General features: G+C 44.7%; 59 protein-coding genes (1 of these 59 only partly in view). 28 read left to right on the top strand and 31 right to left on the bottom strand.

Annotated elements, in window-relative coordinates; genetic code table 11:
* On the top strand, positions 1-253 hold the 3' portion of the coding sequence (locus H6G17_RS03465) for a hypothetical protein (protein WP_192154170.1). Its footprint begins 53 nt before the window's first position; 253 of the gene's 306 nt are visible here — the last part of the coding sequence; its start codon lies beyond the left edge, outside the window; the stop codon is at positions 251-253.
* Here the strand turns inward: H6G17_RS03465 and minE are convergent.
* The 3 genes from minE to minC are packed head-to-tail and all read right to left on the bottom strand — an operon-like array spanning position 221 to position 2,129.
* A complete protein-coding gene (minE, locus tag H6G17_RS03470) occupies positions 221-496 on the bottom strand; it encodes a cell division topological specificity factor MinE (RefSeq protein WP_041462942.1) in 276 nt (91 codons plus the stop codon). The genes H6G17_RS03465 and minE overlap by 33 nt on opposite strands.
* Positions 497-534: 38 nt before the next feature.
* On the bottom strand, positions 535-1,341 hold the full coding sequence (minD, locus tag H6G17_RS03475) for a septum site-determining protein MinD (RefSeq protein WP_106545844.1): 807 nt from the start codon (positions 1,339-1,341) through the stop codon (positions 535-537).
* A complete protein-coding gene (gene minC, locus H6G17_RS03480) occupies positions 1,338-2,129 on the bottom strand; it encodes a septum site-determining protein MinC (RefSeq protein ID WP_192154172.1) in 792 nt (263 codons plus the stop codon). The genes minD and minC overlap by 4 nt, the downstream gene beginning before the upstream one ends.
* Positions 2,130-2,404: 275 nt before the next feature.
* Here minC and H6G17_RS03485 point away from each other — a divergent pair, with 275 nt between their 5' ends.
* The 4 genes from H6G17_RS03485 (at position 2,405) to H6G17_RS03500 (ending at position 5,706) form a co-directional block, all read left to right on the top strand.
* Positions 2,405-3,475 (top strand): AI-2E family transporter, encoded by a 1,071-nt coding sequence (locus tag H6G17_RS03485; protein ID WP_192154174.1) that lies wholly within the window; start codon positions 2,405-2,407, stop codon positions 3,473-3,475.
* The gene (locus H6G17_RS03490) at positions 3,472-4,263 is read left to right on the top strand and encodes an alpha/beta hydrolase (RefSeq protein WP_192154177.1); all 792 of its coding nucleotides are present in this window, start codon (positions 3,472-3,474) and stop codon (positions 4,261-4,263) included. The genes H6G17_RS03485 and H6G17_RS03490 overlap by 4 nt, the downstream gene beginning before the upstream one ends.
* 173 nt (positions 4,264-4,436) lie before the next feature.
* Complete coding sequence (locus tag H6G17_RS03495; RefSeq protein WP_192154179.1) at positions 4,437-4,868, top strand: DUF6335 family protein; 432 nt, start codon at positions 4,437-4,439, stop codon at positions 4,866-4,868.
* A gap of 31 nt (positions 4,869-4,899) precedes the next feature.
* On the top strand, positions 4,900-5,706 hold the full coding sequence (locus H6G17_RS03500) for a PD-(D/E)XK nuclease family protein (RefSeq protein ID WP_347276406.1): 807 nt from the start codon (positions 4,900-4,902) through the stop codon (positions 5,704-5,706).
* 147 nt (positions 5,707-5,853) lie between these two features.
* On the opposite strand, the gene H6G17_RS33280 is transcribed toward H6G17_RS03500, so the two are convergent.
* Positions 5,854-6,039: a hypothetical protein gene (locus H6G17_RS33280; protein WP_242038216.1), complete on the bottom strand. Its 186-nt coding sequence runs from the start codon at positions 6,037-6,039 to the stop codon at positions 5,854-5,856.
* 90 nt (positions 6,040-6,129) lie between these two features.
* Between H6G17_RS33280 and H6G17_RS03510 the strand changes: the two genes are divergently transcribed.
* Positions 6,130-7,473, top strand: a complete 1,344-nt coding sequence (locus tag H6G17_RS03510; RefSeq protein WP_192154302.1) for a glutamine synthetase family protein — start codon at positions 6,130-6,132, stop codon at positions 7,471-7,473.
* A gap of 46 nt (positions 7,474-7,519) precedes the next feature.
* On the opposite strand, the gene H6G17_RS03515 is transcribed toward H6G17_RS03510, so the two are convergent.
* Positions 7,520-8,206, bottom strand: coding sequence for a hypothetical protein (locus H6G17_RS03515; protein WP_192154183.1), 687 nt, complete (start codon positions 8,204-8,206; stop codon positions 7,520-7,522).
* A 269-nt stretch (positions 8,207-8,475) separates the two neighbouring features.
* On the opposite strand from H6G17_RS03515, the gene H6G17_RS03520 reads away from it, so the two are divergent.
* Complete coding sequence (locus tag H6G17_RS03520; protein WP_192154186.1) at positions 8,476-8,985, top strand: allophycocyanin subunit beta; 510 nt, start codon at positions 8,476-8,478, stop codon at positions 8,983-8,985.
* A gap of 25 nt (positions 8,986-9,010) precedes the next feature.
* Here H6G17_RS03520 and H6G17_RS03525 read toward each other — a convergent pair whose 3' ends face one another.
* Together H6G17_RS03525 and ubiE are read right to left on the bottom strand one after the other, a co-directional pair.
* Positions 9,011-10,249 (bottom strand): DUF445 family protein, encoded by a 1,239-nt coding sequence (locus tag H6G17_RS03525; RefSeq protein WP_015153830.1) that lies wholly within the window; start codon positions 10,247-10,249, stop codon positions 9,011-9,013.
* A 217-nt stretch (positions 10,250-10,466) separates the two neighbouring features.
* The gene (gene ubiE, locus H6G17_RS03530; RefSeq protein WP_192154188.1) at positions 10,467-11,168 is read right to left on the bottom strand and encodes a bifunctional demethylmenaquinone methyltransferase/2-methoxy-6-polyprenyl-1,4-benzoquinol methylase UbiE; all 702 of its coding nucleotides are present in this window, start codon (positions 11,166-11,168) and stop codon (positions 10,467-10,469) included.
* Between the two features lie 261 nt (positions 11,169-11,429).
* Between ubiE and H6G17_RS03535 the strand changes: the two genes are divergently transcribed.
* Positions 11,430-12,491, top strand: coding sequence for a RuBisCO accumulation factor 1 (locus H6G17_RS03535; protein ID WP_192154190.1), 1,062 nt, complete (start codon positions 11,430-11,432; stop codon positions 12,489-12,491).
* Positions 12,492-12,640: 149 nt separating this feature from the next.
* On the opposite strand, the gene thrS is transcribed toward H6G17_RS03535, so the two are convergent.
* Positions 12,641-14,497, bottom strand: coding sequence for a threonine--tRNA ligase (gene thrS / locus H6G17_RS03540; RefSeq protein WP_192154192.1), 1,857 nt, complete (start codon positions 14,495-14,497; stop codon positions 12,641-12,643).
* A gap of 294 nt (positions 14,498-14,791) precedes the next feature.
* Here thrS and H6G17_RS03545 point away from each other — a divergent pair, with 294 nt between their 5' ends.
* From H6G17_RS03545 to H6G17_RS03555, 3 genes are all read left to right on the top strand, one after another.
* The gene (locus H6G17_RS03545) at positions 14,792-15,127 is read left to right on the top strand and encodes a DUF2605 domain-containing protein (RefSeq protein WP_039715832.1); all 336 of its coding nucleotides are present in this window, start codon (positions 14,792-14,794) and stop codon (positions 15,125-15,127) included.
* Positions 15,128-15,316: 189 nt separating this feature from the next.
* Positions 15,317-15,643: a DUF2973 domain-containing protein gene (locus H6G17_RS03550; RefSeq protein ID WP_192154194.1), complete on the top strand. Its 327-nt coding sequence runs from the start codon at positions 15,317-15,319 to the stop codon at positions 15,641-15,643.
* A gap of 596 nt (positions 15,644-16,239) precedes the next feature.
* Positions 16,240-16,770: a DUF1269 domain-containing protein gene (locus H6G17_RS03555; RefSeq protein WP_192154196.1), complete on the top strand. Its 531-nt coding sequence runs from the start codon at positions 16,240-16,242 to the stop codon at positions 16,768-16,770.
* 64 nt (positions 16,771-16,834) lie between these two features.
* Here H6G17_RS03555 and H6G17_RS03560 read toward each other — a convergent pair whose 3' ends face one another.
* On the bottom strand, positions 16,835-17,392 hold the full coding sequence (locus H6G17_RS03560; protein ID WP_192154198.1) for a hypothetical protein: 558 nt from the start codon (positions 17,390-17,392) through the stop codon (positions 16,835-16,837).
* A 488-nt stretch (positions 17,393-17,880) separates the two neighbouring features.
* On the opposite strand from H6G17_RS03560, the gene H6G17_RS03565 reads away from it, so the two are divergent.
* The gene (locus H6G17_RS03565; RefSeq protein WP_192154200.1) at positions 17,881-18,510 is read left to right on the top strand and encodes a DUF1802 family protein; all 630 of its coding nucleotides are present in this window, start codon (positions 17,881-17,883) and stop codon (positions 18,508-18,510) included.
* On the opposite strand, the gene H6G17_RS03570 is transcribed toward H6G17_RS03565, so the two are convergent.
* Both H6G17_RS03570 and H6G17_RS03575 read right to left on the bottom strand, forming a co-directional pair.
* Entirely contained in the window at positions 18,444-19,511 is a 1,068-nt protein-coding gene (locus H6G17_RS03570) for a WD40 repeat domain-containing protein (RefSeq protein ID WP_192154202.1), read from the bottom strand. The genes H6G17_RS03565 and H6G17_RS03570 overlap by 67 nt on opposite strands.
* A gap of 197 nt (positions 19,512-19,708) precedes the next feature.
* Positions 19,709-20,680 carry a GTP-binding protein gene (locus tag H6G17_RS03575; RefSeq protein ID WP_192154204.1) on the bottom strand — a complete coding sequence of 324 codons (972 nt, stop codon included), beginning with the start codon at positions 20,678-20,680 and terminating at the stop codon, positions 19,709-19,711.
* Between the two features lie 155 nt (positions 20,681-20,835).
* Between H6G17_RS03575 and H6G17_RS03580 the strand changes: the two genes are divergently transcribed.
* Genes H6G17_RS03580 through H6G17_RS03595 form a run of 4 tightly spaced genes read left to right on the top strand, consistent with a single transcriptional unit; the run spans position 20,836 to position 24,454 of the window.
* Positions 20,836-20,997, top strand: a complete 162-nt coding sequence (locus H6G17_RS03580; RefSeq protein WP_192154206.1) for a hypothetical protein — start codon at positions 20,836-20,838, stop codon at positions 20,995-20,997.
* Between the two features lie 17 nt (positions 20,998-21,014).
* On the top strand, positions 21,015-22,463 hold the full coding sequence (locus H6G17_RS03585) for an ATPase domain-containing protein (protein ID WP_192154208.1): 1,449 nt from the start codon (positions 21,015-21,017) through the stop codon (positions 22,461-22,463).
* A complete protein-coding gene (locus H6G17_RS03590) occupies positions 22,456-22,827 on the top strand; it encodes a response regulator (RefSeq protein WP_192154210.1) in 372 nt (123 codons plus the stop codon). The genes H6G17_RS03585 and H6G17_RS03590 overlap by 8 nt, the downstream gene beginning before the upstream one ends.
* 31 nt (positions 22,828-22,858) lie before the next feature.
* Positions 22,859-24,454: an ATP-binding protein gene (locus H6G17_RS03595; protein WP_192154212.1), complete on the top strand. Its 1,596-nt coding sequence runs from the start codon at positions 22,859-22,861 to the stop codon at positions 24,452-24,454.
* On the opposite strand, the gene H6G17_RS03600 is transcribed toward H6G17_RS03595, so the two are convergent.
* Entirely contained in the window at positions 24,446-25,357 is a 912-nt protein-coding gene (locus tag H6G17_RS03600) for an alpha/beta hydrolase (RefSeq protein WP_192154214.1), read from the bottom strand. The two genes, H6G17_RS03595 and H6G17_RS03600, sit on opposite strands and share 9 nt — an antisense overlap.
* A 516-nt stretch (positions 25,358-25,873) precedes the next feature.
* Between H6G17_RS03600 and H6G17_RS03605 the strand changes: the two genes are divergently transcribed.
* Positions 25,874-26,734, top strand: a complete 861-nt coding sequence (locus H6G17_RS03605) for a hypothetical protein (protein ID WP_192154216.1) — start codon at positions 25,874-25,876, stop codon at positions 26,732-26,734.
* Here H6G17_RS03605 and H6G17_RS03610 read toward each other — a convergent pair.
* Positions 26,709-28,025 (bottom strand): site-specific DNA-methyltransferase, encoded by a 1,317-nt coding sequence (locus H6G17_RS03610; protein ID WP_192154218.1) that lies wholly within the window; start codon positions 28,023-28,025, stop codon positions 26,709-26,711. The genes H6G17_RS03605 and H6G17_RS03610 overlap by 26 nt on opposite strands.
* Positions 28,026-28,277 (bottom strand): helix-turn-helix domain-containing protein, encoded by a 252-nt coding sequence (locus H6G17_RS33875; RefSeq protein WP_347276402.1) that lies wholly within the window; start codon positions 28,275-28,277, stop codon positions 28,026-28,028.
* 429 nt (positions 28,278-28,706) lie between these two features.
* Here H6G17_RS33875 and H6G17_RS03620 point away from each other — a divergent pair, with 429 nt between their 5' ends.
* Positions 28,707-29,813 carry a hypothetical protein gene (locus H6G17_RS03620; protein ID WP_192154222.1) on the top strand — a complete coding sequence of 369 codons (1,107 nt, stop codon included), beginning with the start codon at positions 28,707-28,709 and terminating at the stop codon, positions 29,811-29,813.
* A 159-nt stretch (positions 29,814-29,972) separates the two neighbouring features.
* Here H6G17_RS03620 and H6G17_RS03625 read toward each other — a convergent pair whose 3' ends face one another.
* Positions 29,973-31,886, bottom strand: coding sequence for a transketolase C-terminal domain-containing protein (locus H6G17_RS03625; RefSeq protein WP_192154224.1), 1,914 nt, complete (start codon positions 31,884-31,886; stop codon positions 29,973-29,975).
* Between the two features lie 305 nt (positions 31,887-32,191).
* On the opposite strand from H6G17_RS03625, the gene H6G17_RS03630 reads away from it, so the two are divergent.
* Complete coding sequence (locus tag H6G17_RS03630) at positions 32,192-32,959, top strand: DeoR/GlpR family DNA-binding transcription regulator (protein ID WP_192154226.1); 768 nt, start codon at positions 32,192-32,194, stop codon at positions 32,957-32,959.
* A gap of 188 nt (positions 32,960-33,147) precedes the next feature.
* On the opposite strand, the gene tkt is transcribed toward H6G17_RS03630, so the two are convergent.
* From tkt to H6G17_RS03650, 4 genes are all read right to left on the bottom strand, one after another.
* Positions 33,148-35,178, bottom strand: coding sequence for a transketolase (gene tkt / locus H6G17_RS03635; RefSeq protein WP_192154228.1), 2,031 nt, complete (start codon positions 35,176-35,178; stop codon positions 33,148-33,150).
* 187 nt (positions 35,179-35,365) lie between these two features.
* A complete protein-coding gene (fabF, locus tag H6G17_RS03640; RefSeq protein ID WP_192154230.1) occupies positions 35,366-36,616 on the bottom strand; it encodes a beta-ketoacyl-ACP synthase II in 1,251 nt (416 codons plus the stop codon).
* A 104-nt stretch (positions 36,617-36,720) separates the two neighbouring features.
* Positions 36,721-36,972 carry an acyl carrier protein gene (acpP, locus tag H6G17_RS03645; protein ID WP_015153804.1) on the bottom strand — a complete coding sequence of 84 codons (252 nt, stop codon included), beginning with the start codon at positions 36,970-36,972 and terminating at the stop codon, positions 36,721-36,723.
* Between the two features lie 67 nt (positions 36,973-37,039).
* Entirely contained in the window at positions 37,040-37,258 is a 219-nt protein-coding gene (locus H6G17_RS03650; protein ID WP_192154232.1) for a hypothetical protein, read from the bottom strand.
* 87 nt (positions 37,259-37,345) lie between these two features.
* Here H6G17_RS03650 and H6G17_RS03655 point away from each other — a divergent pair, with 87 nt between their 5' ends.
* The 4 genes from H6G17_RS03655 (at position 37,346) to glsA (ending at position 40,685) form a co-directional block, all read left to right on the top strand.
* Positions 37,346-38,251: a CoB--CoM heterodisulfide reductase iron-sulfur subunit B family protein gene (locus tag H6G17_RS03655; RefSeq protein WP_192154234.1), complete on the top strand. Its 906-nt coding sequence runs from the start codon at positions 37,346-37,348 to the stop codon at positions 38,249-38,251.
* Between the two features lie 135 nt (positions 38,252-38,386).
* Positions 38,387-39,232: a diaminopimelate epimerase gene (gene dapF / locus H6G17_RS03660; protein ID WP_192154236.1), complete on the top strand. Its 846-nt coding sequence runs from the start codon at positions 38,387-38,389 to the stop codon at positions 39,230-39,232.
* Positions 39,233-39,270: 38 nt separating this feature from the next.
* On the top strand, positions 39,271-39,729 hold the full coding sequence (locus H6G17_RS03665; RefSeq protein WP_192154238.1) for a cupin domain-containing protein: 459 nt from the start codon (positions 39,271-39,273) through the stop codon (positions 39,727-39,729).
* A 5-nt stretch (positions 39,730-39,734) separates the two neighbouring features.
* A complete protein-coding gene (gene glsA / locus H6G17_RS03670) occupies positions 39,735-40,685 on the top strand; it encodes a glutaminase A (protein WP_347276403.1) in 951 nt (316 codons plus the stop codon).
* A 76-nt stretch (positions 40,686-40,761) separates the two neighbouring features.
* On the opposite strand, the gene xseB is transcribed toward glsA, so the two are convergent.
* The 4 genes from xseB to xseA all read right to left on the bottom strand — a co-directional run bounded on the left by xseB (position 40,762) and on the right by xseA (position 44,489).
* Complete coding sequence (xseB, locus tag H6G17_RS03675; RefSeq protein ID WP_192154240.1) at positions 40,762-41,010, bottom strand: exodeoxyribonuclease VII small subunit; 249 nt, start codon at positions 41,008-41,010, stop codon at positions 40,762-40,764.
* 121 nt (positions 41,011-41,131) lie between these two features.
* Positions 41,132-41,422 (bottom strand): hypothetical protein, encoded by a 291-nt coding sequence (locus tag H6G17_RS03680; RefSeq protein WP_192154242.1) that lies wholly within the window; start codon positions 41,420-41,422, stop codon positions 41,132-41,134.
* A gap of 3 nt (positions 41,423-41,425) precedes the next feature.
* Entirely contained in the window at positions 41,426-43,144 is a 1,719-nt protein-coding gene (locus H6G17_RS03685) for a glycoside hydrolase family 55 protein (protein WP_192154244.1), read from the bottom strand.
* 115 nt (positions 43,145-43,259) lie between these two features.
* Entirely contained in the window at positions 43,260-44,489 is a 1,230-nt protein-coding gene (gene xseA, locus H6G17_RS03690) for an exodeoxyribonuclease VII large subunit (protein ID WP_192154246.1), read from the bottom strand.
* Between the two features lie 238 nt (positions 44,490-44,727).
* Between xseA and recA the strand changes: the two genes are divergently transcribed.
* The gene (gene recA, locus H6G17_RS03695) at positions 44,728-45,801 is read left to right on the top strand and encodes a recombinase RecA (RefSeq protein ID WP_192154248.1); all 1,074 of its coding nucleotides are present in this window, start codon (positions 44,728-44,730) and stop codon (positions 45,799-45,801) included.
* A gap of 56 nt (positions 45,802-45,857) precedes the next feature.
* On the opposite strand, the gene gshB is transcribed toward recA, so the two are convergent.
* From gshB to grpE, 8 genes are all read right to left on the bottom strand, one after another.
* On the bottom strand, positions 45,858-46,829 hold the full coding sequence (gene gshB / locus H6G17_RS03700) for a glutathione synthase (protein ID WP_192154249.1): 972 nt from the start codon (positions 46,827-46,829) through the stop codon (positions 45,858-45,860).
* A gap of 4 nt (positions 46,830-46,833) precedes the next feature.
* A complete protein-coding gene (gene grxC, locus H6G17_RS03705) occupies positions 46,834-47,106 on the bottom strand; it encodes a glutaredoxin 3 (RefSeq protein ID WP_192154250.1) in 273 nt (90 codons plus the stop codon).
* Between the two features lie 45 nt (positions 47,107-47,151).
* Positions 47,152-48,249 carry a small ribosomal subunit biogenesis GTPase RsgA gene (rsgA, locus tag H6G17_RS03710; RefSeq protein WP_192154251.1) on the bottom strand — a complete coding sequence of 366 codons (1,098 nt, stop codon included), beginning with the start codon at positions 48,247-48,249 and terminating at the stop codon, positions 47,152-47,154.
* 73 nt (positions 48,250-48,322) lie between these two features.
* A complete protein-coding gene (locus tag H6G17_RS03715; RefSeq protein ID WP_039715854.1) occupies positions 48,323-48,574 on the bottom strand; it encodes a sulfurtransferase TusA family protein in 252 nt (83 codons plus the stop codon).
* A complete protein-coding gene (gene dnaJ, locus H6G17_RS03720) occupies positions 48,571-49,704 on the bottom strand; it encodes a molecular chaperone DnaJ (protein WP_192154253.1) in 1,134 nt (377 codons plus the stop codon). Before dnaJ ends, H6G17_RS03715 begins: the two co-directional genes overlap by 4 nt.
* Positions 49,705-49,935: 231 nt before the next feature.
* Entirely contained in the window at positions 49,936-51,849 is a 1,914-nt protein-coding gene (dnaK, locus tag H6G17_RS03725; RefSeq protein ID WP_192154261.1) for a molecular chaperone DnaK, read from the bottom strand.
* Complete coding sequence (locus tag H6G17_RS03730) at positions 51,827-51,976, bottom strand: hypothetical protein (RefSeq protein ID WP_192154263.1); 150 nt, start codon at positions 51,974-51,976, stop codon at positions 51,827-51,829. Before H6G17_RS03730 ends, dnaK begins: the two co-directional genes overlap by 23 nt.
* Entirely contained in the window at positions 51,977-52,741 is a 765-nt protein-coding gene (gene grpE, locus H6G17_RS03735) for a nucleotide exchange factor GrpE (RefSeq protein WP_192154264.1), read from the bottom strand.
* Between the two features lie 294 nt (positions 52,742-53,035).
* Between grpE and H6G17_RS03740 the strand changes: the two genes are divergently transcribed.
* From H6G17_RS03740 to H6G17_RS03755, 4 genes are all read left to right on the top strand, one after another.
* A complete protein-coding gene (locus H6G17_RS03740) occupies positions 53,036-55,045 on the top strand; it encodes a GspE/PulE family protein (protein WP_192154266.1) in 2,010 nt (669 codons plus the stop codon).
* Positions 55,038-55,199, top strand: a complete 162-nt coding sequence (locus H6G17_RS03745; protein WP_192154268.1) for a hypothetical protein — start codon at positions 55,038-55,040, stop codon at positions 55,197-55,199. The genes H6G17_RS03740 and H6G17_RS03745 overlap by 8 nt, the downstream gene beginning before the upstream one ends.
* A gap of 19 nt (positions 55,200-55,218) precedes the next feature.
* Positions 55,219-56,343, top strand: a complete 1,125-nt coding sequence (locus H6G17_RS03750; protein ID WP_192154270.1) for a type IV pilus twitching motility protein PilT — start codon at positions 55,219-55,221, stop codon at positions 56,341-56,343.
* Positions 56,344-56,428: 85 nt separating this feature from the next.
* Positions 56,429-57,658: a type II secretion system F family protein gene (locus H6G17_RS03755; protein ID WP_192154272.1), complete on the top strand. Its 1,230-nt coding sequence runs from the start codon at positions 56,429-56,431 to the stop codon at positions 57,656-57,658.
* Positions 57,659-57,671: the final 13 nt, after the last annotated feature.

The raw sequence follows: 57,671 nt of genomic DNA on the forward strand, positions 1-57,671 counted from the left end.
ACAGTTTATCTACAAACTTGCCGTCATTCAGACGGATGCGAGTTTGCCATCTTTACAGACAGACATAAACTTGCCATCTTCCAGAGTACCACCGATCAGTTATCAGTTATCAATTATCAGGGAGCAGGGAGCAGGGAGCAGAGGGGTAGAGGGGCAGAGGAGCAAGAACTATCAATCGTCAACTACCAATTACCAACTATCAACTACCAACTACCACGTTTCATTCGTCTGTTTTCACTCGTCGAATTGGTAAATTAGCAATTAGAGCCGTAGCTCTTTGGTTGTTTTCTAAAGAAAACTCCATCCCTTCTACATCCAGTTCGACGTACCGACCAACCACCTCTAATATTTCCCGCCGCATTTTTTCGATTGTTTGCGGACTCAAATCACTGCGATCGTGGGAAATTACTAATTGCAGCCGTTGCTTGACTTGAGAACGACTGTTGTTGTCGTTTGGATTATTAGAAAAAATTTTATCTAAAAGATCGCTAAACATGGCATCTGGATGCAGGTTGCAGGTTGTTAAATCGGGGCTTAAATTAGTTTCGTCCACAACAATTTGCGCAGACGAGAAAGAAAACCCTCATGCACGGGATGGAGATCGAGAAATTCGATTTTTTCGCCTTCTAATCGGCGGGCAATATTATCAAATGCCTTACCAGCTAGGGTAGGGTCTTCAGCTAAAACCAGGGGTTCGCCTCTATTCGTTGAAACGATCACGCGCTCGTCTTCTGGGACTACGCCTAATAGGGGAATGCCCAAAAGTTCCTGCACGTCCTGCACTGACATCATATCATTCATTTGCACCATTGCGGGGCGCAAGCGGTTGACAATTAACTGAATCTGCTTGACTCCGTTAGCCTCCAATAGACCGACTACGCGATCGGCATCGCGGACTGCGGCAATTTCTGGTGTAGTGACAATGATTGCTTCTTGCGCTGCCACGATCGCATTTTTAAAGCCCGTTTCAATTCCGGCTGGGCTGTCTATAACAATATATTCATAGTTTTTGGTTAAAGTCCCCACCAGTTGTTTCATCTGTTCTGGGGTCACTGCCTCTTTGGTGCGATTTTGGGCGGCTGGTAGCAGGACTAGTTTTGGTTCGCGTTTATCTTTAACCAGGGCTTGTTCTAAACGACATTCCCCAGTGACAACTTCAACGGCAGTGTAGACTATCCTGTTTTCTAGACCTAGCAGTAGGTCTAAATTACGCAGCCCGAAATCCGCATCGACTAGGACAACCGTGCGCCCCATGCGGGCTAGTGCCATGCCAATGTTGGCTGTGAAGGTAGTCTTACCCACCCCTCCTTTTCCAGATGTTGTGACGATGATGCGAGTCATGGCTTAGATATAAACTGGGACTTAGAAAAATCAGCGGCTTTTGTGATGCGGATGCCTTCGGGTGTAACGTAGGCAACTTCAGGATAAAACCGATCTGGTATCGTTGTTGGCGCTCTAGCTACAGAATCGGCAATTCGTAACTGCGTGGGTTCCATTTGCAGGGCAACAATTAGGCATTTAGAATTACCGCTGGCTCCTGCGTGGGCAACTCCCCGCAATCGCCCCCAAACTAAAATGTCTCCATCGGCAATGACGTTTCCACCTGGGTTAAGATCGCCCAAAATCACGACCGTACCAGGGTGGCGAATTTCCGTCCCCGATCGCACGGTCATTTGCAAGTACAGCGGTTCTGCTAAAGGCGCGGGCGATGCTGCCGGGAGTTGATTGATTGCCGATACTGGTGGGGCTTGTTGCTCGACGCAATAACCAGCGGTAGCAGCGGCTACAGCAGTTTGACGGCGCGTCGTACAGACTCGTCGCAGTTGCAATTGGACTTCCCACAAGGCATCAGCGATCGCCTTCAGTTGTCTGCCATCCAGCAACCGATCCGCTGCCATGAGATCGACAGTCGTATTTGGTTGCCAGAAGCGATCGCCTCCTTGCAACCGTTGTTTTAACTGTATCCAAAGATCCGACCAGTTGAGCGCTGAGGATTCTCCTTCTGCTGGTAGCGTTAACACCAGCCGTCCTTCCTCACTTTTGAGGCGAACTTGTAAACTAGCGATCGCCTCTGGGGAAGGCGGAGTAATAGTTGGAACTAGTTCTGGATGGGCAGAATCAGATGTCATGTATTATCAGGTCAGCAGAGGCACGCGAACCGACTCACTAAATATCCATAACATATTAAATGAATTGAGGCAGAAAACTTTCTGAGTAAGTTAATAATTGTCATTTGTGAGGAGCCAGGAGTCAGGAGTCAGGAGTCAGAATAAACTGAACTGGTCACTAGTCACTGGTTACTGATAACTGCTCCCTTCCCCCTAAGGAGGAAGACACCGATCGCGGCAAGGGCATACAGTAACAGCAAAATTGCTGGCAATAGCCAGAAAATGGAGGCGGTACTGTGCGGATCGGGCAATGGATTGGTTTTCTCGCCCTGATTATCTCTCTCTACGTTCTGTGGCAACTGCGACAAGTTGTTTTACTCATATTCGCTGCCGTTGTCTTGGCAACGGTTCTCAACCGAGTTGTGCGGTTGCTTCAGCGCTATCGCATCCAGCGCGGGATTGCCATAGCAATTACGGTTATTGCCTTACTCGCGATCGTGGCTGGTATTTTCGCGATCGTCGTGCCGCGTCTTGTAGAGCAATTGCAACAGTTAGTCAAGCTCCTGCCAGAAATATCGGATCGGGTGCTTGGCTGGTACAACTGGGTACGCAGCTTAATCCCTGGGCGAGTTTTAGAAGCCGCCCCACCCTTAAGCAATCTGACTCAACAACTCCAGTCTTTTGTAGGGAGAATATTAGGTAACTTTGTCACCGTGTTGAATAACTCTTTGGCAGCGGTGGTGAATTTCCTGCTATTTTTTGTTCTCACGATTATGCTGCTACTCAATCCCGTCCCCTATCGCCGCACGTTTATCCTTGCTTTTCCTGCTTTCTATCGTCGTCGAGTGGACGAAATTCTTTCAGAATGCGAAGACTCTTTAGTTGGTTGGATTAAAGGCACTCTCTTAGCAATGGTAGGGATTGGAATCGTCTCTTTTATTGGATTATCTCTTTTGGGAGTTCCATTACCTTTAGTTAATGCTTTAATAGCAGGCTTATTAGAATTTATTCCTAATGTGGGACCGACTTTAAGCGTCATTCCTCCGGTTTTGCTGGCGCTTTTAGATGCTCCTTGGAAAGCTGGGGCGGTTATTGTTTTATATTTAGCGATTCAGCAGTTTGAAAGTTTAGTACTCGTACCAATAATTATGCAACGGGAAGTCTCTTTGTTACCCGTGTTTACTATTCTTGCTGTCGTTGTCTTTGCAAGTTTGTTCGGCTTTTTAGGCTTATTTCTTGCTATTCCATTATTAATCGTGACTCAAATTTGGTTAAAAGAAGTTTTGGTTAAAGATATTCTCAACCGATGGCAAGGAGAAAAAGAAAGTAAGGAAGACAAAGAAACAAGAGGACAAGTTGAAGTATGAATGCTCAAATTTTAAATCATTTTGTTGACTCTCGCATCCAAGTGCAAGATTGCAGCATTTTTTATCAGCAAAGCGTTCGGCATTCTTCAACTCCCATTCTATTTTTACATGGCTGGGGAATCTCATCCGAGCCTTACCAAGAAGTTTTAGAACTCATCGCAGAGCAACACGCTGTCATCGCTCCCGATTTACCTAGTTTTGCTCGTTCCTCCTACCATAATCTAATTTCTGATTACCACAGCTATGCAAAATTCATAGTTTCATTCTTAGAAGCACTAAATCTTCCACAAGTGCATCTGGTGGGACACTCGTTAGGTGGAGGAATCGCAATTACTTTAGCTACTCTCATTCCAGATCGGGTAAAAAGTCTGGTTTTATTAGATAGCACGGGAATTCCATCTGTATCTATTCCAGAAATTGTACCGCGTAGAGCAATTGAGATGACCGCTCAAATTTCTATCCCCAAACTAAAGTTACAATTTTTTGATATTCCTAAAGTCTTTACTCATAATCTCTTATTTAATACTGGAAATATTATTTATGCCTTACTCATTTCATTGTATCAAGACTCGACACATTTATTACCTAGTATTAAAGCCCCTTGCTTAATATTATGGTCGGAGAAAGATCTAACTACACCATTAGCTACAGCGCGGGAGATGGCAAATCATATTCCAAATGCCACATTAACTATTGTGAAAGAAGGTTATCACGAATGGATGCTTTGGCATCCCGAAAAACTTGCATCGATCGCGCTTGATTTTATCAAGCAAGTTGAGTTAGGTTGAGGCGATCGCCTGTTAGTTTAATGACAAATGACAAACGACAAATGACAAATGACAAATGACAGACATAACGCTAAGTATTACAAATTACTGAGAGCTGACATAGTTAGGGTTAAAATTGTAAGTATCAAGAGACAGGGAACCATCTCTTATCTAGGCTGCAAGGAGCGAGTCTTATGGCAGGTACAAATCCTTCTGATGCAGTCAACCCTTCATCAAAGCCATCAGTTGAAAATGAAGAGTTGTTATTAGCAGATCTCATTGGTACGGACAACATCGACATAGTTTTTGAGGAATTGAGCGATCGCGACGCGGAAATCGGTACTATCCTCAAGCGATTGAAAAATCCATCAATCTATGCTGAAGACGTGACGGGCGGCGATCTTGACGATGATTGGTATCAAGCCGAGGTTGTCGGCGAAGAAGCAGTTGGGGGAGACAATCCCACCCCCGATCAAAGCGTGACTGAGAATCTGTTGCATTCAATGGGGATTACTTCAATAGACGGACAGCCAGTAGAAACCTGGAAAAATTTGCAGCAACGCGATCTCGAACGCTGGGAACTCAACCCTGAATCGTCAGAAGATTATCGGGAACACGGAGAGTAATTTGAATCAAATCGCCAGCGATCGCACTATGATGCGTCTATCTCAAGGACAACTCAACTTGCTAGAACGTTGCCCGCGTCAATTTCAACATACCTATTTAGATCTATTCGGTTCGCCTACGACATCGGAACAACAAGAAAGACAAGCTTGGGGAAGTCGGTTTCACCTGCTGATGCAACAGCGAGAATTGGGCTTGCCAATTGAATCTTTAGTGCAGGAAGACATACAGTTACAACACTGGATGAATGCCTTTGCGACTGCTGCACCAGAAATTTTAAATCTAGATGCAAATCGGCAGATTTTTCGCGAAAGCGAACATTACCGTACGCTGCAAGTGCAAGATTATTTATTATCGGTTATTTACGACTTATTAATCGCAGACGATCGCCAAGCCCAAATTTTCGACTGGAAGACAAACCCCAAATTACCAAAAAAAGCTCAGCTCGAAAAGAATTGGCAGACAAGGCTATATTTATATGTCTTAGCCGAAACCAGCGATTACCTGCCAGAACAGATTTCGATGACTTATTGGTATGTCCCATCTTCTCTAGAAGTAGCGCCGCCAAAATCGTTACAACAAATTAAATTTACCTACAGTCAAGCCAAACACGAAAAAACAGCTAAAGAATTACAGCAGTTATTACATAGATTTACCTATTGGTTAAAATGCTACGAACTAGGCGAACCATTTCCACAAATTCCAGAAGGAAATAAAAACTGCGAATATTGTCAATTTGCCACTCGTTGCCAGCGCGATCGCGATCGCGACGATTCAGCAGCTAGCAGTCAAAATTGGTTGCCCGATCTAGTAGATATTCCAGAAGTTTCTCTTGGTTGAGATTTAACGCCATCTATTACAACTAGCCGATGCACGAATACGTCAAAGGTAGAATCTTTAACAAATTATCTCAGCGGTCGTTCGCTCTTACTCAATTTGCCTTATGATGTCAAAGCTACTGCATTTCAACTGCAAGTTTGGCAGGCGCTACAAACCATTCCCATCGATCCGACCGTAACATACAGCGATATTACCCGCAGTATCGGGTAGCCAACTGCCATCCGCGCCGTTGTCCGTGCCTGTGCGACTAACCCAATTGCCCTCATTTTTACCTGTGATTCGGGTAGTTACTACAGGTAGTTTAGGAGGCGATCGCTGGGGAATTACCTGCAAGCAAGCACTACTGGAGTTAGAGCAAAGGTATTCAAAGCAACAGTATATGGAACCTCAAAAATGAATTTCCACGGCAATGCAGGAAGCGCCATGATGCAAGACACGATTTATAAAACCTTACAGGCAAGTAGGGTGCAATTTATTCGCATTCTCTGGTGCGACAATGCCAATATCATTCGTGGCAAAGCAATACACATCGGCGCGTTATCTCAGCTAGTGGATTATGGAGTCGGCATTAGTGCGGCACAGCAAGCAATTCCCGTGATGCACGACGTGGTAGTGGCGGAAACGGGGTTGAGTCCTGTAGGTGAAATTCGCTTAATCCCAGATTGGAATACCTTGAGCGTACTGCCTTATTCTACAGGTCACGCTCGCGCCATCGGCGATATGATGCAAGATGGCAGTCCTTGGGCTTACTGTCCGCGAGACTTTTTGAAACGAGCGATCGCGGCGGCGCAAGAAGCAGGGATAGAGGTGATGGCAGCGTTTGAAAATGAGTTTTATCTACTCCATCCCGCTGAGAATGGATTGGGAGTAGAACCAGGCGATCGCACGGTCTTTGCTTCTACTTTCGCGATGGATGCTAATTTAGCAGTTATTAACGAAATTGCTGAAGCCCTCCTCGCCCAAAATATCCCTGTAGAACAGTACCATCCCGAATCTGGCGGCGGACAACATGAAATTTCGGTGCGTTACACCCGCGCTTTGTCAGCAGCAGATTACCAAATTGCTTTTCGGGAAACCGTGCGTGCAGTAGCATTGCGCCACAAACTCAAAGCCTCGTTTCTACCAAAAATCTTTGCCGAACAAGCAGGTAGTGGTTGTCACCTGCACCTGAGTCTCTGGCAAGATGGTAAAAATCTCATTTCCGACACTGGAAACGCACCTGGAATCTCAAAAATTGCCCGTGCTTTTATTGCTGGCATTTTGGAGCATTTACCCGCCTTGATGGCACTGACTACGCCTAGTATCAACTCCTATCGTCGCATTCGCCCTCACTCCTGGAGTGGGGCTTTTCGCACTTGGGGATACGACAACCGCGAAGCCGCGATCCGAGTCCCTAGCGATCCTGCAAGTCCCAGTCCGACGCAGATTGAAATCAAAACTGTTGATGCTTCTGCCAATCCCTACATTGCTCTAGGCGCAGTCATCACCGCTGGATTGGACGGCGTGCGTCGTCAACTCGAACTAGGAGAGGCGATCGCAGTTGACCCAGGATCTCTATCCCAATCGGAACGAGCAGCGAAGGGAATTGAAGCCTTACCAACAAATTTAGGTGAGGCGATCGCCCATCTCCAAACCGATAAAGTTCTCCTCGAGGCTTTAGGCAAAGAACTCGCTCAAGCATACATTGCCGTCCGTCTGGCTGAGTGGGAAGCCATGAAAGATTGGACGTTGAAAGAAGAAGTAAAGTTGTTACTGGAAAGATATTAAGGAAGTCAAAAGTCAAAAGTTAAAAGTAGGGTGGACAATGCCCACTTTAATAACTTTGAAATATGCTTTTATCAATATTTGAAAAGACTTCGGGCTGAAAATTCTGGGGAATATCTTCTGTAGCAATTTGATTTGAGCTAAGAATTGATAGAGCTTCCCGCATCAAATCGTTCTGCTCTTGATTCAGCAAGGCTAACTTAGCAGAGATTTCTAATAGTCGCTGGTGTTGGTCGGTATAATTTATTGCCACGTCTGATGTTGGTAAAACGTGCGTTCGCTCTAGTTGTTTCTGAGGACGTTTTAGAATAAATCGAGCTGATAAGAGATGTAGCGATCGCCAGCTCATTTGAATTAAAAAATGCCCTAATCTCAGCGGCATTTGTAATACTGACAAACAGAACTTTTCAAATAAGCGTCCGATGGATTTAATCAAACTCCAGACAATTGCAATGACAAATAACAGTATAATTACACTTATGATGGGGCGCTCTATTGCCCAATTCAGAACTTGTAGCGATCGCTCTACGGTTGGATGTGCTTCTAACCAACTCTGAAACACAATCGCCTGCGTGGAGGCAATCGGTGCGATCGCCTTATCTGCTAGACTGCCAGCAGCATCTTGAGTTGTGGTAGTTATCCGCGCGATCGTATGGCTAAAAGTATCGCCAGCTGCAGCTACCCAATCTTTTGTCCGCTCCAGAATTGAAGTGCCATTTTCTGCTTGAGATCTCATCCTCAACAATCTCCTGCGATCGTGCTATCTCAAGCCTATCTCTGCCAACTCATTTTGAGCAGATGGCATAAATTTGTAGAGAGCAACTATGCAACTACGCTACAGATGAATACCAATAATCTCATTATAGTTAGAGCAAAATAGTTAGAGCAGATCGTTATGGTAGACTCAATCCTAAGACCCAATTTGTAGAACGATATATCACTCTTTTAGCTTCAGGTTTCCAGCGGAATAGTTGTTTTAATATAAACGTTTCGGAGAGGAATCTAATGCAAGATAAATTAACAAGCGTAGCCAAGAATTGCGATTTAACAGGCAGTTCTTTAAATCGCGAGGTTGTTGAGACTCTGAAAGAGTTTCTGGCTGATGGTGAGAAACGGGTACAGGTAGCAGGCGTTATTGGTTCCAATGCAGCTGAGATTGTCAAAACAGCAGTTAGTTTATTATTCCAAGAATACCCAGAGCTAGTTAGTCCGGGTGGCAATGCTTACACAACACGTCGCTACAATATGTACGTGCGAGATATGAACTACTTCTTGCGATATTGTAGTTATGCGATCGTGGCTGGAGATGCTAGCGTCTTAGACGAACGATTGCTGGCTGGTTTGCGAGATACTTTCAACTCTCTAGGAATCCCTTTAGGTCCCACTGCTCGAAGTATCCAGCTGATGAAAAATATCGTCAAAGAAAAGTTAGTGACGGCTGGAATGACTAACGCTACGTTTGTCGATGAACCATTCGATTACGTCGTGCGTGAGATTAGTGAAACGGAGATTTAGCAAAGTGTGGTGGGCATTGCCCACCCTACTGAATTTGTTGGAAAAATAACAATCCAGCTTGAAATAGTCCCACGACAAAACCGAGAACACCACCTAAGTTAACAATTGCCTGTAACTCATTTTTGACAATTCCTTCGATCGCAGCTTCTAATTCGGCGGGAGAGGTAGATTTGACGCGATCGATAATTACCTGGTCGATCGATAGAATTGGAAGTGCCTGTGCCACCAAATTTTCTAAATCTTGCTCTAAATAACGCTCCAAAATTAAAGATAACTCTTGACCGATCGCGGTTAGAGAAGAACTGAAAGCAGGAGAGTTACGCAAACGATTGAGCAGTACGCTAGCGGTATTTTCCCAATCAATCGAATCGCTAAATCCTTGAATAAACTCTGGTCCGTGAATTTGAGAATAGCCGATTGCTGTTTCTCGAATTGTATTGCGTAATTGCTTTACAGTAGAAACAGGTAAATTTTGCAATGATAAACTTTTCAACCAAACTTTAAGGCGCTCGCGGACTTGAAGCTCTTGAATTAACTCCTTAATCCGCGCATTCGTAACTTCTCTTTCGTCCAAACAAAACGTTCGCAGGCGCGCCAAAGTGTTACGCAAACCAAATAAGTTAGCAACTACCCAATACGTACCACTCGTTTTTTCGCGAAAACTCTCATCAATAATTTGAATCGTGCGATCGGTTAAAAGATCGATGACTAACTGCCGAATTGCGTCTGGTGGAAGAACGACTTGCAGCAACCAATCAGCTAACCTCCCCGCTTGCTCGTCGCTGAGTTGAAACTCAAGTAATACCTGGTCGAAAATTTGATTGAGTTGAGTGCCTAAAAACTCTTCTCGTCGCAACAACACCTTAAACAAACGCGGTAAAGATTCCCCAACCAAATCGCGTAAAATTCCCGCCAGAATTTTGGTTGCTCTTTGATCTCTATCAGTACGAACCTGTTCGATCGCCAGTCTTAACAGCCATTCTATCCCTCCTCGCACTCGCTCCGGTTGCAGCAATCGCCGCGTCAACTTCTGCAATTCCTCTGGTGTCAGCAGAGAACCCATGATCGTGTCCGACACCCGCTTTGCCAAGCGCTCTTGGTTGCGAGGAATTAAACCAGGGGTAAAAGGTAATTGTCTTCCGGCAAAATAACGCGCTCGGTAGGGACGAAACAGCATTTTAATGGCTAAATCGTTCGTGAAATAGCCAATAATTGCTCCCGCGATCGGCGGACTAACATAAACCCAGAAATGAGACCAATCCATACAAGCAGGAGATGAGAGTTAGGGAGTGGGAAATGGGGAGTCGTAGGGGCGGGTGCGCGCAAATAGATAAGTAACTGAGGCAATGAATTCTCGGTCAAAACCCGCCCGTACAGGAGTCGGGAAAGAGTGTAGTGCGTGTTTTAATTCCGAATTCCGAAGTCAAGCAGGCGGACGACGAGGTTTCCTCGTCATTAAAGCCGCGTCGAATTCCGAATTCCTAACCCCATCCCTTAGTTAAGACCAATATCCCCATCATACCGTTGGCAATTGGGTAGTGAGTGGCTGTTGCAAACCCTACTTCTCGCGAGAGTTGAACTTGTGCTTTACCTGAAGGAAATCGATCTAAACTGGGGCTGATATAGGCGTATTCTTCCGTGAGATCGAAGTGACGCGCGGCGGGAACGACGAGATTATCTAAGTACCATTGTTGAAAAGCCCTAAATTGAGAATTTTCCGGGCGATGAAAGTCTAAAATTGCCGCTTTAGCACCAGGTTTGAGGACTCGATGCAGTTCTTTTAAGCAACAAGGAATATCGATAACGTTACGCAGTCCATAGCCCATCGTTGCAGCATCAAAATGATTATTGGCAAAAGGTAAATTCAATACATCTGCTTCTACCCAAGAAATCGGGGGTTGGGGATACTGGCTTTGGCTGCGTTGTTGGGCGATCGCCAGCAGTTGCGATGAAAAATCTACCCCGTATACTCGTCCGTTAGCTCCTACTTGACGGGCGAGACGCAGCGCTAAATCGCCACTACCACAACATAGATCGACACAGGTATCCCCCAAGCTTGCTTGGCTCCACTTAACTGTCATTTGCTTCCAAATGCGGTGCTGACCTAAACTCAGCAAGTCATTTAAGCGATCGTAAACTGGGGCAATGCGATCGAATATCTGTTGGATTTCTGTTGTAGGCATGGTTTCAAGTGTAAGGAGCGCACGAGCAGGGAGTAGGAAGGACAAGGGGGACAAGGGGGACAAGGGGGACAAGGGGGAGTAAAAGCTGGCTGCTATCCTTCTAAACAGGATAAAACTTGTTATGGGTAACTTGTACGTTTCGCCGCCAGAAATTACGAACAGCTCGATCTAATAAAACTCCAGCATTTACAATCAAACTCTAGGGAGGAAAACAATAAATACTTTCCCTTACCCCTTACCCCTTACCCCTTACCCCTCATCATGACTGAATCGCCCTCCAATCAACTCGACATCGAAGCCACGCTGACATCCCTGCGGCAAAAACAAGGTAGTTGGGTAGAATGGGGTCAAGCGATCGCCCAGTTGCAAAAAGCAGGGCAAACACCACAGCAGATCTTTGAAGCGACGGGATTTGAACCAGTGCAGCAAAATCAGGTGATTGTAGGCGCGCAGGTTTATACTTCTTTAGAAAAAACAAATGCTTCTGAGGCAGTGCGATCGCGCTTTACTCAAAAAGGCAGCGATATTTTGTACGAACTGCGGTTGCTCAATAATGCAGAACGAGTCGCCGCAGCAGAATTTATCTTGGCTCACAACTTAGATGCGGATATGGCTAAGGAAGTGGCGCGGGATATGAAAGAATTTTCTCGCCTGCGTAACTTACCCGAAGGATTTGCCGATCGTCCAGGAGATGCAATTGCTTATCAGTGTTGGCGACTGGCACGACAAAAATCAGATTTACAAGAGCGATCGCGATTAATTGCTAAGGGGCTAAGGTTTGCCGATTCGGATACGGCAAGACAAAAAATCGAACAGTTGCTTGTCGATTTTACTGTCGTTCCCAAGCGTCCGGCTCCAACTATACCTTTTTATCGTCCAGATTCCGAAGATCATTTACCGCGATTGATTCCAGTTGTTGGGGAAATGCCGTTAAAATCGGCTGAAGTTCAAGCTGTACCCATAGTAGAAGCAGTAGAGCCGTTTCAGATTGTCAAGTTTGCTGGGGAACAGGCTTGGGTAGCCTTACCAGGTTGGCAAACAGTCCGCAGTGCTGAAGATCCGATCGCAATTTTGTGTCAAAGCGATCGCCTCCCCAATCAATCAGCTACAACATCGGAACCAGTTCTAGTCATTACCGACCGTCACGCTAGAGAATGGGATGTCAATAGTTATTTTGTCTATGATGCAGCGGGGGAAGTTGACTTTGGTTGGTTTGAAACTCAACCAGATGTCAAGTTACTGGGAAAAATTGTCGTTGTCGTGCGTCCCAAGCACATTATTGATGAAGAGTTAACGAAAGATTCTTGGCAGATCGATGAGTAAGGAGTTACGCACTTGAATCAGCTCTCGATCCTCCCTAGCCCCCAATACGGTTCGGTTAAAAGCGATCGATCCTCGAAGATCCCCTTCAAGGGGGGAAACAAAGCCCCCTTTTTAAGGGGGTTGGGGGATCGAGGACGTAATGTCGAGGATTAGAAATTAGTGTAGTTAGCGATCGCCTTTTGCATCCTTTCCAACACCGCAGGGACAGAGATCGTGCCGAGATCTGCCGATGGTTTACCAGCAGCACGAACGCGGAGACTCAAACTATCGGACTCCACTTCTTTCGCCCCTACAACCGCCATGACGGGAATTTTTGCTTTTTCAGCATTGCGGATCATTTTCGGCAAGCGATCGCCACTGGTATCGACTTCTACGCGCATGTTGAGCGATCGCATCTTGTCTGCGATTTCTTTAGCAAACATCAATTGAGCATCGCTGACGGGCATTAATCGAGCTTGAATGGGTGCTAGCCACAAGGGAAAGTCTCCCGCATACTCTTCAATTAAAATCCCAATTAACCGTTCTAACGAGCCAAAGGGGGCGCGGTGAATCATTACTGGGCGCTGGCGCGTGCCATCCTCTGCTACGTATTCCAAATCGAATCGTTCGGGTAAGTTGTAATCAACTTGTACTGTACCTAATTGCCATTCCCTTTCCAAAGCATCTTGGAAAATAAAATCGAGTTTGGGACCGTAGAATGCTGCTTCCCCAATTCCTTCAAAGTGGTTCATTTCTAGCTTTTCTACAGCGCGGCGAATTGCTCCTTCAGCTTTTGACCACGCCTCGTCAGAACCAATGTACTTATCCGAAGCCGGATCGCGGAAACTCAATCTTGCTTTGAAATTTTTCAGTTGCAATTTGTTAAATACCGACAGAATCAAATCCACCACATTGAGAAATTCGCTGTCGAGTTGTTCTGGAGTCACGAATAGGTGAGAATCATCTACCGTAAAACCACGCACCCGCGTCAAACCTCCTAATTCGCCCGATTGTTCGTAACGGTATACAGTCCCAAACTCTGCCAACCGCATTGGTAATTCGCGATAAGAACGTAATTCGCTCTTGTAAATTTGGATGTGAAACGGGCAGTTCATCGGCTTGAGAACGAAACCCAATTCGTGGGCTGCTGCTTCCTCATTCTCTGCCATCAATGGAAACATATCCTCTTTATATTTCTGCCAGTGACCGGAAGTTTTAAATAAATCGACTCTGGCAATGTGAGGCGATACGACAGGAAGATAACCGCGTTTGAGCTGTTCTTGTTTGAGAAAGTCTTCTAAAAGACTGCGTAATAGCGTCCCTTTGGGAGTCCACAGGGGTAAACCCGGTCCCACCTCATCGCTAAAGATAAATAGTCCTAGTTCCTTACCTAAGCGGCGATGGTCGCGTCTAAGGGCTTCTTCCTTACGACGCTTGTACTCAGCTAATTGCTGTTCTGATTCCCATGCCGTGCCGTAAATTCGTTGTAGCTGCGCCTTGGTTTCATCACCGCGCCAGTATGCCCCAGCAACGCTTTCTAACTCAATTGCTTTGGGTTGCAACTCTGCCGTGTTGTTAAGATGGGGTCCAGCACACAAGTCCCACCATTCATCCCCCAAATAGTAGATCGTAATTGGTTCCTGCTTAATGTCTGCCAGGATTTCTAGTTTATACGGCTCTTTAATTGCCTGAATCCGCTGTTCGGCTTCCTCGCGGCTGACTTCTTCCCTAATGACAGGCAATTTACGATTGATAATCTTCACCATCTCTTTCTGGATGGCTTTGAGATCTTTTTCTGTAAACGGTTCGGGATTGTCAAAATCGTAGTAAAATCCATTCTCAATCCAGGGTCCAATAGTCACCTGTGCTTTAGGAAATAACTTTTGCACCGCCATCGCCATGACATGAGAGGTAGTGTGGCGAATCTTCTGCAATGTCTCTGATTCACTGGTGCGAGGGAGATAAATTTTTTCCTGCGGTGCTTGTTCCTGCTGTTCCGGTTGACAATGGGATTCTGAACTAGACATTTTACTTACAAAACTATGTTGACGAGACTGTAAACCAATACTGTTTGCCTTCTATTGTAAGGAGTCAGGAGTCGGGAGTGGTAATTGGTAATTGGTAATTGGTAGTTGGTAGTTGGTAATTAGTAATTGGTAATTGGTAGTTGCTCCCCTAGCCTCCCCTGCTCTCTGCGCCCTGCTCCCTACTCCCTGCTCCCTGCTCCCTGCTTCCTGCTCCCAGTTACTTCTAATGACAGAATGTAAAGAATCTTGAACTAAGTTAAGATTAGTGGTAGGTTAGTAATCTACTTTTCATTCATGCTTAATCAAAACTTGCCAGAACCTGAGTTGTTAAAAACCTTACTCCAACCGCTACTTGAAGATTTTAAGTATTGGTTCGGGCGATCGCAGACGTTTCTGGAAAATGAGAAAGTTTCATTTTTAGAACCGCAGCAGCAATCTGAATTGTTGGCAAGAGTCAAGCAAGCTCAGCAGGAGGTAAGTACGGCACAGCTCATGTTTCAGGCAACTGGGGGACAAGTGGGCATTGACATGGCAACGCTCGTACCCTGGCATCAATTAGTGACAGAATGTTGGAAAGTGGCAATCCGCTTCCGGTCGGAGCAGGCAACACAGCCAGAGGTAGAATTTTAAATAATTTTATTTAGATAAAGTGTTCCTTGTAGCATACATGCTTGACTGAAATATTCTGAGTAGACGATTGTATATCGAAGCAAATTCTGTGATGCTAGAGATAACTGTTAATACCTTTAGCAAAGCGGTAGAAGTTCGTAAAAACTCGCAAAAAACTGTATAGACTGGCTGGCTTGGAGAAAAAACTCGATGTTACACTTACTTTACATCCTTGCTTTTACTATCCTAGCGTTGATAGCTGTAAGCAATCTAATTCGCAACTTAATTATGTTCAGTTTCGAGCGCGATCGCACGTTTGCCTCACCGCGATCGCCCGTGCAAAATAGAGGAAATCTTTCCTATATCTCAAATCGCTCCGTACCTCACCCTGAATTACTAGATGCAGCTGGCAACCCTATCGGAGAACCACTGTTAGTCATGCGCTCTATTGATGTTGAAGATGCCCGCGCCCAATTAGACGCACTTTATGAGGCTTCTCCTGGCTGTAGTAGCGAAAGCAAGGAGGAAGAAGCATAATTTGAATCAAATCTGTCTGCTTTACATCAAGTAAAAACTTTTTAACTACAAACTTTAACTATATACATCAACTCCTATTTATTCAGGGCAAAGTCCTGCGTGATAAATGGAGTTTTTTTATAGGTCATTGGATAGTTAGGAGTGAAGATCGATCGTTTTGACTTCTGTACGGGCGGGTCGATCGAATAATTTTGACTAGGGCAAATATTTTTAGTAAAACTGCCTCTACAACTTTTGACTTTCTACGCGATCGCAGATATTTTGCATAAGAAACATTTTTGTCCTTAACTTTGATACATGAAATAATTTGAGGAATTAGATATTTCTACTTAGTTTCAATCGCAGCTCAGACACCTTAATATTTCTTCACTCCAAAAGTGAAATTTTGAAGAACTTAGCGATAAAGCTTATCATTATATTTCAATTCTTCTCTCGACTACTTTGTTCGATCTAAGTTGTTTTTAGCAAGATATAAAAACGAAAAATAAGCCTAACTCTAAGTAGGTACAACTGATAATGTTGCCTGTATGACTGAGTGATGGTGGCTAAACAACAGTTAATAACTATCGAACAAGGCGGATTTAGAGGAGGAGCAGATGGTTTTAGTAAAACATAGATGCACAGTTGGTACATTTACAACTCGTCAGGAAGCAGAACAAGCATTTGCCAAATTATATTGTGCGGGTTTTCCTATTAGTCATATTTCTGTAGCCAGTAAAGATGCAGAATTATTGGCAGATTTAAGAGCGGCAATTCAGAGAACTCAAGCTGGCGCACTCGCAACAGAACCAACAGAAAAATCGCCCTGTGCCATGATTGTCGGTAGCACAGTCGGCGCGATCGGTGGTTGTTTAGCAAGTATTGGTATTTTACTGGTACCAGGAGTTGCTCCAGCGTTAGCTGTTGGCACGGTAGGAACAACTTTAGCTGCAACTTTATTCGGTACGGGAATTGGATTGGCTTGTGGTGGTGCGATCTCAACCTTAAACTGCGCTGACAGACTGACAGTAAGTCCAAATGTAGAAAGCGATCGCTCTTTTCCACAAGAGTATTTAGTCATCGTAGAAGGCACGGATGCAGAAGCACGCCGCGCCCAGAGAATTTTGGCAAATGGGGCTAGCGGTTAGGTAGAATTCGGAATTCGGAATTCGGAATTAAATACTTGTTGACTGAGTGCTAGCCGCTAATGTTTTATCGAGGGGTTGTCTGAGAACCACTTTGAGATGGAGTTTTCTTAGAGCCACTGGGCTTGCTGCTAGGGTTCATCTCCGAATCACTAGAACTATCAGGGCTAGTCATGCTACCGCTACTTGGAGTGGTGCTGCTGCCTGGAGTCATCGTGCCGCTACCAGAGTTAGAAGGAGTTGTAGTGCCATTGGAATCAGAACCAGTACCTGGAGTCGTGCTGCCAGGATAAGTAGTAGTACCTGGAGTCGTGCTGCTGCCTGGAGTCGTGCTGCCAGGATAAGTAGTAGTACCTGGAGTCGTGCTGCTGCCTGGAGTCGTGCTGCCAGGATAAGTAGTAGTACCTGGAGCCGTGCTGCTGCCTGGTGACATTTCTGTACCAGTAGAAGAACCACTGCCACTACTAGGGCTAGAAGTAGACTGAGCTAAAAACTGTCTGGTATTTCCATCGGAGGAATTAGGTAGAGCAAACGCTGGTAAACCGAGTAAAGCGCTAGCACCAGCAATTCCAAGTAAGCTAAAAAGTTTTGTATTCAAGCTTTTCTTAGTTATGTTTCTGCCCATTTTTATTTCCTCACTTGCTGTGGTGTTACAGTCAATAACTTTGTAACTGTCTTGGCAATACTAACAAAGATATTTCGGCGCTGACGACGATAATTATGATTTCAAATCAGCCAATTTGCTTCAATAATTGAGTCAGAAAATCCTCGAAAAACGTTGCTGTGTTTGATTTAGTTCCCGCTTGTTTTAGAAATCGCTTTAAAGTTATATAGCAGTTTTATTTAGCTGTACTATCGATCGCCACTTGCCTTGACCAAACCATTGCTAGGATGGAAATTGAGAGAAGTACTATGCTGTTGCACAACAAAAAAAAGACCGCATTAGTGAATGCGATCGCAGGTTATGAGAATACTTAATTAGACCATTGTTTCAGGAACTTATCGTCACTTAACCTAGTCAAGCTATTGTTTAGCAAATTATTCTTTGAATTGATGGCAGCAACACAATAGAAGTGGTAATTATTAGAGAGGGTAAATTGTAGAGATTCACCGATGTTACTAACCACAATCCACGCACTCAAGGAATGGGCGGTTGCTGTTAACGCGATCGAACGGGGCGAAACGATCTTACTATTGCGTAAAGGTGGTATCCGTGAAAGTGGCGGACAATTTCAAGTCGATCGCGACGAGGTTCTACTTTACCCCACTTACGAACACCAACAGCCTGAATTACTCAAGCCTGAGTATGCTGCGCAAGTGAACCCAGTAGCATCTGGTTGGCATCCAGATACAATTCGGATTGGCAGTTGGGCAAAGATTACTGATATTGTGCCAGTGTTAGACGAGACAATTGTGAATGCTTTGCTACCGTTCCATGTTTGGAACGAAAAATTTATTCGCGATCGCCTCAAATGGAAACCCCGTCAACCCGTGTATATCTTACTTTTGCGGGCTTATAAGTTACCCCGATCGCGTCAAATTTCCTATCGTGCTGAATATGGCGGTTGCAGATCGTGGATCGATTTAAATGAAGCGATCGATCTTGAGGCTGCTACACCAGTTTTAGATGATGTCACCTACGAGCAAAAAGTTTCAGAAATTCGGCAGGCGATCGACTATTTACCGCGACCAAATCCAGTTCCTCGCGAAGCTTTTGACCACAGCAACAATTCCCCTGCTTGACTCCCTGCTGCTAATTTTTGCCCTTGGGGATGCCAAGCCAGACAAGATAACCCATCAGTTGCATCGTCAATTAACTGCGCGATACGCTTGGCTTTTTGCCACAAACACAGCCAACCATCAACCGCCGCTGAAGCTAAAAGTAGACTACCAGGTTGAAAGGCGATCGCCTGCACAGTATCCGTATGTCGCTGCAATATCTTACTATCCCAGCCTAAATTTTCATCCGCTAATTTTTCCCACACGACAATTCCTTCAACGCTGGCAGAAGCTAATAATGGTGAGTCTTGCTGTGTCTTAATATTTGACCAAGCTAGATGACGAATCTTACCAGGAAAGCCCCGCATCACCCAAGGATGGGGATTACCCCACTCTAAAACTGTAATCGTCCGATCCATGTCACCAGAGGCGATGTACTTGCCATCAGTTGACCAAGCGATCGCCAGACTTGCCGATGGTATATCTATAACGTACGGATCGTCATCCCAATCTGTTGCATCCCAAACTTTTGCCCCCTGATATCCCGCGATCGCCAAATACTGTCCATCTGGATGCCAGTCTATTCCTAATACAGAAGAATTCTCAAAATTGAGAGTAACAACAATCTCCTCTGTATTTGCATCCCACACTTGGACGTAGCGCCCCAAACTAAAAGCTAGTTGGTTACTTCTGGGATTCCAAGCCAACTTATCCACCCAAGCAGGAGCATTTTCCAAAGTGGCAATTAATTGGCGATCGCGCCAGCGCCAAATCTTTACTCGTCCATCCTGTCCTCCTGTAGCCAGAAATTGCCCGTCGTGGGAGAAGGCGAGACAATCCACTGACGTACCACTATTTGTCTGTAGAGGAATGAGTGTTTCCCCATTCCACCGTGTCACCCCTCCCGCCGCATCGCTAGCAACGATTTGACCATCGCCTGACCAAGCGATCGCGGTGATGTAATCCTCCAGAGTTGTACGTGCTTGGAGTTCAAATAGTTGGTTGTTAGTTACGGGAAATTTCATAATTTAGGAGAATGGTAATAGGTAGTTGGTAGTTGTTGGTTACTCACTACTCACCCCGTGTGCGACTTGATTAATAGCCCCCTTTTTAAGGGGGTTGGGGGATCGGAGGACTGCACCATTTACGAAAAGATCCCCCCTTGCCCCCTTCAAAAGGGGGGAACAAGAGAAAGCTGCACGTTGCATAACTCCCGATTCCCTCAGATTAAACAAGCCCGAAATTCTGCTTTCAACTTGTCTGCATCTAAATTGCGACCGATGAATACTAATTCGTTTTTTCTTTCATCGTCAGATTTCCAGGGGCGATCGCGCGTACCGTCAAATAGCATGTGTACCCCTTGAAATACATAGCGGTGGTCGTCTCCATCAATGTTGAGAATCCCTTTCATCCGAAAGATATCGGGTCCCTGAGTTTGCAACAAGTAAGATAGCCAATCGTTCAACTTTTGCATATCGAGAGTCCCTGGTTCGACAATGGCAATGGAACCTACAGTTTCATCGTGTTCGTGGGCATCTTCTCCTAAAAAGTTTGGATCGATCTCTAGGGCGCGTTTGAGATCGAAGGCTTGCACGCCTAAGAGTGCATCCATACCCAATTCAGAGTTACGGGTGTGGTAAATTTTGGCGATCGCATTCATGCCACGAATTCGCCGTTCCAATTCTGCTAACTCTGCTGCTGATACTAGATCGATCTTATTGAGCAATATTACGTCGGCAAAAGCAATCTGTTCTTGGGCTTCATCTGCTTCCCAGTGCTGCCAAATGTGCTTGGCATCTACCACTGTTACGACAGCATCTAAAGATAGCTGAGTTTGCATATCTTCATCGACAAAGAATGTCTGAATCACGGGCGCAGGATCGGCTAACCCAGTGGTTTCAATTACCAAATGGTCAAATTTATCGCGCCGCCGCATTAAATTACCAATAATCCGAATTAAGTCACCGCGCACGGTACAGCAGATGCAACCATTATTCATCTCAAAGATTTCTTCATCTGCATCAATCACCAATTGGTTATCGATTCCTACTTCCCCAAACTCATTGACAATTACAGCTACTTTCTTTCCGTGTTCGTGGGTCAGAATGCGATTGAGTAGGGTTGTCTTACCCGATCCGAGATAGCCCGTCAGTACGGTAACGGGGACTACATGATTCGCTGCTGTAGTTACCATAGCTCAATTTGTTTACCTTACATAACTAGAATGATAACCATTCTTATACAATTTTACAGCCTGATAGCAATTCTCGATTGCGTGCGTGACATTTGTAGGGGCGCACAGAGAAAGCGCCCCTACAAATCGTGTGTTTTACCCAATCGAAAACCGCTATGAGGCGCACTGCAATTTGCGCCGTAATTACTGAAATGAATAGCAGCCTGCGCTACAGCGACTTAGAATTAAATTTGGGCAGGCGAGCTAAATCTCTCGAACAGATAAAATTAAAACTGAAAAAAATCGAACTAGAAAACATAGAAAATGGTGGGTACTGATTTGAAGGATTTGAGCAATGAGTGAGCGTATGTCCACGGGCATTTCAGGCTTGGACGAAGTGCTGTACGGTGGATTAATTCCAGTCCGAGCTTATCTGGTGCGAGGAGGATCGGGCGCGGGCAAGACAACACTTGGACTCAGTTTTTTGGGTAAAGGCGTTGCTAGCGGTGAAAAGCCGCTGTATATAACTTTAGGGGAATCCGCAGAGCAAATTCGCACAAATGCCGAGCGTATAGATTTTGATACCCAAGGAATTACCTTCCTCGACCTCAGCCCAACATCAGACTTTTTTAGCCAAGTCCAGACTTACGATATTTTCTCGGCGGCGGAAGTCGAACGAGAACCGATGACACAACAAATTGTAGACCAGGTGCGATCGCTGCAACCGCAGCGGGTGTTTTTAGATGCGATGACTCAATTCCGCTATTTATCTAGCGATACATTTCAGTTCCGCAAACAAGTGTTGTCGTTTTTGCGGTTTTTATTAGAGAAAGGCGCAACGGTACTATTTTCTTCTGAAGATGGCAGCTCCGCACCAGATGACGATCTACAGTTTATGAGCGACGGAGTCATCCATCTACAACAAAGCTTGGAGGGACGCAGCATTAGCGTTACCAAGTTTCGCGGCTCTGATTTTCGACCGGGCTTGCATTTTATGCGCTTGACTGACAGAGGTATGGAAGTCTTTCCTCGCCTCCAGCCTGAAGTCCATAAACAAGAATTTAAGCTAGAAGTTATTCCTTCAGGAGTACCGGACTTAGACGAATTGATGCGTGGTGGAATAGAGCGGGGAACGGTGACGCTGTTCACGGGTCCAACTGGAGTTGGCAAGACCACCATCGGACTCCAATTTATGAAAGAAGCCGCAGGACGGGGAGAGCGATCGGTTGTCTATATGTTCGAGGAACCAATTGATGTCATGCTGCATCGTTGCGAAGCCATCAATATTCCAGTTTATGCCATGATGCAGCGACAAACACTTTCTGTCATCCCGATCGAACCACTCCTCCACAGTCCCGATGAGTTTGCCAATATGGTGCAGCAGGAAGTAGAGCAGAAAAAGGCGCGGATCGTGATGATTGATAGCGTTTCTGGTTATCGAGTTTCCCTGCGCGGTCGGGATGAGGATTTAGTGACTCACTTGCACGCCCTTTGTAAGTATTTACAAAATATGGGAGTGACGGTGATTTTAGTGAATGAAACTGAAAGTATTACGGGCAACTTCCGGGCAACGGAAATAGGCATCAGCTACATGGCAGACAATATTATTTTTCTGCGTTATTTGGAGATTCAAGGCGAGATCCGCAAAGCAATTGGCGTACTAAAGAAACGGTTGTCTAGTTTTGAAAAAACGCTGCGAGAGCTAGAAATTACCCGTTATGGAATCAAAGTTGGAAAACCCCTAACTCATTTGCGCAACATCCTTAGCGGTACTCCCGAATGGATCGATAAAAACGGTGAGTGATGAAAAGCCAATTATACTGAGTGTAGATCGCAACCGTCGCAACTCAGAGCTGCTAGTTCAGTTTTTAGCGAAACAGGGATATCAAGTTCTTAGCGCGGCAAGTCAGGCAGAAATCGAGTTCGTGTTAGAAAATACCAATAAGATCGAGTTAGTGTTGTTAGATATTTCTGGGTTCGATCGCCAAATTTGGTCTTTGTGCCAACGGTTACAAGAGAAAGCCATTCCCTTCATCGCGATCGCAGCACCTCATCAAGCGGGGATGCAGCAGGCGTGTCTGGCTCGCGGCGCACTCGGCTTGTTAGTCAAACCACTGGTGGCTCGAAACCTGTTACAGTTAATTCGCAATCTGCTACAGCGAGCGTGATGAATTTACGATTAATTATTAACTATTAACTATGGGTCGGATTCTACTGCTGCTCGAACACCAAGAAAACCGTCGTCTGTTATCGGAGTGGCTAGCACCTCGTTATTCAGTCATTCTACCGGAAGCGGTAGCAAAGATAACTGAGCCAGCAGATTTAGATTCGCAACCCTTTGACCTATGTATCCTCGATGCTAGAGCATTAGATCGTTTTTGGGAATGGGTGCAAGCGAAAAGAACTGCCGAAAAACCAGTCTTTTTACCCTTTTTGCTAGTAACTGCGCGTCAGGATGTAGGATACGCGACTCGGCATTTATGGCAAAGTATCGACGACTTAATTTCCAAACCGATTGAAAAAATAGAGTTACAGGCACGGGTAGAAATTTTACTGCGATCGCGGCAACTTTCATTGCAACTCCAAACAGCAAATCAGCAACTTCAACAACAAATAGTTGCCCGTCAGCAAGCCGAGGTAGGAGAAGAACGAGCAATTGCTGCCCAGCACCAAAGCGAAATCCAGTTTCAGCGCTTAATTAACTCTAATTTAATTGGGGCGATCGCTGCTGATACCGAGGGTAATATTACAGATGCCAATGATGCCTTTTTAACAATGGTCGGTTATACCCGCGAAGACTTAGTACAAGGAAAGATCCGTTGGGATGATATGACTCCACCAGAGTATCGCGATCGCGATCGCGATTCGATCGAGCAGTTGAGAAATACAGGTGTTTGCAATGCTTTTGAGAAAGAGTATATTCGAGCTGATGGCAGTCGGGTTCCGGTGCTAATTGGAGTTACTGTTGTAGAAAACTCTCCCCGTTTAAATTGTGTTGCTTTTGTCCTCGACATTACCCAACACAAGCAAGCAGAAGCAGAAATGCGTAATGCTTTAGAAAAAGAACGCGAATTGAACGAATTGAAATCTCGGTTTGTTTCAATGGTTTCTCATGAGTTTCGCAACCCACTAAATTTGATTTCTGGTACAGCTCAACTGCTGGTTCGCAGCAATAATAAACTATCCGAGCCGAAAAAACAAGAATTGCTCCAACGTCAGCAAGCCGCAGTCAATCGGTTGATCGAACTGTTAGATGATGTACTTATGCTCGGTCGCGCCGAAGTTGGCAAATTAGAGTTTAATCCAATTGAGCTAGAATTAGAAGCATTTTGCCGTCAGTTGGTAGCAGAAATGCAGCTGACAGCTAAAGAAGCACACGCGATCGCACTTGTATCTCCAGGCGAACGTTTCATCACCAAAGCGGATAAAAAGCTTTTACAGCAAATATTGACCAATTTACTCTCAAATGCAATTAAATATTCACCCCAAGGTGGTAACATCACGCTTGAATTTACTTGTCCAGAAAACGAGGCGATTTTTCGTGTCAAAGACGAAGGGATTGGAATTCCTCCCAAGGATTTACAAAGGCTGTTTGAATCGTTTCATCGCGCCAGTAATGTCGGTGGTATTCCTGGGACTGGATTAGGGCTAGCAGTCGTTAAGCAAGCGGTAGAATTGCATCAAGGCGCGATCGCGGTTGAAAGTGAAGAGGGTGTTGGTACTACATTTACAGTCACTCTGCCGATGAATCAATCGGATCGGCACTCAGAAAGCAGAGAGCAGGCACTAGAGTAGAAACGGTAAAACGATCTCTGCTAGTTCGGTGGCATACTCCTCATACAGTCCCAAAGAACCTGGTAACGTCTTTGTTTGGACTCCTGGTAAAGTTGTCAAAGCTGCCATTTCTGCCCGCGATTTGGGTGGCGACTGTTCCCCGATCGCAACTAACACGGGTATAGAGAGAGATTGAAACCAATTGAGAAAATCTTGACGCTGTTGCACTGGATCTAAATTACCAGTTACAAAGGCAGCTGGAGCAAATCGCGCCCCTGGTTGCTGAGTAATTTCCCATTTTTGTTGAATAAACTCGTCTGTCAGCTTTGTCTTGTCTGTATAGACATGACTACCGTACATATAGCGTAAAAAGCCAGGTGTGGTATTCATCTTATACAAAGCCTGACCGAGAACGGGCGATCGCACGGCTTGTCTAACCGTCCCAGCGACTTGTTTGTTGACACCCATTGTGGTTAAGGGACCTCGCCAAGTTGGTGCGACTAAGACAATTTTAGAAAAAGCTTGCGGTTGAGTAGCTGCAAGTTGCATGGCGTAACCAGCAGCATGACCAGCAGCGATAACAATAATCGGAGTTTGAAACGTGCTATTAACAAAATCTTTCAATAACTGCTGATATAACTCAGGGCGATAGTCGAGGGGAAGACGAGATGACGCGCCAAAACCCAGCCAATCGATCGCTACAGCTTGGAAATGCACGGACAACAACTTTGCCAATTGCGCCATTTCTCCCCTAGTAGAAACCGTGCTAAAAGCAGGTAAGAGTAAAACGGGCGTTCCTTGTCCTAAAGTTTCGTATACCATCTTTAAGGGTTGTCCTTGCCAAGACCAAGGAAATTCGCGCACTTCTCCACCCATAACGCTAGCTAGCTGTGTGGAGGCTAGATCGGTTGAGGCAATAGCCATAAGACAGAATATTAAAAATGATTTTCAACACCTCTATTTTATCGGGAGTCGGGAGTCGGGAATAAGAGGCGATCGCGTTTTCATATTTCAGCAAATTTTTTGAACGCAAGAACTTGTAAAAGCGGGTTCAATTAAAACACTATTCATACAGAAAAATTCCGGTTAAGATTCGCCGGGATGTTATACGGAAAGATTCTGTATAACACCAAGGGATATAGGGAAAAATTCTAGATAATCCTCCCATGAAGGGTAGTTATACCGAAAAATTAAGTACAATCCCCGACTAGGGATGTAAAAAAGAAATTTTCCACATATTCAGACGAGAGATAGCTGTAATACTCGATCTGTCTCGATCTAAAAAAAGATCGTACGGAAACTTTCCGTATAATAAACAGTTAAATGCCTATACCTTGGTGAGGAGAGCAGCCCCCAAGTCTCCTTTCTAGTTCCTTTAGCTCTTGCAAAATAAAGTTATATTCTGGGGCAATATAGAAGCGAAAGTTATGGAGTTGCCCCTTGACCTCATTCAGCGACTATAAAACCAGAGCCTCTCAGTACATTACTTTCATTGATTCAGAGTTTTATCCAGATTACCTTGATGAAGCAAGAATTATTTATGGCAGTGTTATAGAGCAGTTTGCCGAATTAGCTGACACAGCTAACAGTTCTGCTGAATTGCTTTCAAACATTGCAGAAAAACCCAACCCATCTCGAACTCAGTTGCTACGAGTTTTTCGTAAGTACGTATCACCTGATACTTCTGTTGAGATGTTGAAGGTCAAGAAGAAAATTCCAAGCATCATCGACGATTACGGACATAGATTTAGAGATATAGAGGAAGTTAGATCAAACTTAGCAAGTCGCCCAAATCCTGATGAAGCTCTCATGGCTATTCTAATGGAGTACAAAAGTCGTGGGCAAAAGGGATATGAGCTAACAGAAGCATTCTTTTTGTGGTTTGAGTCCAATTTTGGTTCAGAATATTTGATTCGAGGTCCAGTACGTGCTGGAAGAGATGTAATGCTCGATGAGGTATTGAAAGATTGGGATGCAAAAACGCCAGCAGATATTCTCATTTCTCGTAATGACGAAACGCCACTGGTGATAGGTTTTGCCCGATACGATTCGGATCGAGGAGGATCGCAAGAGGACGATCGCACAGGTGGAAACAGAGATAAAGTAACCGATATTCTTCGATATGCCGACACGTATGAATTACCATTAAAAGTATTTTTTCTAAACGATGGTCCAGGACTTACACTTGGCTCCATGTGGAATGACTATGCTGCTCTAGAGAACTATGGTAGAGGCAGAGTAATGGTATGCACTCTAAAGATGCTGGACGAGAGATTCACCAAAGATTGGCTTGAAAGTTGAGTTTACTATGCCACTCGCTGACTGAAACTTCTGGAATATGCTGTAGATCTGGTGCGATCTCAAAATATACATCGATCCCACTACGCAATACTCTATTAGTGTCTAATAGGAATTCTTGTTTTATCTGAGTTTCATCAGAATTAACAAAATCACCCATTGCCTCAGTACCTCTAGCTAAGCGATGAATTGTCGTTTCTATTGCAAGTGGAGAATTATCTATCGCTATCCATTGCCTTCCTAGTTCTTCTGCAACAGCAATCGTTGTACCACTACCAGAAAATGCATCTAGCACTAAATCATCCTTATTGGAAGAGGCAAGGATAATACGCCTTAGCATTTCTAAGTTTTTTTCAGTTGGATAACCTGTGATCTTAATATTTTGATTATGAGCATCTTTAAAGTCAAGCCAAATATCTTGCACTGGAATTCCCTTGCTGCTATCAAGATAAACTTTCCGTCTAGGATTACCTGTTGGCGACCAATAGATCTCACCTCTTGTGTCCATTTCATCTAGAGTTTCGGGCGTATACTGCCAATGCTTACCACGAGGGGGGAGCATTCCTCGCCAAGGTTGACCAGTAGCACCATTTCTTGTTCCAGGTGCATGAATGGGAACCTTTTTGTAACGTCTTCCAGTTTCCTCTTCTACATACTGATATTCCTTTTTAGCCGTAGTATCTGTCCAAGCTTCAAATGCTTGATTCCAAACATAGTTCTCACTTTTTGTGTAGAACAAAATGTAATCCGATATATTCCCATATTGTTTACGAGTATAGTTCTTGGGATTACACTTCTTTCTCGTAATCCAATTCCGAAAGTTTTTAGAGCCAAAGATCTCATCCATCAAAATTTTGATAGGAAAAGCCATGTTATCATCTAGATGGATATAGATTGAACCATCATTAGCTAATAACTCTCTAAGTAAAATTAGCCTATGGCGGAGAAACTCTAGATAATCAGCTCCATCAATTAGATCGTGATATGCATGGCTTTGTTTTCTAGATTCAAAACCAGAACCTGTAGCATATGGTGGATCTATGTAAATTAATTTAATTTTTCCCGCAACATTAGTATCATTCAATAAATTCCTGAGAACCCTTAGATTCTCACCGTAAACTAGTCGATTTCTAGGGTGTTTCTCCACGCTAATAACGCAATTTAACTTTGCTGGAGAGACATTCAAAATCTCCTCAACTGATAACTTTCCTTCATATTCCAGCCTGAAAGGTATTCCGCTTCCATTCCTTGAAGTACCGTTACGCTTGAGTTTGCTTGGTATACCTGTAGCCATCTAAGTGTCCGATTCTTCCTGATAATTTTGACTTTGACTTTCGAGAAATTCGTCGAAATCCTGCTTGCGAACTCTCAAGATTTTTGGTCCTACTTTCGTAGCTTGTAATCGATTAGATGAAATCCACCGTTGCACAGTTCTCTGATGCACTCGAAGAATCTCTGCTATTTCGCTAGTGGTTAAAAACCGTTCGTTGTTTCCACTGCTGTCTTGCTCTTGTCGCTTTTGTCGCATAAGTCGTATTTGTCGCATTATACTCTGGAAGTGCTTGTGTCACAACTGTCGCATTTGTCGCTCTAAAACAAGGATACTTGCAATATGTAAAGTTGCACTACACTCACACGGCATCTAACAACCCCAATGCACCCTAACGATGAGAGGTTGCCTATGGGCGCTCAAGGTTGTCTGCCGCCGCTCAGCTAAGCCGTTAGACCGCGCCAACCACTGTGAGAGTATGAGTTTTGAGCGAACTTGAGCGATCGCTATGACAAAAAAGTGAATTCTGTATAGTAAAGCAGATCGGCAAGTGAATCGATAGTTAACGCAATATAAACTCTCCACGATTTGGCAGGGCGATCGCTTACAATTGCTGTGTCAATCGGCACATCATCGATCGCATTTCAAACTCAGCTTAGTCTATTGATTTTGTCTCCTCAATTTAGTTCTAGAGGAACTAAAACTATGAAAAGACTGCTTGCCCTGCTGCTGTCTAGTTCGGTACTCGCTTCAGTGCTGCTAGAAATCTCACCTCGTGTCCTAGCTCAATTGTCCACCTCCACTCCAACGACTCTTGAAGCCGTCCATCCTAACGGCACGAGCTTACAAATCGCAGACGTAAGATTTACCAAAACCAACATCTCGCTGAATATCACTGCGGTCAATCGTAGCTCCCGTAAAATTCAACTCAATAGCACTAAAGGGATGGTTTTAATCGATAATTTGGGCAATCGATACTTTATGGAACCCCCACAAACAAATCGATATTTAGCGATGAATCCTGGTAAAACCTCCCAAGGTTGGCTGACCTTTCGGGGTGGACTTGCACCTCAAGCAACCTCCCTCATGTTAGTCACAAATAGTCGCAGGGGGTTAAAGACCGATCCTGAAACTCAGTATCCGCTCCTGACCCTGCAAATTCCCATCAAACAGACCGTTACTCGCGGACAAATTGCGCCATCTCAACCGAGACGTTCTGCGAATGCTGGATGGGTGACTCCGCCGTCCTATACCATTCACGGACGCAAAATTCAGCATCCTACGGGTAATTTTGATATTCGATTACAAAATGGGGCGCGGCTGCACGTCAGGTCGCCCAACGTTAGCTCCTCTAACACCCATTCAATTCGGACAAATCGAATTAGCACTGCATCAGCGACTGCTCCGGTGAGAACCGAACCGGAGGCTCTGTCCTACTCGGAGCAGGGCTTAAAAGTTCAACATCCCAACGGAACAGTATTACAAGTGATGGGAGTTCGCTTTGCAGCCGATCGCATCATCGTGAATGTAGCTGTCATCAATCGATCGCCTAAAACAATTAAACTCAACACGAATCCTCAAAATTTGATTCTGATTGACAATTTAGGCAATCAGTATGATGTTATTCCCGCGATCGACAATCCCAGAGTAGAAGTGCCTGCCTACAGTACATTTAACGGTGACTTGACCTTCGCCACTCACTTAGATCCAAGCGCGACTTCACTCACCCTGATTACAAATCAACAATTTCATGGTCTACAAAGAGGTACAACTTCACCTCGATTCGTCGTCGCGTTGCCACTCAATCGATGAGAAGATTCAGGCTATTATCTGCCGCCCCTTACTTTCGCCATTATGCTATTAAACAACACAATTGAAGAAATTTTGATTCATGCCACCTAATATTACTTATCAGGTGGCATAGCCATGAATCAAGCAATAGAATATGAGTTATTTCGGCAATATCAAGGATTAGCCAATTAACTTTTTGACCTGATTCATAATTCCTGCTGGGTCAATTCCCTGATGTGGGTATTGTTCCCACAAACCGCCACAACCTTCATGGTAAGTACCAAGGTGAGCGTATTTCGGAGTATAGCCGCGCTCTAACAACCAGGAACCGAAACGGCTACCCAAGCCAGTGCGACGGTTAAAGGCTTCCGCAACGACTACAAAAGAAGTTTTACCAATTTTTGCCATTGTCTCTTCATCGACAACATTCAGCGTAGCTTTATTAATTAAACCCACATCCAACCCTTCCTGCTTCAGACGCTCTACGGCATCGAGAGAACGGTACACTGCATCGCCAAAGCTGACGATGTAACCCGCAGTCCCTTCCCGCACCACTTCATCCTTACCAGGGACGAATTTGTAGTTACCACCAAACAAGTCACTGCCGTTACCGTCGAGAATGTTTGGTACTTTGGAACGAGTGGAGAAGATAAAACGCAAACCAGGATCGGCAAATACAGCATTCACGCAGGCTTTCATCTGGTTGGCATCAGCGGGGAAGTACAGCCGCGTTTCGTAACCATCATCCAAGCCATTGTCGGCAAACATGTTGTTGATTCCGAAATGGCAGGTATTATCTGCTATGTCATCAACACCTGCATGGGAAAAATGACAAAGGACATTGGAATAATTCAGCCGCGCCATCGTAATTTCAGAAATGCACATTTCTAGGAAGGCGCTGAAGGTAGCAAAAACTCCTTGCTTACCTTTTTCCATGCCAAATCCAGCCGCAGCCGAGAAGTTACCGCGCTCCATAATCCCAGAAGGAATGAAGATTTCGGGGTAAGCATCGTGAATTTTCTTCAGACCGCAGGAGCCTTCTAGGTCGCTATCGATGACCATGACTTTTTCCTTGCGTTCCGTCTCGCTCATCCGACCGAGAACTTCTACCATGGCTTCGCCAAATACGTTGCGGTTAGCGCCTAATTTGTCGCCAGAACCGAGGAAAGTGTAACTATCTTTGGGTTTTTGGATGCTCTTGATATGTTCGACAGCCGCCGCTTGTCCGCGAGATTCGAGATATTTCAGTGCCAAGTCTACCGAAATCACGTCATGACCGTGGGTAGAGCCTTCTAAGCCTTCAATTCCAGGACACATGGGACGCTTGTTAATCACCGCGATCGCGCCTGGTGTAGTTACAGCTTCGCATAGGCGACGATACAAATCATCAATATCTTCACCATCTCCCTCAAGTACTTTCAACCCATGACCTTGTAGGGTTTTGGCAACGCTAAAACCAGGCAAATATTTAGAAGGATGTCCGGCGATCGTTACGTCGTTATCGTCGATAATTAGCTTCACGTTGAGGTGTTGGGCGATCGCTAACCGTGCTGCTTCCGCGTCATTGCCTTCTTGCTGCGAACCGTCCGAACCCAAGCAAAATACTGCTTTGCCAGGATTTGCCATTGCCACACCGTTGACATAGGGCCACATATGTCCCAGCCGTCCCGAACTAAACTGTACGCCAGGAGTTAGTCCTAGTTCGGGGTGTCCAGGTAGTTTAGAATTTGCTTCGCGATATTTCAGCAGTTGTTCGGCTGGTAATTCACCGCGTAAGGCTGCCATTAAATATTGAGTGCCGACTCGATGTCCCGCTTCATCGAAGAAAATTGGTACGAATTGATCTGGCGCTCCCCGAAAGAAAGCATCGAGAATCATCACTTCTGGTACTGTGTCGTAAGGTCCACCTGTATGTCCGCCAACTCCTTTCGCAGCTCCAGTTGCCGTAAATAAAACGATCGCATCGCGACAAAGTTGAATATTTGCTTTTAAAGTTTCTCGCTGTTCATTTGTGAGGACGGGGTTGCTTGGATCGAGTTTCAGAGGTTTGTATGCACCGAGATCGATGGGGAATTTAGTAGCGGTGATAGTCATGGCTAGTATTTTAGTGAGGAACTATTACGGACGGGTCTAATCGCACGAGAAAGTTGTCAGCAAGATTGCAATTCGATCGCTACAAACAGCAAAGCAGTCTGTGGGGATCGAGTCAATCGCTCGTGGCTACAAAAGCGCGGTCAAGCGCGATACACTCAAACGTGCATAAGTATGCTTGAATTATGCTTGAATTCAGTAATAAGCACTTACTAACATGCAAAAACCTGCATGTTTATGAGTTTATACTTATAAGGGTGCAATTTCAAGATCGAAAACGCAACTTCAGGCAAATAAATTAAACGAACATGCTAACCGCAGAGAGACGGCAATACATCTTAGATATCTTGCGCCGCGATCAAAAGGTGCTGTCATCGGAACTCAGTACGGCGTTGAATGTTTCTGAGGATACGATTCGTCGAGATTTGCGGGAATTGGCAGAGTCGGGTTTGTTGCAACGGGTGCATGGTGGGGCGCTTTTGGCTTCACCCGCGATCGCATCTTATGCCGATCGCCAAAAACAAGCACCGAAAGAAAAAGAGGCGATCGCCCGTGCTGCGGCAAAATTAGTTTGTCCTGGGCAAGTAGTAATTTTAGATGGGGGTACGACGACGCTTCAGGTAGCTTGTCATTTACCGCTAGATTTACAAGCAACAGTCGTCACAAATAGCCCGCCAATCGCGGTTGCGTTGGCAGATCATCCCTATATTGAAGTCGTGATGTTAGGCGGACAGCTTTATAAAAAAGCCATAGTTAATGTTGGTGCGGCTACTATTGAGGCGTTACGGATGATTCGTGCCGATTTGTGCATGTTGGGAGTGTGCAGCCTGCATCCAGAAATTGGGATTAGCGTGACGAATTTGAATGAAGCTCATGTCAAACGAGCGATGATTGCGGGAGCGGCAGAGGTGGTAGGATTGGCAACGGCTGCGAAGTTGGATACGGCTGCATCCTATGTAGTTGAATCAATTCACGCTTTGACTTATCTGGTAACTGCGCCGACAGTATCGGATCGGGTGTTGGCTGCTTATAAAGATTTGGGGTTGGCGATCGTGCGTGAGGAGGATGGGAACTGATTTGTGTCGCGCAAAGGCGCACCAGCCGCAGGCGAAGCAAAGCGTTAGACGCGAAGAAGGGCGCTAAAGAGATCTTGGCTGCGATCGCTATTTCTTTTTATCTGCGTTCATCTGCGTTCCCATCTTTTACCAAGCAAGAAAAAAGGGGTTCGCACCGGAACCCCTACAAATGTTATGTACTAGTGACGTTAACCTAACAAAGATTTAGCTTTTGCCAATACGTTATCGACGGTGAAGCCAAATCTCTCCATGCAAACATTGCCAGGAGCAGAAGAACCGTATTGGTCGATGCCGATCGCAATTCCTTCGGAACCAACATAACGACACCAGCCAAAAGTCACGGCTGCTTCTACAGAAACCCGCTTTTTCACGGCTTTGGGTAGCACGGATTCTTTGTATTCTGGAGTCTGTTCTTCAAAAATTTCCCAGCAAGGCATGGAAACGACTCGCACTTTTTTGCCTTCACCGCGCAGTTGCTCGGCTGCTTTAACGCAAAGTTGAGTTTCGCTACCCGTGCCGATTAAGATGATATCGGGTGTACCATCACTATCGGATATGATATAAGCGCCTTTGGTTACGCCTTCAATCGAGCTACCGGCTAGGTTGGGTAAGGCTTGGCGAGTTAAGGCGAGTACGGAAGGACGTACTTTGCTATCGGGTCTTTTGCCTTTGGCTGCTTCGATCGCGACTTTATAAGCTCCCGAAGTTTCGTTCCCGTCAGCCGGACGAAGCACGTACAGATCGGGTATGACTCGCAAAGCTGCCATGTGTTCCACTGGTTGGTGGGTGGGACCATCTTCACCTAGCGCGATCGAGTCGTGAGTCATGACGTAGATTACGCCTGCTTCCGAAAGTGCCGAAAGCCGAATCGCCGCCCGCATATAGTCTGTGAAGACTAGGAATGTAGCGCAGTAGGGAATTAGCCCCGATCCATCTAGGGCAAGACCGTTACAAATAGAACCCATACCGTGTTCGCGCACGCCAAAACGAATGTAGCGATTTTGGTATTGTCCTTTTTGGAAGTCGCCTGAATTTTTGAGTTGGGTGTTGTTAGAAGGAGCTAAGTCAGCCGAACCACCGATTAACTCTGGCAATACTTCGGCGATCGCATTCAAGCAATTACCGGAGTGAACGCGGGTAGCGATCGCTTTATCTTCTGGCTTGTAGGTGGGCAGAACTGAATCCCAGTTTGGAGGTAGTTCGGCTTCGTGCATCCGTTCTAGGGTGCGAGCTTCGTCAGCATATTGCTGTTTGTAGCGATCGAACATTTGGTTCCACTCTTGTTCGAGTTTTGCACCGCGATCGATCGCTTTACGCCAGTGATTAAGTGCATCTTCTGGCACTTCAAACGGCGGATGGTTCCAACCTAAATGTTCGCGGGTGGCTTTGACTTCATCTTCGCCTAAAGCTTCGCCGTGAGCGTGGCGAGTATCGGCTTTCTTGGGCGATCCGTAACCGATGGTTGTCCGCACTTTAATCAGAGAAGGCTTATCGGTGACAGCTTTTGCTGCTTCTATGGCTTTTTGAATGCCATCTAGATCTGTGTTACCGTCTTCTACTACCTGGACGTGCCAATTATAAGCCTCAAACCGTTTCCCAACATCTTCTGTAAACGCTAGGTCGGTAGAACCGTCAATCGAAATATGGTTGTCGTCATATAAAGCAATTAGCTTACCCAGTCCCAAGTGTCCGGCTAAAGAACAAGCTTCGCCAGAAACACCTTCCATGTTGCAACCGTCGCCTAAGATGACGTAGGTGTAGTGGTCGATGATGGGAAAATCGGGTTTGTTGAATGTGGCTGCGAGGTGAGCCTCAGCCATCGCAATTCCCACACCATTCGCGATTCCCTGTCCCAATGGACCAGTGGTAATTTCTACCCCTGGATTCATAAAGTTTTCTGGATGACCTGGGGTTTTCGATTCCCATTGACGGAACTGCTTGAGGTCATCTAAAGTTAAATCTTCATATCCAGTTAAATAGAGCAGGGCATACAGCAACATACTGCCATGTCCCGCCGACAGCAAAAAGCGATCGCGATTCAACCACGCCGGATTTTTAGGATTAAACCGCATGAAGCGATCCCAAAGCACGAATGCCATCGGAGCAGCACCCATCGGCAGCCCAGGATGACCCGACTTTGCCTTTTCTACGGCATCAATTGCCAGAAAGCGGATTGAGTTAATACAAAGTTCTTCAAGGGATTGGGTTGCAACAGCCATAATTTCTAGTTTGTTAACGACAGTTCAGCTCGCAGTTGCGGCTCAATACATAAGGTGCTAAACGGTTGGCATCGCCCTCAGCACGCATAAGCGATCGTCCCATACTTCGAGATCGCCATGCAAGTTTTTTGAGGGAGCAGTGTAGAGACGTTTCATGTAACGTCTCTACAAAATAACCACTATTTCCTTAGACATATTTTTTAAATGCCAGGGTAACGTTGTGTCCGCCGAAGCCAAAGGAGTTGGATAGGGCAACGTTGACGGTGTGAGCGCGACTTTGATTTGGGATGTAATCTAAATCGCATTCTGGATCGGGGTTTTCCAAATTGATTGTAGGCGGAACCCGATCGTGGACGATCGCCATGACTGTCGCAACTGCTTCAATTCCTCCCGAACCGCCGAGTAAATGACCCGTCATTGACTTGGTGGAACTGATGGCAACTTTATAAGCTGCTTCACCCAAGGCTGTTTTAATTGCCGCTGTTTCGCTCGGATCGTTGACTGGGGTACTCGTACCGTGAGCGTTGATGTAGTTTACTTGCTCTGGCTTAATTCCACCATCTTTGAGACACAGAGCGATCGCCCTGGCTGCGCCTTCTCCTTGAGGGGCAATTCCTGTCATGTGGAATGCGTCGCAAGTCATGCCATAGCCGACAATTTCCGCATAAATTTTGGCTTTCCGACTCAGGGCATGTCCTAATTCTTCCAGCAATAAAATTCCCGACCCTTCTCCCATCACAAAACCATCGCGATCGCGATCGAACGGACGACTGGCGTGGGTTGGATCGTCGTTGCGGAAAGATAGCGCCCGCATCGAGGCAAATCCCGCTACCGATAGGGGTGTAACAGCGGCTTCCGTACCACCACAAATCATCGCTTGGGCGTATCCGTGCTGGATCAGTCGAAATGCCTCGCCAATTGCGTTAGAACCCGCAGCACAAGCTGTTACAGGACAGGAGTTCGGTCCTTTTGCACCGACGTGAATTGCCGTTAACCCCGCCGCCATATTCGCGATCATCATGGGAACCATGAAAGGGCTACAGCGATCGGGTCCGCGATTGAGATAAATGGTTTGCTGTTCTTCTAAAACTTTAATCCCACCAATCCCCGTACCGAGCATGACACCGACTTGTTCCGCATTTAACTCGTTAATCGTAAACTGGGCATCGGCGATCGCCTGTAAACTTGCAGCAACGCCAAATTGTGCAAAACGATCCATTCGTTTCGCATCTTTGCCATCCATGTATTGCTGCGGGTCGAAACCTTTCACCTCTCCGGCAATCCGGCATCTATGCTGTGATGGATCGAATAATGTAATCGAACCAATACCATTGCGACCGCTTTGCAATCCTTCCCAGAATTCAACTGGATTATTGCCAATTGGCGTAATCGCGCCAACACCAGTCACCACAACCCGTTTTTTTTCCAAATCTGTCATAGCTCAATTCTCAGCCAGCTTCTTCACCCGTGAACTATTTGTCATTCGTCATTTGTCATTGCTGGCGAACAAAGGACAAATGACAAAGGACAAGTGACTAACACTTACGCGGATGTAGCAACTTTATTGTTGATGTAGTCCACAGCTTCTTGCACCGTGGTGATCTGTTCGGCTGCTTCATCAGGAATTTCAATATCAAATTCTTCTTCTAGAGCCATTACCAGCTCTACTGTGTCCAGAGAATCGGCATTGAGATCGTTGGCAAAATGAGCCGAGGGCGTGACCTTACTGGCTTCAACGCTTAGTTGCTCGGTGACGATTTTCTTTACTTTTTCAAAAATTTCCGTTTCGCTCATACGATGACTGTCCTTAACCAGTTGCTAGACCTTGAACTTAGGTAAAATGCTTTTGAGCATATTCATCTTATCGAAAAGCGCGATCGTATATCTCTCCAGATGGTCTATTTTCTTTTTGTCCTTCAATTAGGGGTGAGGGGTGAGGGGTGAGGGGTGAGAGAGAAAGGCAGGTGAGATCTCTATTTTCAGGTTTTAGAGCTAAATAATTTTTGGAAAGATTACGGCTTTGGTCTGTTCCTAATACGAACAGGCTATACAGGTTAACGTAGAAATCTGGTGGAAACACTAGTAATCACCTGCGACTATCAAAGCGTTAGCTTAGAGTTATATTCTTCTTAACCCTGACTCCTAAACCCTATTGACTATATTTACCATGTCATCTACAGCTTTAAAATACGCATATTACCCTGGTTGTGTCGCTCAAGGTGCTTGTCGGGAATTGCACCTATCGACTCAAGCGCTAACTCAAGCTTTAGGAATTGAACTGATAGAGCTAAAAAAAGCCGCTTGCTGCGGTTCTGGTACGTTTAAAGAAGATTCGCAATTGCTAGAAGATACTGTTAATGCCAGGAATATTGCTTTAGCAGAAGAATTAAACTTACCTCTTTTAACTCATTGCAGCACTTGTCAGGGTGTCATCGCTCACGTTGACGATCGCCTTAAAGAATCTCAACAAAACGATCCAGCTTATCTAAATAAAGTTAACGGTTTTCTACAAAAAGAAGGCTGTTCACCCTATCGTGGCAGTACGGAAGTCAAGCATTTACTTTACGCGCTGGTAACAGATTACGGTTTTGAGGCAATTCAGCAAAAAGTCACCAAGTCTTTGAGTGGTTTAAAATGTGCTGCTTTCTATGGCTGTTACCTGCTGCGCGCTCGTAAAACTATGCCCTACGACGATCCATTTAATCCTCAAGCAATGGAAAATATGTTTGAAGCAGTGGGAGCAACACCAGTATATTATCGCGGACGTACGCAATGTTGCGGTTGGCCTCTTTCCAGTTACGCCACTGAGCAATCGTTTAAGATGGCAGGGATGCACATTCAAGATGCGATCGCCTCTGGTGCAGATTGTATGGTGACACCTTGTCCTTTGTGTCATTTAAATCTCGATTCTCGTCAACCAGAAGTTGAGAAAGTTATCGGCAGAAAACTCGGTTTGCCAGTCTTACATTTTCCCCAATTAATTGCTTTGGCGTTAGGAGTTGCACCGAAACAATTAGGATTAGAACGACATATTGTTTCTACCCGTCCGGTGTTGGAAAAATTGGGATTGTGATCTTTAAATAAAAGAGGGCGGGTTTGGTTACTATGTTTTGTTGTCACAAAATATTTTCGATCGACCCGCCCATACAAATATCTAAACGCACTCGCATATTTTAACTTTTCACTTTTGAAATTTGTTTTTTTATCAATGTCAATTGATTTTTATAAATATCATGCTTTAGGTAACGATTACATTGTTATCGATCCAAATATGTCTAATTTTAACCTCAATGAGATAGCGATTAAACTAATTTGCGATCGTAATTTTGGTATTGGTTCCGATGGGATCTTGTATGGATCTATTTTTACAGAAGAAAAGATAGCACTGAGAATTTTTAATCCTGATGGTAGCGAAGCTGAAAAAAGTGGTAATGGGATTCGGATTTTTTCAAAATATTTAGTTGACGCGCAATATATTAAGACAAATAAATTTGGTTTAACAACTTTAGGTGGTGAAGTTGCTGTAGAAATTTTGAACCCAGAAGCAACACTGATAAAAGTTGATATGGGAACTGTGACTTTTCAAAGCGACTTAATTCCTGTAACTGGTTTGCTCCGGCAAATGGTTGATACTGAATTGCACTTAGATAGCTTATCTTTAATGGTAACTTGTCTGTCTATTGGTAATCCTCACTGCGTCATTCCTGTAGCACAAGTTTCGCAGAAACTTGCTACTACTTTGGGAACTCAAATTGAAAATCATCCAATTTTTCCCAAGCGCATAAATGTACAATTTTTGCAAGTCCTCAATCGCCAAAATATTAAAATTGAAATTTGGGAACGCGGGGCTGGCTATACTTTAGCTTCTGGTAGTAGTAGTTGTGCGGCTGCAAGTGCTGCTTATAAATTAGGATTAGTCGATGATAAAGTTAAAGTACATATGCCAGGAGGAGAAATTGAAGTTGAAATAGAAGGCGATCGCGTTTTTATGACTGGTAGTGTATCGGCTGTAGCTAAAGGTGAATTTGCCGAAGATTTTCTGAGATCTTTTTAGTGAACTTTTGTTTAAGTTGCTCAGATATAGATAAAGAAATGTTAATTAATCCTGAAAATATACCGGAAAAATCGGGAACTAATTATCCTGAAGAGTTTAAATCATTTGTAGCAGGACGTTATCGCAAGCGATTGGGTGATGCAGCAGGGCTGAAAAACTTTGGCGTAAATTTAACTCGATTGATGCCTGGAAGTTATTCTGCTTTAAGGCACTGGCACACAAAACAAGATGAATTTATTTATGTCGTGTCAGGAGAATTAATTTTAGTTACTGATGAAGGCGAACAAATTTTAACCGCAGGTATGTCAGCAGGTTTTCCGGCTGGGGTTGCGAACGGACATCATTTAATTAATCGTTCAAATGTAGATGCAGTATATTTAGAAATTGGCGATCGCACTCCTGACGATGAAGCTGATTATCCTGATGTCGATCTAATTGCTAAATTGAATTCTGAAGGTTGCGTTTTCACTCACAAAGATGGAAGCTTTTACAGTTAAGGATTGTGGACAACTACCAATTACCAATTACCAATTACCAGTTACCACATTTGAAGCCTCTAACTCCAGCACAACTAGAAACTTGGGTAATGCAAGCACGCAGGCATACTCAAGAAGGAAAACTACCTAACTACATTCCTCTATTAGCCCAAGCTAATCCAAATTGGTTAGCAGTGCAAATTCAAACTGTGACAGAACAAAGCTATAACGCAGGCGATACTCATTGTACTTTCCCGTTAATGAGTGTGGTAAAGCCCTTTATTTTGCTATTTTTGTTACAGCAATTAGGTGCAAAAGTAGTCTTCTCTTATGTAGGAATGAAACCATCCGATCTACCCTTCAATTCTCTGACTCAACTGATAGCAGATGAAGGTTTTCCTCGCAATCCAACGATCAATAGTGGCGCGATCGCACTTTGTTCTATCCTCCCAGGTATCAATGCATTTTCTCGCTGTGAGAATCTACGTTTGTGGCTGAATCAAACCGCAGGTTGTCAGCTAATTCTAGATAACCAAATGCTCGATTCCGTACGTTCTTTACCTAACGATCGCAACCTTGCCATAACTCGATTGTTAACTAAATCTGGCTGTATTGACTCGCCAGAAACCACATTGGATACATATAACCAGGTTTGCTGTTTGGCAGGTACGGTAGCCGATTTAGCACGCATAGGAATGCTACTCGTAAGAGGTAATGATGCGATCGCGCCTCAAAATCGTTGTATGGTTAATGCAACTATGACGACTTGTGGTTTATACCAAGCTTCAGCACGTTTTGCCTCAGAAGTAGGCTTACCGACAAAATCGGGGGTTAGTGGGGCAATTTTGTCAATTGTACCGACTCAAGGTGCGATCGCGTGTTACAGTCCTGGCTTAGACGAAACAGGTAATTCCAAAGCTGGTATATTCTTAATACAGCGAATCGCTCAAAATTTGAATTTGAGTATATTTGGCTAACCTTTATTTTTTTACGATAAGTTTTGCCCAAAACACTCTACCAGTTTTTGACTTCTCACTTTTGACTTTTGACTTTTTAAGATTCACTATTTAAAGTTTCAATTAACAAATCCACTTGTTTCTGTCGTTGTTGCAAAAAAGTTTCACACTGTTTTAACTGTTCTACAGCTTGAGTAAATTGCTCGAACACCTCTTCCAATTCCAACTCACCTGCTTCAATCCGAGAGATAATTGACTCGACTTCTGCTATAACTGCTTCATATTTCCAAGCATCGGGTAAAGGTGAAGTGTTTGATTTAGTTTTGGAATTGGAATTACGAGACATATCAAAAGAATTTGCGAAGAAGAGAGTTTGCTAAACGAATTTTTATTTTACATATTAGTAAGCTTACTTCAATAATAGTATAGGTGGGCAGCGCCCACCCTACTACTTTTGAATTTTTTTGCTATTTATAGCCCACAAATAAAGGCATTCTACCAGGAAAATCCTTACTCAGTAGTTGGCGCTTCACGCCATGGCGAGTCTCTTCCACCTGAATATCATAATTTTTGTGTTCACCGTAAGCACTAACAGAATAGATTAATGACAGACTAGAGTTATTGCTAATAAATGCAGCTTCCTGTTTTTCTTGAGCAGTAAAGTCATGTACTGGATAGATTAAAGTTCCCAAAACTTCTGTTTTACCACCTTTAGTAGTATTGATTACAGAACCCTTACCCTCTGTTTTTAGTCCCAAAATCTAGAGCGTCCCGCCTTTATTTTCAATTTTAGTACGTGCTGCATCTAAAGTTTCAACATTTAACTGTCTCGCCCACACTTGATGAGGGTAATTAATCCGTAAACTAACTCCTACATCCTCTAAAAATAGCTTGCCAGATTTTGGAAAGTCTTTATACTCGTAGCCACCATGTTGAATAACAACAGTGCGCGGTGAAGCGTGTTCTATTGCGACTCCATAGCCAAATTGTTCGATAATCAAAGGCTTGTCGCTATTTTGCTCGACGCGAAATACAATTCCACCACCATTCACAATAGACGAAAAGCCGACAATACGTCGAACTGAAGCCGGAACCTTGAAAACTTTTTTATCGTGAGAAAAGTATGTACCGAAAGGAAAATAAATAGTCGATTTACCTGAATTGAGTGCATCTTGTAAAGAATCAGTTTCTCCGTACCATTGAGGAGAAAAAGCCCCCCAATTAGCTAGATTCTTATCCTCGAAAACTGGTGTTTCTTCAATCGGTAAATTGAGCGATCGCTTTGGACTATCAAACAAATTATATATCTTATCAGAGACGTATTCACTTACACTTGTACCAGGAACTATAGTTTCTTTGTGATGAATTGCCGATTGATAACTGCTGGTATTTATATTTCTCGCATATAAATAACCGTTGTTATCAATAGCACTGATGTTTGACGCACCACCTTGAAAATTGCCATCTATAACAATTATCATGCCCGCTGGTGCTTGATTTTGAATGACTGGTACAGAATTTTTACTCTGAAGTTTACGAATTGCTAATGTATTACCATCATTCAAAATACCTGCTACTTTCTGCTGCTGAAGTGTAATTTCCTCGAACGTAGGACCATATTCTAAGTTTTTAGTGACAATACCGTAGTCAAATCCATGAATTTGAACATTTTTAATTAAACAAGGTCCAGCCCATTGTCTTGACATATCTAAACCAATTTTTCCTTGTCCGTCACCAGAGCGAATTGAGACATTCCACAGAGAACCAAAATTATTAGAAATATAGTCTATCCCGATCGCACCTGGATTATTTTTTCCCGTATCTATTGTCAAATCTGTAATATTCTGACGAAATGACATATTACCATCTATAGTCTGTATTACTGATTTAGGAGCATTGCGATCGCCGAAACTTTTCGTCTTGTCTTTGAGTTTAATAATACTAATTTCCGCCCCTTGTCCCTGCCAACTCATACAGCAACCTTTCCAAGTTAAAGTATTGCTGATTAAATAAGTTCCAGCCGGAAAATACAGAGCTTTTGGCTTGCCAAAATAATCTTGTTCTTCGTCACGTTCGTCATCTAGAGCTTTTTGAATTGCTACTGTATCATCCGTAACACCATCACCTTTTGCACCATATTGAGTTTTAACGTTAGCTGAGATAAAAATGCTTGGAAAAACTTTTTGTATTGGATTGCGATCGATTGCATTACTAGTAAATACAGTTGACGTGATGGCATTGCTAGGTACTAAAAGTGGATGTTTGCTCGAACTAGAACTTACTGTAGGTGATGGAGAAATAGGCTCCTCTGAAGGATTGGTGTTAGTTATATTAGAGCTGGCTATATCTACCGCTTGCGAAAGTGTTGTTTCTGTAAACTTTAGAGCTAATTGCGGTACTAGAAAAATTGCTGCTAAAGCTACCCATATAAATAAAATTAACAACCAAATAAATCTACGTAATTTTGCGGAAACTCTCATACAGTACTTCTACTTAAGCGAACGAAATTCGTGACGGCAATAACTAAGCTCATCTACACGAACTCAACCTACTGTAGAAAGTTTTAACCTGTGTCAGTGGCTTTTGTCTGTAGTACTAAGAATTTAAGAGTTTGATAACTTTAACTTTGATTTTTCCTTGACTGAGCTGAATTAACAACTCTTGTCCTGGCGCTAACTCAGCAGCCGAACGAGCGATCGCACCGTTTTCTTGTCGGACTACAGCATAACCCCGTTTCAACACCGCATGAGGATCGAGGCTAGCAAGTTTCTGTGCTAATAAATGACAGTGTTGCCGTGCTTTTTGCGATCGCTGTTGAGTTACCTGAATTAACTGCTGCTTTTTCCAATTTAAAAACTCGATTTCGCGTTGAATTTCTCGATCTAAGCGCAAACGCCCCAACCGACTGCTGAGAGAATAGTAGCGATCGCCTGCTACATTTAATTGTTGCTGTACAATTGCCTGTAGCGTCTCTATCTTCTGCCGATGCTCGGCATACACAACCGCTAAATCTGGAACGACGAGTTCCGCTGCTGCTGTAGGGGTATGGGCGCACACATCAGCCACCAAATCTGTTAAAGTCTCGTCCCGCTGATGCCCGATTCCCGTAATCACGGGTATAGAACACTCGGCTACTGCCCGCACAACTCGTTCGTCGTTAAAACAAGCCAATTCCTCCACTGCGCCCCCACCACGGGTAAGAACCAACACCTCCGCCCTTCCGTCTCGTTCCACGCGCTCGATCGCTTTGACAATAGATGCTGGTGCTGGCTCTCCTTGCACGGTAGCAGGCGAAAACAGGACAGATAAACCAGGATAGCGGCGTTTGAGCGTTTTTTGAATATCGCCCCAAGCCGCTGCTGTTGGTGAAGTGACAACGGCGATCGCCTGGGGATGAGCTGGCAGAGTTCTCTTCCGTTCTAGATCGAATAAACCTTCTGCCTCCAGGCGATCGCGCAACTGCCGCAGTCTCAACGCCAGCAATCCCTCCCCCGCTGGTAAAGCCTGCCACACAGTCAGTTGATATTGTCCCCGCTGAGGATACAAACGAATACTACCCAAAACTACGATCTGCTCCCCTTGTACTGGTAGTTGAGCCAAGCGCGACAACTGGCTATTCCACACCACACACTTAATCTCAGCCTTTGTCTCTGGATCTTGCAGCGTCAAAAACACACCTTTAGAGTGACGGCTAAGACTCGAAACCTCCCCCACAACCCACACTTGCCGCAACACTTCATCATGTTCCAGCAATAATTGAATATACGATGTTAGACCAGCCACCGAGATGACTGCCTCTTCTAGTTGAGACTCTATATAGGACATGAAGACAAGGGGGACAAGGGGGACAAGGGGGACAAGGGAGATAAATAGAGATAAATGCTAACAAATGTAGAAAAAAGCTGAAATGTGGTTCTTAACCCTGAATTCCGAATTCCGAATTCCGAATTCCGAGTTCTTACATATGCTATGCTGTGCTGGATAAATCTACTAAAATAGTATATCTGCACTAGTTCAAACTAGTTAAGTAAAAGTTTTTACACCTCCTATCCTAGAGGCGCGAATGGCTATTAACAATGATGTTGCTGGCAAGCAAAAAGCCCTGAATCTAGTCCTGAATCAAATCGAACGCAATTTCGGCAAAGGGGCGATCGTGCGCTTGGGAGATGCGACCCGAATGCGCGTGGAAACTATTTCTAGCGGTTCGTTGACGTTGGACTTAGCTCTAGGCGGCGGTTTACCCAAAGGGCGGGTAATTGAAATCTACGGTCCAGAGAGTTCTGGTAAAACGACAGTAGCACTTCACGCGATCGCGGAAGTTCAAAAAGCAGGTGGGATTGCTGCCTTTGTGGACGCAGAACACGCCCTCGACCCCACCTACGCAGCGGCTTTGGGTGTAGATATTGAGAATCTTCTAGTTTCCCAGCCAGATACGGGCGAAGCGGGTCTAGAAATTGTCGATCAGTTGGTGCGATCGGCGGCGGTGGATATCGTGATTGTTGACTCTGTAGCCGCACTAGTTCCCCGCGCTGAAATCGAAGGTGAAATGGGAGATACCCACGTCGGCTTGCAGGCGCGTTTGATGAGCCAAGCTTTAAGAAAAATCACGGGTAACATCGGTAAATCTGGTTGTACCGTAATTTTCCTCAACCAGCTACGCCAAAAGATTGGCGTGACCTATGGCAATCCAGAGACGACGACGGGAGGTAATGCCCTTAAGTTCTACGCTTCCGTGCGGTTAGATATTCGCCGAATTCAAACTTTGAAAAAAGGCACGGAAGAATTCGGCAACCGCGTCAAAGTTAAAGTTGCTAAAAACAAAGTTGCGCCGCCATTCCGAATCGCCGAGTTTGATATTATCTTTGGCAAAGGCATTTCTACATTAGGTTGTATGGTAGACATTGCCGAGGAAACAGGCGTAATTGTGCGCAAAGGTGCGTGGTACAGCTACAAAGGCGAAAATATTGCTCAAGGTCGCGACAATACAATTAAGTATTTGGAAGAAAATACTGAGGTTGCTCAAGAAATTCAGAAACTCGTTAGAGACAAACTCGACATGGGTGCTGTTGTCTCAGCTAACTCCGTGAAAGCTCACGAAGAAGATGAAGACGAAGAAATGGAAGCTGACGACGAATAGCATTTTTGTCTGAATCGGAGTAGAGACGTTACATGTAACGTCTCTACATTTCTGGTTCAACCCTTTGCCTTTTCCAGCCAACGCATGACTGTTTCTCCCAAGCGAGTTCCATTGAGCCTATCGATTTCTCTAATCCCTGTAGGGCTGGTGACATTGACTTCGGTTAAATAACCACCGATAACATCAATTCCAACAAAATATAAGCCGTTTTGTTGTAAGCTGGCAGCTAAATCCCTACAGATCTGATGTTCTCGGTCTGTAATTTCAGTTTTGGCTACCGTACCCCCAGCTGCCATGTTATTACGAAAGTCATCGCTGGTGGAAATTCGATTCACAGCCCCGATTGGTTCGCCATTGAGTAGAATAATCCGCTTGTCTCCTTCTTTCGCAGCAGGGATAAATTCTTGCACCATCACGGGCATTTTGGCTTGGTAAGTGCTAATTTCTACAATTGAGTTGAAATTGCGATCGCCTTCTTCGAGATAAATAATTCCTTCACCTGCTTTGAGTCCCAGTGGTTTGAGAATCGCTGCCCCTTTTGCGGCTAAAAATTGGCGAATCACTTTTTTATCCGCACTCACAATTGTCTCTGGCATCAAATGGGGAAATTGCAGGGCAAACATTTTTTCATTGGCTGCCCTCAACCCTTGGGGATTATTTATAACTAGAGTTTTGCTCCGGTCAATGAAGTCGAGAATGTAAGTAGCGTAGAGGTAGGGAATATCTACAGGCGGATCTGTCCGCATGAAGACAGCATCAAAATTTTCTAAAGGCATCCAGGTGCGATCGCTCAAATCGTACCAAACCAGTTCCGCCACCCAGCGTCCATCCACCAACTGCACGGGTTGAAGTTGTAACCGTTCTAAAACAGCCCATGCCTTACCTTCAGCTACCCCCAAGCGGCTAGCTTGAGTTATCCACACTTCATGTCCTAAAGTTTGCGCTGCTTCCATCAAAGCAACGCTCGTATCGTGACCTGGATCGAGTTTGTGGATTGGGTCGATAATAAAAGCTAGTTTTAAACTCAATGGCTTACGCTCCTTGAGCCGAGGTTAGCAGGGGATCGAGCTTGCCCTGGAAATCTAGATCGTAGATGTCGTCGCATCCCCCAATGTGGAGATCGTCGATAAAGATTTGGGGTACAGAACGGCGACCGTTTGCTCTGTGTGCCATCTGTTTGCGAGCGGCTTCATCACCATCAATACTGTACTCGATAAAATCAACGCCTTTTTTGGCAAGAAGTTGTTTGGCACGAATGCAAAACGGGCAGGATCTCCAGGTGTAGATTTCGACTTTAGGAGCCATAAAAATCTCCAATTTTTTAAGTTAATATTTTTTAAATTTTAGACCCTATTCTTCTGCTTCTCGATATAACTCCTGGAGAGATTGCTGTTGCGTCCGGCGAGACTGACGGCGATATTTTTTCGTTTCTAGTTTGGGTTCGTACTGACTTTTACCCCGTTTGGTTTTCAGCTTCACATTTGATTCGGGATTGGCTTGACGAGCTAGCTGTTCTCGATCGGCGATCGCCGCCTCTAACAAGTTCAAATAGTGCTGATAACGTTCCCAGTCGCCCCGCACAACACAATTCGGTTCGTCGCGGTGCAAGCAATCGCTAAACTGACAGCTAGCAACAGCTAAGCGTTGTTTTGCTTCTGGAAAATAGCTTGCTAACTCTTCTGGAGTACAGCCGAGATCTGGTTGGTTAAAGCCAGGAGTATCGGCTAGCAATCCGCCCGTAAGCAATTCAAACAGTTCGACGTGCCGCGTCGTGTGGCGACCACGCAACAGCTTTCCCGATACTTCTCCGACTCGCAACCCCGCTTCTGGGATTAGCATGTTGATTAAACTCGATTTTCCCACTCCAGAGGGTCCAGCAATGACGGTAATTTTCGCTTGCAGGTGCTGGCTAACTCGATCGACCCCAACCCCTTGATGGACGCTGATAAATAAAGGTTGATAACCCCAACTTTTCAAACGATCGCGCCAACTATTAATCTGCTGGGCTGAGAGCAAATCGCTTTTATTCAAGCACAGACAAATTTCTAACCCCGTAGACTCTGCTTTGACTAAAAACTTACTCAATTGATACGGGTCGAGGTCTGGTTCTGCCAAGGCAAATACCAGCAAAATTTGCTGCGCGTTAGCGATCGCCGGACGATCGAGCTGACTTTGACGGGGTAAGACTTCTCCAATTGCCCCTCTACCACCAGCCCAATCTGGTTCTTCTATAACAACGCGATCGCCCACCATGACTTGCTGTCCTAGCTTTTTTAACCGCGCCCGCCGCGTGCATAAGAGAGCTGAGAGAGCTGAGGGAGTAGTTAATTCTGAACCTAGAGCATCTAACCTTACCCAGTAGTAGTTTGCTTGTACTGCCACTACCGTACCCACTAGGAGCGCAGTATCCCCTAAAGGTTGAATCTCAGACTCGGGCAAATCATTCATGCATAACTAAACAAACACGCAAGTCTACAAATTATTGAAAATAATTCCGAATTCCGAATTCCGAATTCCGAATTCACTTAACAGGATGTCTCACCTGAAGCACGAAAAACCCGTCGCGTTCTTCAATTTGCTCGATCTGATATCCAGCCATTGTCAAACTATCCGGCACTTGCTCGATTGGTTCGCCTGGGTCTAGCCAGACTTCTAGCAAGCTGCCTGGAGTCATTTTTTCCAATCGTAGCTTAGTGCGAACGAAGTTAATCGGGCAGGGAGTCCCGCGTAGATCGAGTTGAGCATCGGCAGATGACAAAAATGATTGATTCATTTGTGGAACAGATTTCCCAAAAATCCTTCTATACCACCTTTTCCTGTGCGATCGCCCCGAATTTTAGCTAGCTTTTCCAGCAATTCTCGTTCTTCGGGAGTAATGCGGGTGGGAATATCGATTGAGATTGTGATGAGGTGATCGCCTCGGCTAACGGGATTACCCAAGCGTGGCACGCCGTGATTTTCTAAAGTCATCACGGTGTTTGGTTGAGTACCAGCAGGCACGAGCAATTCAGTCGGACCATCTACCGTATTAACTTCTATGCGGCTGCCTAATATTGCTTGGAGGTAGCTGAGTTTAATTTCTGATAGAACGTTAATTCCGTCGCGGCGAAATTCTGCATCTTCGTTGACAAAGATATAAACGTATAAATCTCCTGGCGGACCATTGCGATCGCCTGCATCACCTTCTCCAGAAATGCGCAAGCGCGTACCGTTGTCAACTCCGGCGGGAATGGTGATTTTTAACTTCTTCGTTACCTGCCTCGCACCTTTCCCGTCGCAAGCTTCGCACTTGTCTTCAATCATCTGCCCCGTACCGTTACACGTGGGACAAGTAGACACCTGCGTAAAACTCCCAAAGGGAGTGCGGGTAACGCGCCTTACCTGACCCGAGCCACTACAAGTCGTACAAGTACGCGGTCGAGTTCCAGGCTTTGCACCAGAACCGCTACAAACTTCACAAGTTTCTAGGTGAGAAATGCGAATTTCTTTCTCCCCGCCAAAGACCGCTTCTCTAAAATCTAACTTCAAATCTAACCGTAGGTCGTCACCACGGACTGGTCCGCTCCGCCGCCGCGTCCCACCTTGAGCGCCCGCACCACCAAAACCGCTAAAGAAGCTTTCAAATATGTCAGCAAAACCGCCAATATCGCCAAAGTCTTGAAAACCTGCTGCCCCAGCACCAGCTGCGACACCAGCTTCGCCAAAGCGATCGTAACGCGCCCGCATTTCCGGTTCCGATAACACTTCGTAAGCTCGGTTGATTTCTTTGAACCGCTCCTCAGCTCCAGTTTCCTTATTCACATCGGGGTGATATTTCCGAGCGAGGCGACGATAGGCGTGTTTGATTTCTTCTTTATCCGCACTGCGGGAAACACCCAGAATTTCGTAATAGTCACGAGCCATAGAGCGCTGCTGGTTTAGTGGTTAGAAGAGGGATGAATCTGTTGCTGTCCTGCGGCGATCGCGTTTCAGCGTTAGTTACTAAAGTTCCATAATCACTGTAGACAAATCACCGTACTTTCAACAAGGTGGCAAAACCGATCCTTTTCAGTTATCAGTTGTCAGGGAGTCGGGAGTAGGGAAGAATAACAACTAATGACCAATGACCAATGACCAATGACCAATGACCAATGACTACTCCTCAATTGCTTCGTAGTCTACTGCATACGTACTATCGTCACCAAAGGAAGAAGTGAAGGTGTCGTCCATACCTGATGAAGTAAAAGAGCTACTGCGATTAGCTTGTTCGTAAACGCTGGCTCCTAAAGCAAATAAGTTTTGCTGAAAGTCTTGCAGTCTTTGTTCGATTGCTTCAACAGTGGAAGCAGGATCGGCAAAGGCTGCTTTGAGTGCGGTGACTTTTTCATCTGCCTGATCTTTAAACTCTTCGGTAATTAGTTCTCTATTATCTCTCAACGTGACAAAATAACTTTGTAACAAATGCTCTGCTTGGTTTTTCAGTTCGATCAGTTCCAAGCGTTTTCGATCTTGCTCGGCAAACATTTCTGCTTCTTGGCGCATCCGTTCTACTTCACTTGCGCTCAATCCACCAGTATTAGTGATCCGCAGGGATTGTTCTCTGCCAGTGCCTTTATCTGATGCTGCCACTTTTAAGATTCCGTTGACATCGATCTCAAAGGCAACTTCAATTTGGGGCGTGCCTCTAGGAGCAGGAGGAATTCCCGTGAGTACAAAACTTCCCAAAGTTTTGTTGTCCCGTGCCATCGCTCTTTCTCCCTGAAGAACTTTGATTTCTACAGAGGTTTGTCCGTCGGTAGCAGTCGAGAAAATTTGCGCTTTACTGGTGGGAATGGTGGTATTGCGTTCGATAATTTTTGTAAAGACTTCCCCTAAAGTCTCAATTCCCAGAGAGAGCGGAGTTACGTCCAGTAGCAAGACATCTTCTACTTCGCCCCCTAATACTCCACCCTGGATTGCCGCGCCTAGTGCAACAGCCTCATCGGGATTGACCGATCGCTCGGCTGTTCTGCCGCCAAAAAAGTTTTGCACGGCATTTTGCACGGCTGGAATGCGAGTCGAACCACCCACAAGAACGATCTTATCGATATCTGGGGGGCGTAAACCGCAGTCTTTGAGGGCTTGCACCATCGGTTCGATCGTGGCTTGGATCAGAGGCAAAACCAACTCTTCAAACTTGGCGCGACTTAGCTCTTGTTCTAAGTGTTTTGGTCCCGTAGCATCAGCCGTGATGAAAGGTAAATTAATTGTCGTGCTGCCAAGGGTAGACAGTTCGATTTTGGCTTTTTCTGCTGCCTCTCGAAGTCTCTGGAGTGCCATGCGATCGGCAGTCAGGTCTACACCTTCACTGTCTTGAAAGCAAGAAATCATCCAGCGCACGATACAGTTATCGAAATCGTCACCGCCAAGTTGATTGTTGCCAGAGGTGGCTTTAACTTCAAATACCCCGTCCCCTAGTTGCAAGATAGAAACGTCAAACGTACCGCCGCCTAAGTCGAAGACGAGAATTGTTTGGTCTCGGTCTTGCTTATCCAAACCGTAAGCTAAAGCGGCGGCTGTCGGTTCGTTGATAATACGTAAAACCTCCAGTCCCGCGATCGTTCCAGCGTCTTTGGTTGCTTGCCGCTGGGCATCGGTAAAATAGGCTGGTACGGTAATTACTGCTTGGTCTACGCTTTCTCCCAAAAAATTTTCTGCGTCCTGCTTGAGTTTTTGCAGGATCATGGCAGAAATTTCTTGAGGAGTGTAGGTGCGATCGCGAATTTGGACATCTACAGTGTCGTCGCGTCCTCTAACGGATTTATAGGGGACGCGCTGGCGTTCTGCTTGAGTTTCGTTCCAACGCCGTCCGATAAACCGCTTGATACTGTAAACAGTGTTTTCGGCATTCGTGACGGCTTGACGCTTTGCCAACTGACCGATCAAGCGATCGCTGGCTTTACCAAAGCCAACCACGCTGGGAGTTGTTCGTCCACCTTCTGAATTGGGGATCACCAGTGGTTGACCGCCCTCTAAAATGGCAACACAACTGTTCGTTGTTCCTAAGTCAATCCCAATAACTTTTCCCATATTCAGTAGTAAGGTGGCGTTTATTGATGTAGCGTCGTCCCAGATCGCGATCGACGCAGTAAATTGGCTCTACGATATATTTCCCAGAATTTGTCTCAATGCATTCACTCCCAAGATATTTTTTCACTCAACTTTCTGTAACTTCGGGTGGAGTTTCTGCTACTACCGTTTCTGACGGTGTTTCTTCTGGGGCAGTAGCTACTTTTACCAAAGCATGACGCAACACGCGATCGCCTAAGTAATAACCCCTGACCAATTCTTCAATCACCGTGCCTTCAAGGTACTCGCTTGTTGGTTCTCTCATGACCGCTTCATGTAGGTTCGGGTCAAACTCCTTGCCTTCAGGTCGCATTGCCGAAACACCTAGCCGCTTGAGGCAATCTACCAGTTGCTTGTATACTCCCTGATAACTTTTGTGAAGATTCATTTCAGCATCGGTTTGCGGTTTGAGCTGCGCTCTTGCCCGCTCGAAATTATCTACCACAGGTAGAATTTCTTGTAGAGTATTCTGTTTAATCTTTTGTTCTAGGTCTTCTTTGTCTTTGAGCGTGCGTTTGCGAAAATTTTCAAAATCCGCGCCCATGCGCACGTATTGACTGGTACGCTCCTCCAAGCTAGCTTTGAGTGACTCGATCTCCCGCTCCTTTTCTAACAAAGCAGCTCGATTATCGGCTTCAGGCGCGGTGGAAGAGGTATCAGGCTTTTCTACTTCGACTGGATTCTCGTTCGATGCAACGTTAGCATCTACCTCTGGAGCGTTTGCCTGTGATTCAAATTCTCCGAATGCATTTGAGTTCATTGTTTTGGTTGTGACCTCGTTCGTTGTTTGCTGTGTTTGCTGTTGTGGTTCTTGGTTAGCTGCGTATTCCGTTTGCTTTTCTTCGTCAATCATTATGTCCCAATCCTAAATCCTAACAACTGTGCAGCTGTGGAAGAGGCTAGAGATATGAGGTTTACTCCAGCCACTAACCTTCAGCCTGTGCGCAAACTTACCTCTTCTAGGATGCAATAATTGCAGGCGCAGTTGCACGGGGAATACAGTAACCAGTGACTAGTGGCTAGTGGCTAGTGGTTAAATGCTTCTGAACTCCGACTTCTTCTGCTTCTCGCCTCTGTAATATTTCTCTTGAGATTTGGGAACACTCTATTTGGGAATACTTGATTATGCAAAATCTTAGTAGCGATTATGTCTTACTCCTCTTCAATGCAGCGGCGTGCCTTAATTGTCAAAAATGACTTGTCTCCTTTTGGCAACAAAGTAGTTGAGACTGGGTATGTCAGTAAAGAGCAGATGAAGCAGGCTTTAAGCGAAAGTCGCTCGACTGGGCGATCGCTACCGGAGATTTTAGAAGCTATAACTGGACGACAACTGCCACCAGACTTAATTAGACAATATAAAAAACAACAGCTATTCGAGCTAAAAATTCTCTACGGTGTAGAGTTTCTCGATCCAGAAATCAATCAGATTGGCACAAGTCAAGTCGGCGAGTTGATCGATTCTTTGATCCCGATTGATATTTGTCGTCGCTATCGGCTGCTACCCATATCAAAAAGTGATGAGCCTCCGTCCATTTTGATCGCAATGGTCGATCCAGATAATTTGGATGCCCAAGATAATTTAAACCGTATTCTTCGCCCCCGCGATATTGGATTGCAAAGGACGGTCATTACACTAGAAGACTTCCAAGAACTTCTTTCTAAATATTTAGATGAAAATGTAGAAAAACAAAAACAACAGGCAGATACTCAGAGAAATAATGCTAATGCCGTCGATTTCACTGTAGAGTTAGATGGACTTGATTTACAAGATGCACCAGAGGAGGGTGACGCAGATTTAGGTGCATCTCTCAAAGATGCGGATGCTGCTCCTGTAATTGCCCTAGTGAATAAAATTCTGATCAAAGCGTTACAAGAAAAAGTTTCAGATATTCACATTGAACCTCAAGAAGAGTACTTGCGCGTCCGATTTCGTAGAGATGGAGTATTGCGGCAGGCTTTTGACCCCCTACCCAAACAAATCGTTCCTGCTGTGACAGCTCGATTTAAAATTATTGCTGAATTAGATATTGCCGAACGACGCGCACCCCAAGATGGTCGTATTCGCCGCGTATTTGAAGGACGAAAAGTTGATTTTCGCGTCAACACCTTACCCAGTCGTTACGGGGAAAAAGTTGTTTTGCGGATTTTGGATAACTCATCTACCCAACTTGGGTTAGACAAATTAATTAGCGATGTAGAGAGCCTGCAAATTGTGAGGGACTTGGCAAGTCGTCCGTTCGGACTGCTGTTGGTTACGGGTCCGACGGGAAGCGGTAAATCGACTACTCTATACTCAATTTTGGCAGAACGCAACGATCCAGGGGTAAATATCAGCACCGCTGAAGACCCCATTGAGTATTCTCTACCAGGAATTACGCAAGTCCAGGTGATTCGAGAAAAAGGAATGGATTTTGCGTCAATTTTGCGGGCTTTTCTACGACAAGACCCAGACGTAATTCTAGTTGGTGAGACACGGGATAAGGAAACGGCAAAAACCGCTATTGAGGCAGCACTGACGGGACACTTAGTATTGACAACTCTGCACACTAATGATGCTGCTGGGGCAATTTCTCGTTTAGACGAAATGGGTGTAGAACCCTTCATGGTGTCCGGTGCGCTGCTAGGAGTTGTGGCTCAACGTTTGATGCGGCGCGTCTGTTCTGATTGTCGCATTCCCTATACTCCCAGTGCCGACGAGTTAGCTCGGTTTGGACTGGCGAGTTCTAAAGATGTCGAACTCACGCTTTACAAAGCTAAATCCTTGGAGTTAGAAGAAATTCAAGACGCTAAGGCTAAAAATCAACTTTGCTCTAAATGCGCTGGCGTTGGATATAAAGGGCGTTGTGGTGTATATGAAGTTATGCGCGTTACAGAGCGGCTACAAAACTTAATTACTGAAGGAGCGCCGAGCGAACGGATTAAAGAAGCAGCCGTAGAAGAGGGAATGAAAACGTTGTTAGCTTATAGTCTGGAGTTAGTTCTGCAAGGTAACACGACTTTGGAAGAAGTAGAGCGCGTCACTTTCACTGATTCTGGTTTGGAAGCGGAACTGAAAGCAAAACGTAAAAGTTCATTAGAGTGTAAAACTTGTCATGCAGAGCTACAACCAGAGTGGTTTGAGTGTCCTTATTGTATGACTCCACGATTTAGTGACTAGACAATCGGTAATGGGCAAGTCAAAAGTTGTAGGGGCGGGTTTTGACCAAAAATTTTCACTTAAGGTTGTCAACCTATTTGCTAAACCCGCCCGTACAAAAGTCAAAACGAACAACCACCAATTACCAATTACCAATTACCAATTACCAACATAACTTTCAAGGAGATTAACTCATGGAATTAATGATTGAAGACTTAATGGAAGAAGTTATTAACTCGGGTGGTTCGGACTTACACATTTCAGCAGGTTTACCGCCATATATCCGTATCAGTGGAAAGTTGACTCCAACGGAACACGAACCACTAACAGCAGAACAGTGCCAAAGACTAATTTTTAGTATGTTAAATAATACCCAGCGCAAAACTCTAGAACAAAACTGGGAACTAGACTGTTCTTACGGGATTAAGGGGCTAGCTCGCTTCCGCGTCAACGTATATAAAGACCGAGGCACGTATGCCACCTGTTTGCGAGCGCTAGCCTCCAAAATTCCCAGCATGGAAACTTTAAATTTACCCAATATTGTGCGGGAAATTTCGGAAAAACCACGAGGATTAGTCTTGGTAACTGGACCAACTGGGTCGGGTAAGTCTACTACCCTAGCGTCCATGATTAATAATATTAATACAACGCGGGCAGAACATATTATCACAGTTGAAGATCCGATTGAGTTTGTCTACGAACCAATTAAGAGTGTGATTCATCAACGCCAAGTTGGAGAAGATACCAAAAGTTTTGCTAATGCGCTTAGGGCAGCTTTACGGGAAGATCCAGATGTAATCCTGGTAGGTGAAATGCGTGATTTAGAAACAATTCAGTTAGCGATTTCAGCAGCAGAAACGGGACATTTAGTATTTGGTACGCTACACACGAGTTCTGCGGCTCAAACTGTTGACCGGATGGTAGATGTATTTCCTCCAGAACAACAGCAACAAATTCGCGTCCAGTTATCTAACTCACTTGTCGCAGTCTTCAGTCAGACTCTCGTATCTAAAAAGAACCCTAAACCAGGTGAATACGGTCGAGTTATGGCTCAGGAAATTATGATTGTTACCCCTGCTATCTCTAACTTAATTCGTGAAGGAAAAACAGCTCAAATTTATTCAGCGATTCAAACTGGAGGAAATTTGAGTATGCAAACATTGGAAAAAGTTTTAGCAGATCAGTATAAATCTGGATTAATTTCGTTTGAAGCAGCCATGTCTAAGACATCTAAACCCGATGAATTACAGCGCTTGATTGGTAATACTCCAGGAGTTGGTGCAAAACCTGGTATGAGAGCAGGTGCTGCTATGCGTTAAATAATTCTTAGAAAATCATTCGTAGAGGCATACAGATTGTGTCTCTACAACTTGTATATTCTCTATCTCATTAAACGTCCAAAACATGCCTACATTTGTTGCTCGCGTTCGTGACGCAAAAGGAAATGCTAAAAAAGAAAAAGTTGTTGCTGACACAATAGCAGCAGCACGTTCTAGTTTGAGATCGAAAGGTCTTTTTATTCAAGAACTAAAACAAGCAGAAGAATTTAAGTTGAGTGGTAATCTCAGCTTAGCACCACTCCAAGCAGCTTTAGCAAAGGTATCTGTTAAAGATAAAGCTGTATTTTCGCGTCAATTTGCTGCCCTGATTAATGCGGGTGTAGCAATTGTCAGAAGTCTGGGTGTAATGGCAGAACAATGTACTAATCCAAAACTAAAAGGAGCTTTAATAGACATTAGTTCTGATGTACAGCAGGGAATGAATTTGTCTGAAGCAATGCGGAAACACCCAGGTTGTTTCGATTACATGTATGTCAGTATGGTACAAGCTGGGGAAGTCGGTGGTGTTCTTGATGAAGTCATGAACCGCTTATCTAAGTTGTTGGAAGACCGCGCTCGATTGCAAAATCAGATTAAGTCAGCGTTAACCTACCCAATTGCAGTTGGAATTATAGCCGTACTAATTTTTCTTGGTATGACTATATTTCTCATACCTATTTTTGCTGATATTTTTAAGCAATTAGGAGTAGAATTGCCAGAACTGACCAAATTTATGTTGTGGATCAGTGCAGTTCTTAGAAGTCCAAGTGCAATAATTCCTGTAGTATTTTTTATTGGCGGTAGTTTTGTTTATCGACAGTATTATAAAACTCGGCTAGGTCGGGAAACCATTGACCGAATTTCTCTGAAAGTTCCATTGTTTGGTGACTTAATTCAAAAATCGTCTGTAGCTCTTTTTAGCCGCACTTTCGGTGCTTTAACTCGTTCGGGAGTACCAATTTTAACTGCTCTGGAAATCGTTCGCGATACGGCTGGTAATCAGATAATTGCTAATGCTGTAGATGCAGCTCGTAAAGAGATTCAACAAGGAGGAATGATTAGTTTAGCATTACAAAAAGAACGAGTTTTTCCTGTAATGGCAATTCAGATGATCAGTATTGGCGAGGAAACGGGTGAACTCGATAGTATGTTAATGAAAGTTGCTGATTTCTACGAAGATGAAGTCGAGCAAGCTGTCAAAGCCCTCACTAGTATTATTGAACCAATTATGATTGTTGTTTTAGGTGGTATGGTTGGAGGAATTCTTCTCTCGATGTACCTACCCATGTTCAAGGTATTTGAAAAATTGGGTTAAGCGAATCGTTAGT

The sequence above is a fragment of the Chroococcidiopsis sp. [FACHB-1243] genome (assembly GCF_014696895.1).
GTDB lineage: Bacteria > Cyanobacteriota > Cyanobacteriia > Cyanobacteriales > Chroococcidiopsidaceae > Chroococcidiopsis.

Bases quoted from the DNA above. Each gene is read 5' to 3' on its own strand.
- minE (WP_041462942.1), bottom strand. From the start codon at position 496: ATGTTTAGCGATCTTTTAGATAAAATTTTTTCTAATAATCCAAACGAC.
- minD (WP_106545844.1), bottom strand. From the start codon at position 1,341: ATGACTCGCATCATCGTCACAACATCTGGAAAAGGAGGGGTGGGTAAG.
- minC (WP_192154172.1), bottom strand. From the start codon at position 2,129: ATGACATCTGATTCTGCCCATCCAGAACTAGTTCCAACTATTACTCCG.
- H6G17_RS03490 (WP_192154177.1), top strand. From the start codon at position 3,472: ATGAATGCTCAAATTTTAAATCATTTTGTTGACTCTCGCATCCAAGTG.
- H6G17_RS03495 (WP_192154179.1), top strand. From the start codon at position 4,437: ATGGCAGGTACAAATCCTTCTGATGCAGTCAACCCTTCATCAAAGCCA.
- H6G17_RS03500 (WP_347276406.1), top strand. From the start codon at position 4,900: ATGCGTCTATCTCAAGGACAACTCAACTTGCTAGAACGTTGCCCGCGT.
- H6G17_RS03510 (WP_192154302.1), top strand. From the start codon at position 6,130: ATGATGCAAGACACGATTTATAAAACCTTACAGGCAAGTAGGGTGCAA.
- H6G17_RS03515 (WP_192154183.1), bottom strand. From the start codon at position 8,206: ATGAGATCTCAAGCAGAAAATGGCACTTCAATTCTGGAGCGGACAAAA.
- H6G17_RS03520 (WP_192154186.1), top strand. From the start codon at position 8,476: ATGCAAGATAAATTAACAAGCGTAGCCAAGAATTGCGATTTAACAGGC.
- H6G17_RS03525 (WP_015153830.1), bottom strand. From the start codon at position 10,249: ATGGATTGGTCTCATTTCTGGGTTTATGTTAGTCCGCCGATCGCGGGA.
- ubiE (WP_192154188.1), bottom strand. From the start codon at position 11,168: ATGCCTACAACAGAAATCCAACAGATATTCGATCGCATTGCCCCAGTT.
- H6G17_RS03535 (WP_192154190.1), top strand. From the start codon at position 11,430: ATGACTGAATCGCCCTCCAATCAACTCGACATCGAAGCCACGCTGACA.
- thrS (WP_192154192.1), bottom strand. From the start codon at position 14,497: ATGTCTAGTTCAGAATCCCATTGTCAACCGGAACAGCAGGAACAAGCA.
- H6G17_RS03545 (WP_039715832.1), top strand. From the start codon at position 14,792: ATGCTTAATCAAAACTTGCCAGAACCTGAGTTGTTAAAAACCTTACTC.
- H6G17_RS03550 (WP_192154194.1), top strand. From the start codon at position 15,317: ATGTTACACTTACTTTACATCCTTGCTTTTACTATCCTAGCGTTGATA.
- H6G17_RS03555 (WP_192154196.1), top strand. From the start codon at position 16,240: ATGGTTTTAGTAAAACATAGATGCACAGTTGGTACATTTACAACTCGT.
- H6G17_RS03560 (WP_192154198.1), bottom strand. From the start codon at position 17,392: ATGGGCAGAAACATAACTAAGAAAAGCTTGAATACAAAACTTTTTAGC.
- H6G17_RS03565 (WP_192154200.1), top strand. From the start codon at position 17,881: ATGTTACTAACCACAATCCACGCACTCAAGGAATGGGCGGTTGCTGTT.
- H6G17_RS03570 (WP_192154202.1), bottom strand. From the start codon at position 19,511: ATGAAATTTCCCGTAACTAACAACCAACTATTTGAACTCCAAGCACGT.
- H6G17_RS03575 (WP_192154204.1), bottom strand. From the start codon at position 20,680: ATGGTAACTACAGCAGCGAATCATGTAGTCCCCGTTACCGTACTGACG.
- H6G17_RS03580 (WP_192154206.1), top strand. From the start codon at position 20,836: ATGAGGCGCACTGCAATTTGCGCCGTAATTACTGAAATGAATAGCAGC.
- H6G17_RS03585 (WP_192154208.1), top strand. From the start codon at position 21,015: ATGAGTGAGCGTATGTCCACGGGCATTTCAGGCTTGGACGAAGTGCTG.
- H6G17_RS03595 (WP_192154212.1), top strand. From the start codon at position 22,859: ATGGGTCGGATTCTACTGCTGCTCGAACACCAAGAAAACCGTCGTCTG.
- H6G17_RS03600 (WP_192154214.1), bottom strand. From the start codon at position 25,357: ATGGCTATTGCCTCAACCGATCTAGCCTCCACACAGCTAGCTAGCGTT.
- H6G17_RS03610 (WP_192154218.1), bottom strand. From the start codon at position 28,025: ATGGCTACAGGTATACCAAGCAAACTCAAGCGTAACGGTACTTCAAGG.
- H6G17_RS33875 (WP_347276402.1), bottom strand. From the start codon at position 28,277: ATGCGACAAATACGACTTATGCGACAAAAGCGACAAGAGCAAGACAGC.
- H6G17_RS03620 (WP_192154222.1), top strand. From the start codon at position 28,707: ATGAAAAGACTGCTTGCCCTGCTGCTGTCTAGTTCGGTACTCGCTTCA.
- H6G17_RS03625 (WP_192154224.1), bottom strand. From the start codon at position 31,886: ATGACTATCACCGCTACTAAATTCCCCATCGATCTCGGTGCATACAAA.
- H6G17_RS03630 (WP_192154226.1), top strand. From the start codon at position 32,192: ATGCTAACCGCAGAGAGACGGCAATACATCTTAGATATCTTGCGCCGC.
- tkt (WP_192154228.1), bottom strand. From the start codon at position 35,178: ATGGCTGTTGCAACCCAATCCCTTGAAGAACTTTGTATTAACTCAATC.
- fabF (WP_192154230.1), bottom strand. From the start codon at position 36,616: ATGACAGATTTGGAAAAAAAACGGGTTGTGGTGACTGGTGTTGGCGCG.
- acpP (WP_015153804.1), bottom strand. From the start codon at position 36,972: ATGAGCGAAACGGAAATTTTTGAAAAAGTAAAGAAAATCGTCACCGAG.
- H6G17_RS03655 (WP_192154234.1), top strand. From the start codon at position 37,346: ATGTCATCTACAGCTTTAAAATACGCATATTACCCTGGTTGTGTCGCT.
- dapF (WP_192154236.1), top strand. From the start codon at position 38,387: ATGTCAATTGATTTTTATAAATATCATGCTTTAGGTAACGATTACATT.
- H6G17_RS03665 (WP_192154238.1), top strand. From the start codon at position 39,271: ATGTTAATTAATCCTGAAAATATACCGGAAAAATCGGGAACTAATTAT.
- xseB (WP_192154240.1), bottom strand. From the start codon at position 41,010: ATGTCTCGTAATTCCAATTCCAAAACTAAATCAAACACTTCACCTTTA.
- H6G17_RS03685 (WP_192154244.1), bottom strand. From the start codon at position 43,144: ATGAGAGTTTCCGCAAAATTACGTAGATTTATTTGGTTGTTAATTTTA.
- xseA (WP_192154246.1), bottom strand. From the start codon at position 44,489: ATGTCCTATATAGAGTCTCAACTAGAAGAGGCAGTCATCTCGGTGGCT.
- recA (WP_192154248.1), top strand. From the start codon at position 44,728: ATGGCTATTAACAATGATGTTGCTGGCAAGCAAAAAGCCCTGAATCTA.
- grxC (WP_192154250.1), bottom strand. From the start codon at position 47,106: ATGGCTCCTAAAGTCGAAATCTACACCTGGAGATCCTGCCCGTTTTGC.
- rsgA (WP_192154251.1), bottom strand. From the start codon at position 48,249: ATGAATGATTTGCCCGAGTCTGAGATTCAACCTTTAGGGGATACTGCG.
- H6G17_RS03715 (WP_039715854.1), bottom strand. From the start codon at position 48,574: ATGAATCAATCATTTTTGTCATCTGCCGATGCTCAACTCGATCTACGC.
- dnaJ (WP_192154253.1), bottom strand. From the start codon at position 49,704: ATGGCTCGTGACTATTACGAAATTCTGGGTGTTTCCCGCAGTGCGGAT.
- dnaK (WP_192154261.1), bottom strand. From the start codon at position 51,849: ATGGGAAAAGTTATTGGGATTGACTTAGGAACAACGAACAGTTGTGTT.
- grpE (WP_192154264.1), bottom strand. From the start codon at position 52,741: ATGATTGACGAAGAAAAGCAAACGGAATACGCAGCTAACCAAGAACCA.
- H6G17_RS03740 (WP_192154266.1), top strand. From the start codon at position 53,036: ATGTCTTACTCCTCTTCAATGCAGCGGCGTGCCTTAATTGTCAAAAAT.
- H6G17_RS03750 (WP_192154270.1), top strand. From the start codon at position 55,219: ATGGAATTAATGATTGAAGACTTAATGGAAGAAGTTATTAACTCGGGT.
- H6G17_RS03755 (WP_192154272.1), top strand. From the start codon at position 56,429: ATGCCTACATTTGTTGCTCGCGTTCGTGACGCAAAAGGAAATGCTAAA.